Source organism: Robbsia andropogonis, from assembly GCF_034047095.1.
Classification (GTDB): domain Bacteria; phylum Pseudomonadota; class Gammaproteobacteria; order Burkholderiales; family Burkholderiaceae; genus Robbsia; species Robbsia andropogonis.
Window position 1 is genome coordinate 1,843,346 of sequence record NZ_CP139170.1, and the last position, 57,671, is coordinate 1,901,016.

42 protein-coding genes, 1 tRNA gene and 3 pseudogenes (1 of these 46 cut by a window edge) are annotated in these 57,671 nt (G+C 61.0%); 23 read left to right on the top strand and 23 right to left on the bottom strand.

The annotated features are described in order from the left end of the window. The first annotated feature begins 97 nt into the window (after positions 1 to 97). From SJQ66_RS21700 to SJQ66_RS21735, 8 genes are all read left to right on the top strand, one after another. Positions 98 to 979: a ferritin-like domain-containing protein gene (locus tag SJQ66_RS21700; protein WP_024902377.1), complete on the top strand. Its 882-nt coding sequence runs from the start codon at positions 98 to 100 to the stop codon at positions 977 to 979. Between the two features lie 4 nt (positions 980 to 983). Next, complete coding sequence (locus SJQ66_RS21705; RefSeq protein WP_024902378.1) at positions 984 to 1,829, top strand: 3',5'-nucleoside bisphosphate phosphatase; 846 nt, start codon at positions 984 to 986, stop codon at positions 1,827 to 1,829. Between the two features lie 12 nt (positions 1,830 to 1,841). Then, positions 1,842 to 2,501, top strand: a complete 660-nt coding sequence (locus SJQ66_RS21710; RefSeq protein ID WP_320534531.1) for an L-threonylcarbamoyladenylate synthase — start codon at positions 1,842 to 1,844, stop codon at positions 2,499 to 2,501. A gap of 166 nt (positions 2,502 to 2,667) precedes the next feature. Then, the gene (locus SJQ66_RS21715) at positions 2,668 to 3,330 is read left to right on the top strand and encodes a site-2 protease family protein (protein ID WP_024902380.1); all 663 of its coding nucleotides are present in this window, start codon (positions 2,668 to 2,670) and stop codon (positions 3,328 to 3,330) included. Positions 3,331 to 3,454: 124 nt separating this feature from the next. Then, positions 3,455 to 4,393 carry a 4-hydroxy-tetrahydrodipicolinate synthase gene (dapA, locus tag SJQ66_RS21720; protein WP_024902381.1) on the top strand — a complete coding sequence of 313 codons (939 nt, stop codon included), beginning with the start codon at positions 3,455 to 3,457 and terminating at the stop codon, positions 4,391 to 4,393. Between the two features lie 22 nt (positions 4,394 to 4,415). Continuing rightward, positions 4,416 to 5,555 carry an NlpB/DapX family lipoprotein gene (bamC, locus tag SJQ66_RS21725; protein ID WP_046153468.1) on the top strand — a complete coding sequence of 380 codons (1,140 nt, stop codon included), beginning with the start codon at positions 4,416 to 4,418 and terminating at the stop codon, positions 5,553 to 5,555. Between the two features lie 67 nt (positions 5,556 to 5,622). Continuing rightward, positions 5,623 to 6,399 carry an MBL fold metallo-hydrolase gene (locus SJQ66_RS21730; protein WP_024902383.1) on the top strand — a complete coding sequence of 259 codons (777 nt, stop codon included), beginning with the start codon at positions 5,623 to 5,625 and terminating at the stop codon, positions 6,397 to 6,399. Between the two features lie 160 nt (positions 6,400 to 6,559). Further along, positions 6,560 to 6,874, top strand: a complete 315-nt coding sequence (locus SJQ66_RS21735; protein WP_320534532.1) for a hypothetical protein — start codon at positions 6,560 to 6,562, stop codon at positions 6,872 to 6,874. Positions 6,875 to 7,416: 542 nt separating this feature from the next. Here SJQ66_RS21735 and SJQ66_RS21740 read toward each other — a convergent pair. Beyond that, positions 7,417 to 8,634: pseudogene (locus SJQ66_RS21740) on the bottom strand (cupin domain-containing protein); the annotation flags it as partial. Positions 8,635 to 8,819: 185 nt separating this feature from the next. On the opposite strand from SJQ66_RS21740, the gene SJQ66_RS21745 reads away from it, so the two are divergent. Next, the gene (locus SJQ66_RS21745) at positions 8,820 to 9,368 is read left to right on the top strand and encodes an FKBP-type peptidyl-prolyl cis-trans isomerase (protein ID WP_024902386.1); all 549 of its coding nucleotides are present in this window, start codon (positions 8,820 to 8,822) and stop codon (positions 9,366 to 9,368) included. 7 nt (positions 9,369 to 9,375) lie between these two features. On the opposite strand, the gene SJQ66_RS21750 is transcribed toward SJQ66_RS21745, so the two are convergent. The 4 genes and pseudogenes from SJQ66_RS21750 to SJQ66_RS21765 all read right to left on the bottom strand — a co-directional run bounded on the left by SJQ66_RS21750 (position 9,376) and on the right by SJQ66_RS21765 (position 16,496). Further along, positions 9,376 to 11,265, bottom strand: a complete 1,890-nt coding sequence (locus SJQ66_RS21750) for a hypothetical protein (protein WP_320534534.1) — start codon at positions 11,263 to 11,265, stop codon at positions 9,376 to 9,378. A 368-nt stretch (positions 11,266 to 11,633) separates the two neighbouring features. After that, positions 11,634 to 14,426, bottom strand: a pseudogene (gene mutS, locus SJQ66_RS21755) (DNA mismatch repair protein MutS); the annotation flags it as partial. A gap of 293 nt (positions 14,427 to 14,719) precedes the next feature. Further along, entirely contained in the window at positions 14,720 to 15,625 is a 906-nt protein-coding gene (locus tag SJQ66_RS21760) for a bestrophin family protein (protein WP_024902389.1), read from the bottom strand. 103 nt (positions 15,626 to 15,728) lie between these two features. Further along, entirely contained in the window at positions 15,729 to 16,496 is a 768-nt protein-coding gene (locus SJQ66_RS21765) for a carbonic anhydrase (RefSeq protein ID WP_320534535.1), read from the bottom strand. 921 nt (positions 16,497 to 17,417) lie between these two features. Here SJQ66_RS21765 and SJQ66_RS21770 point away from each other — a divergent pair. After that, positions 17,418 to 17,663, top strand: coding sequence for a hypothetical protein (locus SJQ66_RS21770; RefSeq protein WP_036008133.1), 246 nt, complete (start codon positions 17,418 to 17,420; stop codon positions 17,661 to 17,663). 72 nt (positions 17,664 to 17,735) lie between these two features. Here SJQ66_RS21770 and SJQ66_RS21775 read toward each other — a convergent pair whose 3' ends face one another. Further along, entirely contained in the window at positions 17,736 to 18,086 is a 351-nt protein-coding gene (locus SJQ66_RS21775) for a transcriptional regulator (RefSeq protein WP_024902392.1), read from the bottom strand. 341 nt (positions 18,087 to 18,427) lie between these two features. On the opposite strand from SJQ66_RS21775, the gene SJQ66_RS21780 reads away from it, so the two are divergent. Then, positions 18,428 to 18,709, top strand: coding sequence for a hypothetical protein (locus SJQ66_RS21780; RefSeq protein WP_024902393.1), 282 nt, complete (start codon positions 18,428 to 18,430; stop codon positions 18,707 to 18,709). 336 nt (positions 18,710 to 19,045) lie between these two features. On the opposite strand, the gene SJQ66_RS21785 is transcribed toward SJQ66_RS21780, so the two are convergent. From SJQ66_RS21785 to SJQ66_RS21820, 8 genes are all read right to left on the bottom strand, one after another. Further along, a complete protein-coding gene (locus tag SJQ66_RS21785; protein WP_320534536.1) occupies positions 19,046 to 20,155 on the bottom strand; it encodes a 2-aminoethylphosphonate aminotransferase in 1,110 nt (369 codons plus the stop codon). Next, positions 20,152 to 21,486, bottom strand: a complete 1,335-nt coding sequence (aepY, locus tag SJQ66_RS21790) for a phosphonopyruvate decarboxylase (protein ID WP_036008140.1) — start codon at positions 21,484 to 21,486, stop codon at positions 20,152 to 20,154. Before aepY ends, SJQ66_RS21785 begins: the two co-directional genes overlap by 4 nt. A gap of 55 nt (positions 21,487 to 21,541) precedes the next feature. Further along, positions 21,542 to 23,200: a phosphoenolpyruvate mutase gene (aepX, locus tag SJQ66_RS21795; protein WP_320535358.1), complete on the bottom strand. Its 1,659-nt coding sequence runs from the start codon at positions 23,198 to 23,200 to the stop codon at positions 21,542 to 21,544. 96 nt (positions 23,201 to 23,296) lie between these two features. Beyond that, on the bottom strand, positions 23,297 to 24,136 hold the full coding sequence (locus tag SJQ66_RS21800) for a phosphocholine cytidylyltransferase family protein (protein WP_036008143.1): 840 nt from the start codon (positions 24,134 to 24,136) through the stop codon (positions 23,297 to 23,299). A 178-nt stretch (positions 24,137 to 24,314) separates the two neighbouring features. After that, positions 24,315 to 25,421: a lysylphosphatidylglycerol synthase domain-containing protein gene (locus tag SJQ66_RS21805; RefSeq protein WP_024902397.1), complete on the bottom strand. Its 1,107-nt coding sequence runs from the start codon at positions 25,419 to 25,421 to the stop codon at positions 24,315 to 24,317. A 57-nt stretch (positions 25,422 to 25,478) separates the two neighbouring features. Further along, positions 25,479 to 26,243, bottom strand: a complete 765-nt coding sequence (locus SJQ66_RS21810; RefSeq protein WP_407691568.1) for a HalD/BesD family halogenase — start codon at positions 26,241 to 26,243, stop codon at positions 25,479 to 25,481. Positions 26,244 to 26,530: 287 nt separating this feature from the next. After that, positions 26,531 to 27,175, bottom strand: a complete 645-nt coding sequence (locus tag SJQ66_RS21815) for a CDP-alcohol phosphatidyltransferase family protein (protein ID WP_236693658.1) — start codon at positions 27,173 to 27,175, stop codon at positions 26,531 to 26,533. 186 nt (positions 27,176 to 27,361) lie between these two features. Further along, the gene (locus tag SJQ66_RS21820) at positions 27,362 to 28,153 is read right to left on the bottom strand and encodes an MlaC/ttg2D family ABC transporter substrate-binding protein (RefSeq protein ID WP_320534537.1); all 792 of its coding nucleotides are present in this window, start codon (positions 28,151 to 28,153) and stop codon (positions 27,362 to 27,364) included. A 268-nt stretch (positions 28,154 to 28,421) separates the two neighbouring features. Between SJQ66_RS21820 and SJQ66_RS21825 the strand changes: the two genes are divergently transcribed. Beyond that, positions 28,422 to 31,196 (top strand): MMPL family transporter, encoded by a 2,775-nt coding sequence (locus SJQ66_RS21825; RefSeq protein ID WP_320534538.1) that lies wholly within the window; start codon positions 28,422 to 28,424, stop codon positions 31,194 to 31,196. Positions 31,197 to 31,601: 405 nt separating this feature from the next. Here SJQ66_RS21825 and SJQ66_RS21830 read toward each other — a convergent pair whose 3' ends face one another. The 4 genes from SJQ66_RS21830 to SJQ66_RS21845 all read right to left on the bottom strand — a co-directional run bounded on the left by SJQ66_RS21830 (position 31,602) and on the right by SJQ66_RS21845 (position 36,877). Further along, positions 31,602 to 33,962, bottom strand: coding sequence for a TonB-dependent receptor domain-containing protein (locus tag SJQ66_RS21830; protein ID WP_320534539.1), 2,361 nt, complete (start codon positions 33,960 to 33,962; stop codon positions 31,602 to 31,604). A 190-nt stretch (positions 33,963 to 34,152) separates the two neighbouring features. Then, positions 34,153 to 34,539 (bottom strand): ElaB/YgaM/YqjD family protein, encoded by a 387-nt coding sequence (locus SJQ66_RS21835; protein WP_024902402.1) that lies wholly within the window; start codon positions 34,537 to 34,539, stop codon positions 34,153 to 34,155. Positions 34,540 to 34,685: 146 nt separating this feature from the next. Continuing rightward, complete coding sequence (lplT, locus tag SJQ66_RS21840) at positions 34,686 to 36,023, bottom strand: lysophospholipid transporter LplT (protein WP_046154126.1); 1,338 nt, start codon at positions 36,021 to 36,023, stop codon at positions 34,686 to 34,688. Beyond that, positions 36,020 to 36,877, bottom strand: coding sequence for an inositol monophosphatase family protein (locus SJQ66_RS21845; RefSeq protein ID WP_024902404.1), 858 nt, complete (start codon positions 36,875 to 36,877; stop codon positions 36,020 to 36,022). The genes lplT and SJQ66_RS21845 overlap by 4 nt, the downstream gene beginning before the upstream one ends. 342 nt (positions 36,878 to 37,219) lie before the next feature. Here SJQ66_RS21845 and SJQ66_RS21850 point away from each other — a divergent pair, with 342 nt between their 5' ends. Beyond that, a complete protein-coding gene (locus SJQ66_RS21850; RefSeq protein ID WP_236693656.1) occupies positions 37,220 to 38,047 on the top strand; it encodes an RNA methyltransferase in 828 nt (275 codons plus the stop codon). A gap of 20 nt (positions 38,048 to 38,067) precedes the next feature. Here SJQ66_RS21850 and SJQ66_RS21855 read toward each other — a convergent pair whose 3' ends face one another. The 4 genes from SJQ66_RS21855 to SJQ66_RS21870 form a co-directional block, all read right to left on the bottom strand. Beyond that, positions 38,068 to 38,883, bottom strand: coding sequence for a UDP-2,3-diacylglucosamine diphosphatase (locus SJQ66_RS21855; RefSeq protein ID WP_046154125.1), 816 nt, complete (start codon positions 38,881 to 38,883; stop codon positions 38,068 to 38,070). Positions 38,884 to 38,918: 35 nt separating this feature from the next. Then, complete coding sequence (locus tag SJQ66_RS21860) at positions 38,919 to 39,416, bottom strand: peptidylprolyl isomerase (RefSeq protein WP_036008149.1); 498 nt, start codon at positions 39,414 to 39,416, stop codon at positions 38,919 to 38,921. Positions 39,417 to 39,547: 131 nt separating this feature from the next. Continuing rightward, positions 39,548 to 40,111 carry a peptidylprolyl isomerase gene (locus tag SJQ66_RS21865; protein WP_024902408.1) on the bottom strand — a complete coding sequence of 188 codons (564 nt, stop codon included), beginning with the start codon at positions 40,109 to 40,111 and terminating at the stop codon, positions 39,548 to 39,550. A gap of 128 nt (positions 40,112 to 40,239) precedes the next feature. Continuing rightward, a complete protein-coding gene (locus SJQ66_RS21870; protein WP_024902409.1) occupies positions 40,240 to 41,148 on the bottom strand; it encodes a tetratricopeptide repeat protein in 909 nt (302 codons plus the stop codon). A 249-nt stretch (positions 41,149 to 41,397) separates the two neighbouring features. Here SJQ66_RS21870 and cysS point away from each other — a divergent pair, with 249 nt between their 5' ends. The 9 genes and pseudogenes from cysS (at position 41,398) to SJQ66_RS21915 (ending at position 50,642) form a co-directional block, all read left to right on the top strand. Then, a complete protein-coding gene (gene cysS / locus SJQ66_RS21875) occupies positions 41,398 to 42,873 on the top strand; it encodes a cysteine--tRNA ligase (RefSeq protein WP_024902410.1) in 1,476 nt (491 codons plus the stop codon). Positions 42,874 to 42,926: 53 nt separating this feature from the next. Continuing rightward, positions 42,927 to 43,538 (top strand): annotated as a pseudogene (locus SJQ66_RS21880) (DNA-3-methyladenine glycosylase family protein); the annotation flags it as partial. 76 nt (positions 43,539 to 43,614) lie between these two features. After that, positions 43,615 to 44,583, top strand: a complete 969-nt coding sequence (locus tag SJQ66_RS21885; protein ID WP_024902412.1) for an acetyl-CoA carboxylase carboxyltransferase subunit alpha — start codon at positions 43,615 to 43,617, stop codon at positions 44,581 to 44,583. Next, positions 44,552 to 46,171, top strand: coding sequence for a tRNA lysidine(34) synthetase TilS (gene tilS / locus SJQ66_RS21890; RefSeq protein WP_081764802.1), 1,620 nt, complete (start codon positions 44,552 to 44,554; stop codon positions 46,169 to 46,171). The genes SJQ66_RS21885 and tilS overlap by 32 nt, the downstream gene beginning before the upstream one ends. A 150-nt stretch (positions 46,172 to 46,321) precedes the next feature. Beyond that, complete coding sequence (locus SJQ66_RS21895) at positions 46,322 to 47,581, top strand: aspartate kinase (protein ID WP_320534540.1); 1,260 nt, start codon at positions 46,322 to 46,324, stop codon at positions 47,579 to 47,581. A gap of 143 nt (positions 47,582 to 47,724) precedes the next feature. Next, positions 47,725 to 47,817, top strand: a tRNA-Ser gene (locus tag SJQ66_RS21900). 442 nt (positions 47,818 to 48,259) lie between these two features. After that, entirely contained in the window at positions 48,260 to 48,994 is a 735-nt protein-coding gene (gene cuyB, locus SJQ66_RS21905) for a cysteate racemase (RefSeq protein ID WP_036008152.1), read from the top strand. A gap of 164 nt (positions 48,995 to 49,158) precedes the next feature. After that, a complete protein-coding gene (locus SJQ66_RS21910; protein WP_024902416.1) occupies positions 49,159 to 49,710 on the top strand; it encodes a glutathione peroxidase in 552 nt (183 codons plus the stop codon). Between the two features lie 32 nt (positions 49,711 to 49,742). Next, the gene (locus SJQ66_RS21915; RefSeq protein WP_320534541.1) at positions 49,743 to 50,642 is read left to right on the top strand and encodes a LysR family transcriptional regulator; all 900 of its coding nucleotides are present in this window, start codon (positions 49,743 to 49,745) and stop codon (positions 50,640 to 50,642) included. Positions 50,643 to 50,662: 20 nt separating this feature from the next. Here the strand turns inward: SJQ66_RS21915 and SJQ66_RS21920 are convergent, their stop codons facing one another. Next, on the bottom strand, positions 50,663 to 51,931 hold the full coding sequence (locus tag SJQ66_RS21920) for a porin (protein ID WP_320534542.1): 1,269 nt from the start codon (positions 51,929 to 51,931) through the stop codon (positions 50,663 to 50,665). 481 nt (positions 51,932 to 52,412) lie between these two features. Between SJQ66_RS21920 and uvrA the strand changes: the two genes are divergently transcribed. Further along, positions 52,413 to 57,671, top strand: the 5' portion of a protein-coding gene (uvrA, locus tag SJQ66_RS21925) for an excinuclease ABC subunit UvrA (RefSeq protein WP_320535360.1). 789 nt of this gene lie beyond the right edge of the window; 5,259 of the gene's 6,048 nt are visible here — the first part of the coding sequence; the start codon lies at positions 52,413 to 52,415; its stop codon lies beyond the right edge, outside the window.

Genomic DNA, 57,671 nt, shown 5'->3' on the forward strand with positions numbered 1-57,671 from the left:
GCGCGTATATCCGCTATTGTATCCGACTGTAACGGCAGTCCCGTTGACTACACGGCCCGGGTACTGGATGGGGGCGGTAAAAAAAGGAAGCAGTGAAATGAAGTCACGGCTGATGACGGCGCATGCGCTTTCGCGATTACGATGGGCGGCCCGGGACGCGCTGCTCGTGGAAGCGCCGAGAGAAAAAGCGGCAATGGCGCGAGCGTTGCAGGACGGCTTATCCACGGCCACCCCGGAAAGCGGCGCCAAGGCCGGCAACGACATGGCGACCGACAGTGGTGTGCATCCGCCGCCGGACGTGCCGGGCCGTCCCGTGCATCCGCGACTTGTCGATCCTCGCGATCTGGCGCGCAGGAATGTCGCCACGCTTGAGGGCCGTTGCGTGATGCTGCATGCAATTGCACATATCGAATTCAATGCGATCAACCTGGCGCTGGATGCGGTAGCGCGATTCGATGGCATGCCTCTTGATTTCTATCGGGACTGGATCAAGGTGGCCGCGGAGGAAGGCTATCACTTCACGTTGCTGGCGGACCATCTGGCGTACCTGGGCAGCGCCTATGGCGCATATCCCGCGCACGACGGCTTGTGGGAGATGGCCTTGCGGACGAAAGACGATGTGCTGGCGCGCATGGCGCTAGTGCCGCGCACGCTTGAAGCCCGCGGGCTGGATGCGGCGCCGCCGATACGCGCCAAACTGGCCGCGGCAGGCGATACGGTTGCTGCCGGCATCCTCGACATCATCTTGCGCGATGAGGTCGGCCACGTCGCCATCGGTAACCGCTGGTACCGTTGGCTGTGTACCCGTAGCGGAAGGGACCCCGTGGGTTACTACGCCGTGCTGGCCCGGGATTACCGGGCGCCGCGGCAACACGGTCCTTTCAATATCGCTGCGCGAAAGGCTGCGGGTTTCGACGACGCCGAAATCGCGGCACTGACACAGATGGCCGAGGCAGGCGGCGAGTCTGCGATAAAATGATGCAATGAATGCTTACTTCGTCAATGCCGATCTTCACTGCCACTCCACCGTTTCGGACGGCACGATGTCCCCGGAGGACGTCGCCGCGCTGGCTGCGAAAGGAGGCGTCACACTGTGGTCATTGACCGATCATGATGAAATTGGCGGCCAGGCCCGGGCCGCTGCCGCTGCCGAAGCGCATGGCATTCGCTATGTGAGCGGCGTGGAAATATCGGTGACATGGGCCAAGCGAACCCTCCACATCGTAGGCCTCAATGTGGACCCCGAGCATCCCACCTTGGCGCGCGGGCTGACGAGCATTCGCGGCGGACGCCAATCCCGTGCGCGTTTGATAGGCGACAAGCTTGCCGCAATGGGGATCGATGGCGCGTATGACGGCGCGTTACGGTATGTGTCGAATCCGGATTTGATTTCCCGTACACATTTCGCGCGCTTTTTGGTCGAGCGCGGGGTGGCGGCCAACACCGCGGATGTTTTCAGGCGCTTCTTGTCGGAGGGCCGCCCAGGCTACGTGGCGCATCGTTGGGCCTCCCTCGGCGACGCGATGGCATGGATTCAGGCGGCCGGCGGTACTGCAGTCATCGCCCACCCGGGACGGTATCAGTACACGGATCTGGAATTCGCCGCGCTGTTTGATGAATTTCGCCAACGTGGCGGCGATGCGATCGAGGTCATCACCGGCAGCCACACCCCCGATCAATATGTGGCGTATGCGCGGGTGGCTCGGCAATACGGCTTCCGGGCATCGCGCGGTTCGGACTTCCACGGCATGGATGATGGCCGCAACATGCCTGGGACCTTGCCACCGCTGCCGACGGATCTGGTGCCGGTGTGGAAAGATTGGATTTAAGGAGCGGTTTCGATGGCGCAGTATTTCCGTATGCATCCCGTGGACCCGCAGCCGCGACTGGTGCGCCAGGCGGTGGAAATCCTGAATAACGGCGGTGTTATCGCGCTACCCACCGATTCCAGTTATGCCCTGGCGTGCCATCTCGACGATCGGGCCGCCGTCGAGCGTATCCGACGTCTTCGCGGTCTGGACGAGCGGGCACTGCTATCCCTGTTGGTGCGGGACTTGTCCGAACTATCGAATTTCGCGATCGTCGATAATCAGCAATATCGCACCTTGAAGGCCGTGACGCCGGGACCCTATGCATTCATCCTCCAGGCAACGAAGGAAGTGCCGCGACGGCTCTCGCACCCATCGCGCAAGACTATCGGGTTGCGTGTCCCGGCGCACGCGTTGACGCTCGCGGTCCTGGAAACACTGGGGCAGCCGCTGATTGCCTCGACGTTGATTCTGCCACCGGACACGCAGCCGTTGAACGACCCGGAAGCCATTCGCGTCCGCCTCGAAAAGCAGATCGACCTCGTCATCGACGGTGGCGCGTGTGCGGCCCAACCGTCCACCGTGATCGATCTGACGGGGCCGGCCCCGATTCTGGTGCGCGTCGGACGCGGCGACCTCGCGCCGTTCGGGCTGTCCGAGGATGACGTGGTGGCCGATTCCGTGGTCCGCTAGATCCGGGCAAGGCGGACGCCATTAATACCATCCTATCGATCGCTAGCGGGCGTGCCTCGGTGGTTCCGAGGGCGTGTGCCGACGTCATGAGGCGGTCGATTCTTCCGCAAAAAATAGTCGGCGGTGGCGCGACGGGCCTCGCGTGTTGTTACAATAGCGGCCAAATATGGATACCCTCATTCAAACCATCGCGGTCTACGCGCTTCCCGTCCTGTTCGCGATCACGCTGCACGAGGCCGCCCATGGCTATGTCGCCTATCTTTTCGGGGATCGCACCGCCTATGTGCTAGGTCGCGTCAGCCTGAATCCGTCGCGACATATCGACCCCATCGGCACGATCGTGATGCCGCTGATCCTTTATTTCGTGACCAGCGGGGCGTTCCTGTTCGGTTTCGCTAAACCGGTGCCCGTGGCGTTCGGCCAGCTTCGCAATCCGCGCTGGCATGGCTTGCTGGTCACGCTGGCCGGACCGGGTTGCAATTTCGTGCAGGCGCTGATTTGGGCGATTACGTCGGTGCTGCTGCAGGTGTCGGGCGTCGTGGAACCCTTTTTCCTGCAGATGGCGCAGGCCGGGCTCATGGTGAATCTGGTGATGTGCGTTTTCAACCTGTTTCCGCTGCCGCCGCTCGATGGTGGTCGGATCCTGGTCGCACTGCTACCACCCAAGCAGGGTTACGCATTTTCCCGGATCGAGCCCTACGGGTTTTATATCGTGATGGCGCTGGTGCTCACCAGCCTGTTGCAACGTTACTGGTTATCACCGCTGATCGATGTTTTTTTTCAGGTGATCCGCTTCATGCTGCTTCCGTTGCTCGCCCTGGTTCGGTAAAAATCACCCGTAGGGCCGCTGTCAGGCCCGCTGCAACGTATTGAAACCTTTGCCGATAGGTGTGCGGGCCTGAATCCGTTACAATCGCGCATTACCGTTTCGAATCCTCGAATTTCAGAGTGCCATGACCCTTGCTTCCACCGTGCGCGGATCCGACAAAGACGGCGTCGCGCGACGTTCCATTCAGGGCAGCATCGTCGCGATTGTTACGCCGATGCGCGATGACGGCGCCCTCGACCTGCCGGCTTTTTGCGCGTTGCTCGATTGGCATGTAGCCGAAGGTACCGATGCCGTCGTCGTCGTCGGTACCAGTGGTGAATCGCCGACATTGCCGGTGGACGAACACCTGCTGATGATCGATGCCGCCGTCAAGCATCTGGACCGACGGATTCCGGTCATTGCCGGCGCCGGCGGAAATTCCACCAACGAAGCGATAGCCTTGACGCGCGAGGCGCAACGCCTTGGCGCGGACGCCACGTTGCAAGTGGTACCGTACTACAACAAGCCGACGCAGGAAGGGATATACCGGCATTTCAAGGCGATTGCGGAAGCCGTCGACCTGCCCTCCATCCTGTACAACGTTCCGGGTCGCACCGTTGCTGACATGAGCAACGAGACGACGATTCGTCTGGCAGCGGTGCCCGGCATCATTGGCATCAAGGACGCCACCGGCAATCTGGACCGCGCGGCGGGCCTTTTGCGCGATGCACCCGAAGGATTCTCCGTGTTTAGCGGCGACGACCTGACGGCGGTTGCGTTGATGTGGCTCGGCGGTCACGGCAATATCTCCGTTACCGCGAACGTCGCGCCGCGTGCCATGCATGACTTGTGCAAGGCAGCGATGGCCGGTGACATTGCAACATCCCGGGCGTTGCATTTGAAGTTGCTTGCGCTTCATCGCGCGCTGTTCGTCGAGGCAAATCCTATCCCGGTCAAGTGGGCGCTGCAGCAGTTGAACAAGATTGCCGGCGGCGTCCGCCTGCCGCTGACACCGTTCGACGCGCGCTTCCACGCCGATATGCGTACCGCCATGCGGGACGCTGGCCTGTTGTCGTCTATCTGAGAAGGACCGTATGGAATCGCGTATGAATTTGAAAGCGTATCGTCCTGCCATGGCGCTATTGGCGTTGTCGACGGTTGCGTCGTTGTCGGGGTGTGCCGGATTGAAGGACAAGCTGGCCGGGGATAAGGTCGATTATTCACATGCGACGTCGGTACCGGATCTGAAAGTACCGCCCGGTCTCGCGCAGCCGCAACTCGACTCGAAGTATGTCGCGCCGCCGGTGGCGGTGGCAAATCCCGGTCCGCAGATGAGCATTACGCAGGATGGCGCCAAGACGATAGGGCTTCCCACGCCACAAGACCCATTGGGCATGCATGTGGTCAAGGACAGCAATCAGCAATGGCTGATCGTAGATGGTCGCTCACCGGAAGAGTTGTGGCCAATCCTGAAGACGTTCTGGGCGGACAACGGTTTTGACATCGCACTCGATTCCCCGACAACCGGTGTGATGGAGACCGATTGGGCAGAGAATCGCGCCAAAATCCCGAACGACTGGTTCCGCCGCACGTTCGGCAAGCTGGTAGACGGCATTTATTCTTCCGGGACGCGTGACAAGTTCCGCACGCGGCTGGAGCGGACGGCGGACGGCGGGACCGCGGTATACATCACGCAGCGCGGCATGGTGGAAAAGGATGTGGGCACCGGCAACACCGCCACCACCACGCGTTGGGAAGACAGTCCGCGCAACCCGGAACTCGAGTTGGCTTTCATGGGCAGGCTGATGGAGCGTTTCGGCCTGACAAATGCGCAGACAAAACAGCTGATTGTCAGCGCACGTCCGGCGGATGCCCGCGTGGTAACGCTGGACACCACGAGCGGTGCGCCGATCCTGCGCGTCAATGAACCGGTTGATCGCGCGTGGTTGCGTGTTGGCCTGGCACTGGATCGAAGTGATTTCCTTGTCGACGAAAGCAATCAACAAACGGGGACGTTTATTGTTCGATATGCGAATCCGGTCAACGACAATGCTCGGACGTCCGGAATATTCGGCAAATTATTCAAGGGGCCTGCGACAAAGGGCAGTGGTGCACCGTTACACGTAACCGTCCGTGCAGATGCCGCGGGGAGTGCTCAAGTGATGGTGCTCGACGTCAACGGACGCCCGGATGGTTCGCGTGAAGCGCGTCGTCTGGTGACCTTGTTGAAAGCGCAATTGAGCTGATGCCGGTTGCGTTTGCGCGGCTACTTGTCGTCGGGGCGATCCATTCCGATCGCCGGCTGGTGGGCTGATGCGATTTTCCAGCCTGGGAAGTGGTAGCGAGGGCAACGCCCTCGTTGTGGAGCAGACGAGCGACACCACGACGACCCGCATCTTGCTTGATTGCGGCTTCTCTGCCAAGGAGATCTCCCGCCGTCTGGAGCGGGTAGGTCTGTGCGTCGAGGATCTCGATGCCATTCTTATCACCCATGAACATTCCGATCATATCGGCAGCGCGTTGACGTTGTGTCGCCGCTTCAGCATTCCGCTCTACACCAGTTGGGGTACGGCGCAAGCTATGGGTGCGGTCGGCGATGCGCGAATCGCATTGCATCTGCTGCAATGCAGTGTGCCGCTCGCATTGCGAGATTTTCAGATTCGCCCTTACACGGTGCCACACGATGCACGTGAACCGTTGCAATTCGTGTTTAGCGATGGCAGTAGGACCTTGGGTGTGCTGACGGATGCCGGATGCGGTACGTCGCACATTACGCAGTCGCTACAGGGTTGCGATGCGTTGGTACTGGAATGCAACCATGATCGTTCGATGCTGGCGAACAGCCGCTATCACGCTGCATTGAAAGCGCGAATCGGGGGCACGCTGGGGCACCTGGCGAACGATAGTGCGGCCGAAATTCTGGGTTCGCTCAATCACAGTCGCTTAAGACATCTGGTGGCCGCCCATCTAAGCAAGGAAAACAATCAGGCTGCGTTGGCGCGGACGGCAATAAACGCGGTCTGGGGCAGGGCGGACGAGGATGTCATCATCGCTACCCAGGATGAGGGTTTCGCGTGGCTGACGCTATAGGGCGTTGCGTCGACGTACGCCTTCGCCCCTTACATGTCATTGTCTGACATCGATCAATGATTGCGCATCCATTTGACATGTAAAAATGAAAAACCGGCTAAAAGCCGGTTTTTTGCATTTAACACATATTGCCCGTTCGTGCCATGAACGATCGGGCAATATGAATCACATGACTTACTGGCTCGCGCCCGAAGCTGCCATGGCTGCCGAAGCTGCCGTCGACGATGCTGCAGCTGCGCTCGAAGCGGCATCTGCTGCCGACGCTGCCGCGTCGCTCGCCGTTGCCGATGCGCTCGAAGCGGCGGCCGTTGCGCTCGATGCAGCGGCCGACGCCGACGCTGCCGCGTCGCTTGCCGCGCTCGCGTTGCTCGTGTCTTCCTTCTTGCCGCAAGCGCCCAGTGCCAATGCCAATGCCAGCGAACCAGCAACGATGAGAGTCTTGTTCATGATCACGTCCCTTTTATGGTTAAAGTAAGCTACTGCTAAACGTCCGTTCGTGTGTACTACTGCACGCGGCCCCGCATTCCGTGATGACAGAAAAGCGGTGGCGTCGTGCGTAATCCTTTACGACAGCACAACACAAAATTATATGCATTTTGCGCCGCACCGTCGACACAATGCAGGTAACTCAGCCGGTTTCTTCCGCTCAAAGCCTGCAACGTCGTATCGACGACGCTGCTGTGGCATACCACGCTGCCACGACTATCGATCGGATGCAACAGCCAACCGAATCCAGCCCGCAAGATACCACTCGTGCCACGCCGATACTATCGGAGAATCGTGAGAGAGTGTTACAAAATCGTCAGGCTGCAACCACCGCTGATCAGCCAGTTTCATCAGGCTGTCACGCAGCATTCGACGGGCTTTTTTGACGGTCAATCGTCGTATTACGATTGGCACGGATGCGGTCCGCCTTGTGATGTTCGACCGCAGTGCGACCCTCGCTTGTGACGACGTTTCGCGCGTTGAAGCCTCTCTTGATTCTCCGGCGCTTGCCAACATCTCCGACCAGTGATCCAAAGGCAATGTCTCACCATTCAGATATACGCCGTAATCGTCGTAAAGCATCCGTGAGCGCTTATCTAGATGCAAGCCCTGTGCCAGCAGCCGTTTGACAAACGTTTCACGGGACATGCGTCGGGTTGGCGCATCGAAGAACACGTTTGCCTTCGGCTCCGTCAAATACGTGCCGAGGAAGCGACCGACGGTTTTGCCGTCCCAGGTGACACGTGAAAGTACTTCCTGGGTATGGGCAATCAGTTGCGCCGGCAGGGCTGCGGGTTTTGAGACCGCTGGTTGATCCGGATCGCGATATAGGCGGTGGTCCGGTCGACCGGTGCTTGCCGGTTCAGTGCTCCGTGCATGCCCGCGCCGCGGGGTCTTGGCGACAGTTGTTGCCGGCTGTATCGGCGCGCGATCCGCTTGCGCTCGCGCATCGGCAATTTGTTCCGCGAGGGTGTGCAAAAATTGCACGGTGAGTTCCGTTTCGTCGGCGGCGCGGAAACCTATCGAGCAGGTGATGCTTTCGCCAATGGCGATGCCGTCGTGGGCAATATGCGGGGGCAAATACAGCATGTCGCCTGGATTCAACACCCATTCCTCATCGGGGACGAAATGGCGCAGGATCTTCATCGGTTGCGCGGGGTCGAGACGCAGGTCGGTCTGAGCGCTGATGCGCCAGCGACGCCGTCCTTCGGCCTGAAGCAAGAAGACGTCGTAGGAATCGAAGTGCGGGCCGACGCCGCCGCCATCCACCGCATAGCTGATCATGAGGTCATCGAGGCGCGCATCCGGAATAAATCGGAATCGCTGTAACAATGCCGCCGCGTCGTCATCGAAGAGATCGACGCCCTGGACCAGCAGGGACCAGTCCTTGTCGCCGAGTCGGCGCGGCACAGCAGAGCGGTCGGCAGGGCCGCGTCGATGCGAGGCCGTGGTATGTTTCGCGAAGTTGCCTTGCCAGTCACCGTTTTCCGTGACGGGGTTGGGGTCGCGCGGATCATGTTCGAATGGTCCCGGGGTCAAATGCCAGCGTCCGCGACGGCGTTCGACCAGCCGAGATTCGACATCGTGATCCTGCGCCAGATCGAACAGGTCATCTGGGTGAAACTGGCCGGCGATCTCGGGAACCGCCTGGCGGATCAGCAGTGGCTTGCGCTGCCAGTATTCGCGCATGAACGTGATGGGACTCAAACCGCCGAGCAAGGCAAGGGGATGTCGGAGAGACTTACGCATGATGTCTGGAAGGCTGGTCGCGGTAGAGGACTGGCCACGTTGTCGTGGGTGGCACGGGGTGGGGCAGCCGCGGTGCGAGACACTCGATTGTCGCGTGCGGCGCATGTTTTGTTGCGACGCGGGGAACGCGAACGCGAGAAAGCCGGTCGGGCATCGTATAATGGGGGCGAAAATCGGAGAACCGAATGAAAATCGCGAAGAACACCGTCGTCGCGCTGAAATACACGCTGTCTGACGCGCAAGGCAATCTGATCGAAGAAAGTGATGAGCCACTCGTGTATCTGCACGGCGGCTATGATGGCACGTTCCCCAAGATCGAGGAAGCGCTGGACGGGCAGGAGAATGGTTTCGAGACGCAGATCCAGCTCGAGCCCAGCGACGCGTTTGGCGATTACGATCCGGAGCTGGTGAAGGTGGAAGCCCGTACCCGTTTTCCGGAACCGTTGGAAGTCGGCATGCAGTTTGAGGGCGCACCCGATGAAGCGGATGAAGCTAGTGAAACCCTCATCTATACCGTCACTGATCTGGCGGAAGACAAGGTTGTGCTTGACGGGAATCACCCTCTGGCCGGCATGGCACTACGGTTTGCCCTGACGGTGACGGAAGTCCGCGAGGCGACCGAAGACGAAATCGAGCACGAGCATGCGCATGGCATCGATGGTCTTGAGGTCGTTGACGAGGATGAGGACGACGAGGACGACAGCACGCCGCCCCCCAAGCCGACGCTGCACTAGTCGGGGGTTATCGGGCAGGGGGAAGGGGTAGCATTTCTGGCCTTGTAATACCGTTCAACGCTGATGTCCCGCTGTGGTCGGCATCATCGCCCAAACCAGTTTCAACCGGGTCCGCCGGCTCTTCCGGTTCGCCCGGTAGTAGCGAATCGTCCAGCCCGCCGGTATTTACGGCGGGAGTGTCTTGCGTTGGCGCATGATGAGTGGCTATGCCTGACGCAGTCGAAAGCACGTCGTAATCCGACGTGCTTTTTGCATTGGATGCAGGACCGCTTTGATACGGGCCTGGCCTGGCGGTGGGAATGCCTTGCGCCTCGTGTTCGCGGGATGTGCCGGCCGGATTCAGGCGGAACGCGTTGCCGGGCCAGGGCGGTAATCCCATGCCATTGGCGGGCGCTCCGGCAGGCTGCATCGGGCTGGCGGGGCGCGTCGTCGATGGCGCGCTCGACGGTGTATCCGGCGACGCGTTCGATGGTGCTGGCGGAGGCGGCGCGGTGCGAGATGCCGTCTCGAAAGCGGCATCGTCGATCCGCTCTACTCGGATGTGAAATCCTGACCCTTCTTCGCTCTTGCGCCCGTGCGCCGAGCCGTGGACCGTGCGTGCCGGCCGCGTGGTCGTTCGGTTTTCCGTTGCGGTGGGCAACGTAACACGTAGCCATTGCCGGGACCCACGGGGATTGTCCACCATCACCTGTTGCACATCATGCAGGACGGGACCGTCAGGTACGCGAGTCAGTGTCTCCAAGGCAACCACCGGCGGCAGCGTGTTATCGAGTACGCGTACACCGCGCTTCTCATTGCGTGCTTCGTCGCGTTTTTCTTGTTTCGCCGTTTGCGCACTTCTGCCATGGGTTGAATCGCTTGCGCGAGGGCTTTTACGCGATGCCTTCGCGCGTTGCGTGTCACGTCCATGGATGATCAGGACGGGACCATTAAAGCGCGCCACGGCCTGCAGCAGGTCGCGACGCAAGGACGCATAGCCATCCCGTTCGTGCGGACGGCGAAACCACCAATCGAACGGGGCGGCCCAGTGGGTGCCCGCGGCATCGCGTTCATTCGCGCGCGCGCCCGTGGCGTTGGAGGCAAACCCGGGATCGCCGGCGAACAGGAACACGAGGCCGCGGGCATGGCGCCGCTCCGCATCGGTGACGGCGTGATCGATCCAGTTTCGATTGGCCACTTCGCGATCTTCATATTCGCCGTTGCGTCCGCCTCCGTCGAGAAAATGATTATTGCCGCCTGGCACGTTAAGCGTGGCGAAGACCACACCGTCATCGATCCATCGCATGTTCTCGCGATAGGGAATGAAAGCCGGCAGTTCCGACTGCCGGATGACGCGCATCGCCGGGGTGCCAAGCGATTGGTTGCCGGATAGGAAGGCATCACGGACCGCGTCGAGTCGTTCGACGGGATCGAATCCGCCGGCGCCAGGGCGGGCGCAGTCGACCCAGTCGCGCATGCCTGGCACGAATACCACCGGCGCGGGAACGGCATCGAGCAACGCCCGTCGTCGCGCAAACAGGGCGTCGCTACATGATTCGTCGGCGCCTCGAATGTTGCCGAGATCGACGATGAAATGGACACCTGCGGCATGGGCGATCGATTGCAGCGTGATTTGCGTGTCTCGTTCATCATCCGTCGACGATGGCATGTTGGCGAGGACCGCAAACGACGTGCTGTCGTCTGGTGCCACGGCCGATGCGTGCGATGCACCTGATGTGGCTGTCCGACTGGCTATGGCCATTGACGCGGTGCGTGGCGCAGAGGCCGCGAACACGGTCGTCACCACGGCGTTTGTCTGCGCCGTCGCGCCACTCAGGGCGAGAAGGACGATAAGCCGTGCGGTCCATGGCCCGTGGGCCATTGATGGGGCGGGTGGGCGCACGGTTGGCCAGATCACGGTGTGATCGGGTTTCCCTGTGCTCGCGGCAGCGAGGCGCCTTTCGGTCCAGGAGCTGGATTGGCGGCTGTATCGGCTTCACTGTCGTAGAGCGCGCGCAACTCATACAAGAGATCGAGTGCTTCCTTGGGGCGGAGATCATCCGGTTGCATCGCGGCCAGTCGCGCCAGTAATGCGGCGTGTCGTGCCGGTTGCCTTGCATGCTGATCCGGGTCGTCGCCATGATCGTCAGACGCCTTCGACGCAGCACGCCCTTGCGGCATGCCGGGAACGCGTGTTTGAGGCGCATGGCGATTGCCGTTTCCGGATTGTGCGGGATAAGCCGCGCCAGGCTCCGCCGCTTCCCACTCGACGCGATCCCATTCCGCTTCTTCCGCTTCCTCTATTGGACGCGCCGCGAAGAGGTCGAGTTGCGGCACGACCTGGCGCGTATTGCCCGCGGATTGCCGTTCGAGTTCACTCAGGCGCTTGCGTGCGGCACGAATCACCGCAGGCGGGACGCCCGCCAGTTGCGCGACCTGCAAGCCATAGCTCTGACTTGCGGGACCTTCCGAGACGGTATGAAGAAAGACAATGCCCTTGTCGTGCTCGACTGCGCTCAAATGCACGTTGGCTGCTTGCGCGAACTGTTCCGGCAACTGCGTCAGTTCGAAATAATGCGTGGCAAACAGGGTGAAACAGCGATTGTGCGAGAGCAGGTGCCGGGCGATCGACCATGCCAGCGCGAGTCCGTCGAATGTCGACGTTCCACGGCCAATTTCGTCCATCAGGACCAGGCTATGTTCGCTTGCGTTGTTCAGTATGGCGGCTGCCTCGGTCATCTCGACCATGAAGGTCGAACGTCCACCAGCAAGGTCATCGGATGCGCCGATCCGGGTGAAGACGCGATCTACCGGGCCGAGCGTCGCGCGATCCGCGGGTACGAAGCTACCAACATAGGCGAGCAGCACGATGAGCGCTGTTTGCCGCATGAACGTGGATTTACCGCCCATGTTCGGGCCGGTCACCAGCAGCATGCGCCGTTGATCTGAGAGCAGGCAATCGTTGGCGATGAATTGCTCGATCTGCGCCTCGACAACGGGGTGCCGCCCAGCAACGATGTGGATGCCCGGCGCGTCGACCAGCGACGGCGCCTGCCAACCCAATGTGCGCGCGCGTTCCGCAAACGTCGCAATCACGTCCAGGTGCGCCAGCGCATCAGCCACGCGCTGGCATGCCGGGATATGCGCGAGCAGGGCCGAGAGCAGCCTGTCATACAGCAACTTTTCGCGCGACAACGCGCGTTCCTGTGCCGACAACGCTTTGTCTTCGAATGTCTTGAGTTCAGGCGTGATATAACGCTCGGCATTTTTCATCGTCTGACGTCGACGATAATCGTCCGGTACCTTGTCCGTCTGTCCGCGCGTGACTTCGATATAAAAGCCGTGGACGCGGTTGTACTCGACGCGAAGGTTCGCGATCCCGGTACGGGCGCGCTCTCGCGTTTCGAGATCGATCAGGAATTGCGAGCAGTTTTCCGAGATGTCTCGCAGTTCATCGAGCTGTGCATCATAACCGCGCGCGATGACGCCACCGTCGCGAACCATGGCTGCCGGCTCGTCGGCCACGGCATCGCGCAGCAGGGCGATGGTTTCCAGCGGCGGTGCAAGCGCGCGCAGCAACGCGGCAAGCAAGGGGCGATCGAGCTTGTCTTCAGCACCGTTGCCTTCCTCATCGGCGCGACGCGATTGTGTATCGCAGTCGATATGACCGGCGACATCCGTCGTTCCCTGGTTGTCGGCATCGAATGCGTCATCGCCATCGGTGCCTGCAAGGGACGTCGTCGTGCCCGTGTGATCTTGCTGCTCGCCGCGTGCCGCCGACCAGTGTTCCGGTGCGACAAAGCCTCGCAGCACGTCTTGCAATACCGGCAGTGCGGCGAGCGTCTCACGCAAACTGGATAAGTCGCGCGGCCGAGCGCTTTGCAGTGCGATGCGTGCGGTAATACGCTCGACATCGGCGATGCGCGCCAGCGTCTGCCGGATCGTGCCGAAAGCGGCGTGCTCGCCGATGTGCGGATCCGGGGTGGCGCCGATGCGTTGCGGATCGAGAAACGCCTGTACCGCGTCGTGGCGGAATCGCGCGATTCGCTGGTCGCGCGGCGCATGATGCAGCCAATGGCGCAACAGGCGGCTGCCCATCGATGAACCGCAGGTGTCGAGTAGTGACATCAGGGTCGGCGAATCGGTGCCGCGTAGTGTCTCGGTCAATTCGAGATTGCGCCGGGTGGCCGGGTCCAGACCGATGAATTCGGCGTCATGCTCGACCTTCAGGGTTTGGATGTGCGTCAGGTCTCGGCCTTGCGTCGCATTGGCATAGATCAGCAATGCGCCGGCGGCGCCGGCGGCCGCTTGCATGCGCTGTGCATTGAAGGCGTCCAGCGAAACGACTCCCAATTGCTGGCAGAGCCGTTCCTGCCCGTTTCGGGCCTCGAAATGCCAGGCCGGTACGCGGGTAACCTTGCCGGCACTGCTCGTCCCCCCGGTTGTACCGCTGTTGTTCGCGACGATGGCGGCCCATTCGGGCGGCAAATCGGCGTCCGCGACCAATGTTTCGGCGGGCCGTACCCGTTCCAGCAGCGCGCCTAATGCCGAGGGCGCCACTTCGCTCAAGCGCAAGGCACCGCTCGCCAGATTGAGCCAGGCAATGCCCACGACCGCGCTCTGGCCGCGTTTGGGGCTGATGAACGACAACGCCATCAAATAGGCATCGCGCTTGTCCGCGAGGAGTGCGGCATCGGTCAACGTACCGGGGGTGACCACACGGACTACTTTCCGCTCGACCGGCCCCTTGGATGTCGCCGGGTCGCCGATCTGCTCGCAAATCGCGACCGATTCACCAAGTTTGACCAGCTTGGCCAGATATTGCTCTACGGCGTGGTGCGGCACGCCGGCCATCTTGATCGGTTCGCCGTTCGAATTGCCGCGTTGCGTCAGGGTAAGATCGAGCAGACGCGCCGCCTTGACCGCGTCTTCGTAAAACAACTCGTAGAAGTCGCCCATCCGATAGAAGAGCAAGGTCTCCGGGTAGCCCTGTTTCAGCGTCCAATATTGACGCATCATCGGCGTGTGGCCAGCGAGGGTGTCCGCGCAACCGCCTTGATCTGTCACGTTTTTTGCCATGAAGCCTTTATACGTCTGTCGTCTGCGGGCGGGGAATCAATTATCACCCGCCACGAATCTCGACATGGTACATCAGCAGCAGACTATGCCGAACGATCGAAGGCAATGCTGGCCAGAAGGCTGGTCATCGGTCCAAGGATGCGCGGCCCGCGTCCCTCTGCAGGCTTTCTCATTCGCATGCGTGCACTATCAAGCGCCAGCAGCAATGCCGCCTGGTGCCCGTGCATGACAGGAAGCACAATAAGGTGCTGCACGCTATTGAAAAAAGCATGCACCGCGCCACGGCAGCCATGTCACCACAGCACGCCCTTGACTGATTTCGCCGGCGACGGTGCACGATCGCCGATGGATTCAAGCAGGTCGATCTGAATAGTGCGGCAGATCGATGCCATGGGCACGTCGTGCACGTTATTGCTGAACGGGTCCTGTAAATCGTGTCCCATTTTCTCCATCGTCATCAGCATGAAGCCAACGAGTGTGGAAGCCAGCGGCGTATAGATCCCCAGGCTGTCCACCAGCCCCAATGGCATGATCACGCAGAATGCCGAGACGAAAAGCTTTGGGTACTGAGCATATTGCTTCGGAAGGGGCGTGTTGCAGATCCGTTCGAGACCCCCTTGCGCGTTCGACAGATCCACCATTGTCGATTCCAGGCGCACGCGGTCGAATCGATTCATCCAACCGGCACGCCATGCCTCGGAGACATCCTGGCCGTGACGCGTCAGGATCGCGTTGGGCACATTGGTATGGGCGGTCAGGTGACGTTGCTCTTCGATATCCAGGCCGTCGATATTCGCTAGCATGTCCGGGGACCGCTTCTTCAGCAAGTGCAGTCGCAATGCGCTGGCATAGGCGATTTGCCGTATGACGAGTGTGCGCCTTAGTTCTCGGCTTTCCGGTGTATCGGCGATCAAGGTGAGCGCTTCTCGCGCAAAGCTGCGCGAGGAATTGACAACGGCGCCCCATAAGGTGCGGGCTTCCCACCACCTTGCATAGGCGGCGTTGTTGCGCAGGCTCAGGAACAGCACCAGCGCCGAGCCGAACAAGGTCACCGGTAACGCGGGCAGGCGCACGCCGATATCGTCGGCATAGAGCGTGTACATTATCACGACGAACACGTCCCATATGAACAGCGATGCCAATTGCCACCCGACATATTGAAGCAGCGAGGGCAACCGGGAATTTTGCAAGATCACCATGATCGATTCCTGCTTGGTAAGCATTGTGCGGCCCCTGGCATGGCGCCCGCGCAAGGTCGGGCGGCGGCGTGCATGCCAAGTCGCCTCGGATCAGCGCGGGCGTTCAGCTCGCCGTCTCGATTGCCGCCACATCGGATGTGCTGCCGCGTATATCGCTATGCCAGACGCCGTTGTGGTCACGGACCGCGACGCGGGGGCCTCCGATATTGAAGACCCACCCATGTATCTGCAACGAGCCATCCGCAAGCCGCGCCGCAACCGACGGATGGGTGCGCAAATGCGTTAACTGTGTCGACACGTTCTCAAAGGCAAGGGCATCATGGTCGGTGATGGCTTCCTCGCCGTGCGTTGCCATCAAAACGGAGCGCGCCGACTCCGCATTGCGCAGCCAGGCACGAACGGTCGGCATTGACTCATTCAATAAATGCGGACCGGCGCTCAATGCCTTCATTGCGCCACAGTTCGTGTGACCGCATACGACGATGTGCTTTACTTTCAGCGCCAGTACCGCATATTCGATCACGGCTGATACACCCCCTAACATCTCACCGTACGCCGGCACGATGTTGCCGATGTTGCGACAGACGAATATTTCGCCGGGGCGGGCACCGGTGATCAGCTCCGGGGCCACGCGACTATCGGCACAAGTGATAAATAAGGTATGTGGCGCCTGACCTTCCGACAATGCTTCGAATTCCGCGCGTTGCGAAAGAAAGGTGTCGTTCTGAAAACGCGCGACCCCGTCAAGCAAGGACTCGATGGTATGGTCCGCGCCGCAGTGACAGGCACCGTTCGTGGTGTGCACCGGCGCGGCTGCCGTCCTTGAAGACGCCTGGCCGCCGCTTGATGTATCTGTTTCAGCAGAAGACATCAGGGCTGAAAATCTCGGTTTACCAATATGTAATGTTTTCACGTTCGCTCCTTCGACAAATGATTGAGTGGGGGGCGAGTTGATGCCATCCATTGCCATGCCGTTTGCATGAAGGCATCACGGCGCTGTCGCAAATTCTCGCAAGAGAGGCGTCGATTGCGTGCCGCATGCGAACTGCGCTGTGGCGACGTCTCAACGATGTCTCAGTGAGTCTCAATATTAACCGCGCTTCAAAAAAACTGTCAGCCATTCGTAAGAAATCTACCAAGGGTTCCTTGACAGAGATATGAGATTGGGTCGCGATCGCCTCTTGTTTCCGTAAGGTGTGCTTTTTATAAGACCAATCCGGCGCACATGCGAATTGACATACAGAATTCACAGTGGTTACGTCGTTGCTGCCACCCTCGTACCAAGCATGCAGCGATCTCGTCGTTCGGCCTCTGCCTTGGGAGCACGCGGCATCCTGGAATCGGACGCGTTCCACGTGGGGCCGCGCATTACGCGATACGAAGCATGCTGACCTGCTAGTGCGGCCGGGCACGGAAATCGCTGTAACACCGTTGATGCCGCGGAGTTTGTTTCTTACCGGTGATCCTGTGCACGTGGCGGTTGCCCGTTGCCAGGGATGCCCTTTGTTGCACGCATGCCTTCGCCTCGGTTTCGATGCTCTTCCAACGCATCTCATTCTAGCGTTAGTTGATCTGGCGTGCTTCTAAAAAGAGGCGATAACGGTGCGATCATGCTCGAAATATTACGTAAATCTCAGTGATATGACGGCATCGTATTTTTTTGTTGAACGGGGTTCGAGGTGGGATGACGTAGCGCGCGACGTGCACTGCGTTCGTGGTGATGACGAACAAAGCATTCGGTGTCACGCCGAATAATCAGAGGTGCAACGAGACATGGAGAAGGAAACGCATCATGCGAGAAATACCTGTTCCCGCCGATCAGCAGCAACACTTTGCCGAACACTGTCATAAGGATGGTTTGCACCCCGATGGTTTCGACGTACGTGCCTACAGTGAAGACGAACGCGCGGAAAGTCTCGAAATGGCAGTGTGGATCAATTCGCGAGAATATAAGTACGCGACGCCATTGCGCCAGTACGAATGGATTCCCCGCTTTTTCGCCGACCTGAATCGCGATACACGAAAATGGGATGGCTGATATGCCCGAACGGCACGGGCCTATCGACGCCCGACGGATTGCGCCCACGGATGCCCGACAGGCGCATGGGTGTCAGGCTTGCTTTCCGACAGCCTGGACCAGGCATTGGGACAAGGAGTCGAGGTGTTGCATCGCCGCCGGTGTCAGCGAGAGTTGCTTGCGGCGAGTGTCTTCCGTATCAAGCAACATGATCCAGCCTTTCGCGCGCATCGACTTCAACCGACGATGCAGCATCGTCGGTGAGCCGAACTCGCTCAATGCGATCATGTCGCGTACGGACAGGCGCTCTCGGGCATCCTGGCGACGCGCAATCAATTGCAGGATGCGCTCCTCCAGCGGATCGAGGGCTGGCAAGGACGGCAGTCCCTTGATGGCTTCCGCGAGGCGAAGGAAGCGTAAGTAGATGTCGGCGGGGCGGCTCAACGTCGTAATCTATAAAAACGTGAAAAGAAGTGTTACGGTATGTAACTTTTGAGATTGGCGTTGAACGTGCGCCGTGAGGTTTGCGTTCGTTACCAAACATGCTGGCACTACATTGACCGCAAGGGTCTCGCCGAGCCCTGAGATTCTACAACGACGAACAGCAATCGTCGCGTGTTCATGACGTCGATTTTTGCCTGGGCCGTGCTCGATCTCGCGCGGTACGGTCTAAATGTTCTGACATTTGCGCCCCTTTTTCTTGCTTCTCGACAGCGAGCGATTAGCACTCTCTGCTGTACACGGCTTCTCGTGGCTTTGACGTTCGGGACGGTTGGCCTGGTCGGATGATGGCCAGAAACCGGAGAGTCTTCGCGACGCGTCACACCCGTGCACATCCGTGCTGGGTGTTCTTCCTTGGCGTCGTTCCCGATAAGACATTGCCCAGCGCACGCCGTCTGGCGGCCATCGGCGTACGGCGGGACCACTTCCTGATGGGCCTTGCGCGATATGGCTTCATCCGCCTTATCGCCGTCAATGCGGCACTCGGCTCCTTGCCTCGCCCTCGTTTTGTATCTGCTCCGGCGATCTGGCCTATCTACCGACGCGGCTTGGTGACATGTCCGTAGGAGATCTCATCGCTCGCCTTGTGGTCGTCCATGCCATGAAAGCAATGTTGCATGGATGGCCCTTTCGAGGCGTACTGAATCCCTCGTTGCACGGGTGCGCAAGTGACGGGAGTGCACGTTAAAACAACAAAAAATAATTTTTCGTGACCTGTTTTTTTTATTTAGAGAAATGACAGGGTGCGTCGAAATGACGCAGCATGACGGCGCTGATCAATAACGCTGCCATGTCCAATGTGAACGCGCTGCCGAGAGGAGGATTGAAAGACGTGCCTCGCGCTTCGCTCCATGCCTCGTCGGGCCGCGCGGCGCACGGGCATGCGCGAGGAGCGGCACCACTCATGCGGTGCGATTTTTGGCTTGCATCAGGATGCGCGCCACGGCTTCGATCAAGCGCTGCATGTCTTCGATTGTCAGCGCGCCCATTGTCGAGATACGGAACATCGTCCGGGAGAATGCGCCTTGGCCCGCGTAAATCACGAAACCGGCCGCTTTCAAGCCATCATGCAGCATGGCGTAGTCGACCCCTTTGGGCAGTCGAAAACTGCGCAACACGACCGACGACTGTTCGGCGGGCAGCAACGCCTCGATGCCCAATGCGGCGAAACCGTGGCGTACGTGCTCGGCGAGCGTCGCGTAGCGTGCATGACGCGCCGGCACGCCACCGTTCTCATCGAATTCGCGCAGCGCCTCGACCAGTGCGTAATAGGCGTGGACCGACGGCGTGAAGGGCGTGCCACGCTGCGCTTGCGCGCGTGCCCAAGCCGCGAGATCGAGATACATCGTACGCGGTGCGCTGGCGGCCAGCGCGTCGTGACGCGCCAGCACGAAACAGGCGCCGGGTACGCCGTGGAGACATTTGTTGGCACCCGCCGCCGCGGCGACGATGCCACCTTGCGCGAAGTCGATTTCCTCGGCGCCGAAACTGCTCACCGCATCGAGCAAGATGCCGATGCCGCGTTCCCGACACAGCGCATCGATCTGGTCTAGCCGGTTCAACCGGCCAGTGGTGGTTTCATGATGCACGACGGCGACGTGCGTCACGGCGGGCGCAGCGTCGAGCCGTGCCGCGAGGGCCGTGATATCAATGTCCTCGCCCCATTGCGCATGCAATGCCTCGGTGGTAATGCCATGTCGTTTGGCGATGGCACTGATCCGTTCGCCATAGACGCCATTCTCGAGGACGAGCAGGCGTCCCTGTTCCGGCAATAGCGACGAGATCATCGCCTCGACCGCGGCCGTGCCCGAGCCAGTCAGCAATACCGGCGCCCACTGCGCGCCATCGAGGTTATAAACGCTTAGCAGCCGGGTACGTGCTTCCTCCTGCAGGTCGAAGAACTCGTCTTCGCGGTGACACAGGTCCGGTTGCAGCAACGCACGCCGCACGCGGTCCGACAATGTCACCGGACCGGGATTCAAGAGCAGGGGGGCGGCAGTTGTAGCGCTCATTTAACGGTTCCAGACGCTTCAGAAGGAATGGACGACGGCACGCCCAGATAGTCTTGCAGGCGAGCGCGTACCTGGCGTGGCGTCACCGATGGACGCGGCAAGGTGTCGGGGCTGCCCGGTCGGGTAAAGACACGCAGGAAATGCGCGCCCGGGACATCGTCGTCAGCCGTATCCGTATCCGCCGACGCTTCGGATATACGGTGCTGCGTGGCGGCATTCGCGGCCAACCAGTCGTCGATCACATCCAGGTCGTCGGTGTCGGTGGCGCTCGCATAGCCGCAGGCGGCGGCGATCTGCGCGAATCCCACGCTGGCGGATACGGTCGCCTGACCTCCGGTGGAGTCGTGTGCCGCGTTATCGAGCAGCAAGTGCCAGAGGTTGTCGCCTCCGTAGGTACCTACTGTTGCGAACAGGCCCATCCGCATCAAGGCGGCACCGTCGCCGTCGACGGCGATGACCCGCACGTCCGGCCGGGTACGTGCAAGGCCGAGGCCGAGCGTGGCGACACAGCCCATCGATCCGACCATGTACAAGTGATTGGCACGGTCATCCAGTGCATACAGCTCACGACCCGTGAAGCCGGTGGTGGCGAGTACGACGGTCTTCACGGTCGCCGACGGTGCTTGCGAGGTCTGCCCGGCCTGCAACGGCGAGGCGGTGACGACACGCCGCAATGCGTCGGTGCGACTACCACGCGATGCTATCGGCAATAAGGTGTCCACGTCTGCGTCACCGTTGCCGCGATACGCCGTGTGCGCAACCGTGGACGGCCGCGGCACCGGGGCGCCGCTGCCTTGCAACGCAAATGGGGCAACGCTGCCTTTCTTCATCAGCAGTGCATAGGGCTTCCCCGTTTGATCCATATGCGCGCAAGCCCGGTCGAGAACGGCGTCGACCTGTGCCGGGTCGGAGGGAAACAGTTCCCATGTCACGTCCATCGTGTCGAGCATGGTCGGTGTAATAGGGCCCATCAGCGCGTGCTGGGGTTCATCGGGCGCGCCGCCCGGCTCGCCGCGCCAGGTAATGATCAGCAATTGCGGCAAACCGAAGGTCCAGGTCAGCGAGGTCAGAGGACTGACCGCGTTGCCGAGCCCGGAGTTCTGCATCATCGTGATCGCGCGTTCGCCACCGAGCGCCACCCCGGCGCTGATGGCCACCGCATCGCCTTCGTTCGCCGCGCTGACATAGTCCAGTGATGCGTCTTGAATCACGTAATTGATGAACGGGGTCAGGTAGGAGCAGGGGACACCCGCATAGCGGCGAAAACCGCGCGCACGCGCTGCCTCGACAAACTGGGCCGCCTCAATTGCCTGGGATCCTCCGCTCGGCATGGGTGCCGCGATATTCCTGGCTGTCCCCGCAGTTCTAGCCTGGCCGGGGTGGGAATCAGACATTGTCCGCTCCCCGAACATCCGATGCCGACGCCGAGCCGATCGGCTGTTGGCCGTGGGCAAACTCGCCGGCGCGGCGGAAATCTTCCAAGTCATTGACGCCGCGCCAGTGGCCGTGGACATAGAGCACGTTCACCGCATGACCGGCTTCCGTCAAGGCGTTCAGCAGTGCCGGCATGCCCAAGGCGCCAAAGTCGTCGCGTTCGCGCAGCGTGCTCAAGACTGCTTGTACGTTTCTGCGACCCGCTCCGCGCACGCTGAGCATGCCGATCCAGCGACCCGACGGCGTATCGATCGTGTCCGCCGATGTCACGCCGACCGGCGCATTGCCGATATGGCGCAACGTCACGTGCTGCCCGAACAGCCCCCGGTCGTCGGGTGCGGAACACCACGCCAGGTCAACGCCCAATTCAGTCTGCGACGAATCGACGACCACGCAGATCTCGGCGTCCTGTTGCAGCAGATCCTTCAGAATGTATTGACGGAACAGCAGGTCGCCATAGGTGACGAACAGGTCGTTGTCGAACAAGGCGCCGGCATCCGTCGCCGCGGCCAGTGACACCAGTTCGCCGCTGCTGGCGTATTGTTCGTTCAGTACTTTCTTGATTCCCGGCGTGTCGATAGCATCCGCTTTGTAGCCGGCGACGACCGTGATCTCGTTGATCGCTTCCTTCTTGAACGCATCGACGAGCCAACGCATCAGCGGCTTGCCGCCCACCGGCAGCATGACCTTCGGTTTGTCGAGCGTCAGCGCTTCCAATCCATCACCGCGGCTTGCGGCTAACACCACCGCGCGTGGCGCGGGGCGGCTCGGGGCAAAATAGCGTTTCTCCGCCGCGCTATATTCGTCCGCGCCCTGCAAGCGGAAGATTTCGTCGACGGTTGCCACACGGTCCTCGATCTCGATCAGCGTCTCGCTGTCATGGATCTCCTTGGCAACGGCCTGCATCGCCGGGATCGCGGCGCGCATCAGGTGATTCGCCCAGATGATCAGGTTGATGTTGGCGCGACGGAAAACGTCGGTCGGCGTGCTGTAGTACTTCGTGGGCACGATGACCAGCGGGCAACGTCCGGCCCATTCCTTGGCGAACGTCACGATCTCGTCCGCCTTCGCACGTTTGCTGTGAATGAGAATGGCGTCGGCGCCAGCACGGTGATAGGCCTCGGCGCGACGCAGTGCTTCATCCATGCCCCAGCCGGAAATCAACGCTTCGACGCGGGCGACGATGCTGAAGTCCGGATCGTTTTGCGAGTCCTTGCCCGCCTTGATCTTGCCGCAGAATTCATCGACGTCGGCGAGCGGCTGACGGTCCCCGTCGATGAAGCTGTTCGTTTTCGGGAACAGCTTGTCTTCGATGCAGACACCCGCGATGCTGCGCTGTTCCAGCTTGTGGATCAGGCGACGGAAGTTGTTGAAGTTGCCGTAACCGGTGTCGCCGTCTAGCAGTATCGGCAACGTGCTGGCATCGGACATGAATTCGAGCATGTCGACTACCTGTGTCCAGCTCGCCTCGTTGTTGTCCCGCACGCCGAATTGCGCCGACATCGTCAGGCCCGATGCCCAGATGCCTTTGAAACCCGCTTCTTCGACAATCTTGGCGCTGACACCGTTATGCGCCTCCATGATGAATTCGAGCTGCGCACTGGTCAGCATCTGGCGCAGTTGCGCGGCGCGGGACAGCGGCGCCGATGTGGTGCCCGCTGCGGCGACGGTGGAGGACGGAGTGGTCGGTGCGTTCATGATCGGCTTTCAGAGTACGGGTTGAAGAAGCGGCAGGATCGCGTCGCGCGCGCGCGCCACATCCACCGGAAAATCGATTTCGAGCCAGGGCAGTCCCGTGGCGTCGGCCGCGGTAAAGTGTTCGCCTTGTTCGAGCAGCAGGTCGCGCACGGCCTCTTCATGCGGCGCGGTGCCACGACCCTCATCGACATAGGCGCGACAAAGGGCCGCCAGCCTGGCGGCGCGAATCGGCGAGAGGCGGAAAAACCCCACTGATTCGCCAACCGTGTCATAGACCAGGCCCTCGGCCACCTTTTTGCGCAATTCGACCGGACGGCCATCACGCAAGCACAGCTTGACCGGTTCATCGCCTGGTTCGAAGCCACGATCAATCAACAAGCGGTCCGCGTGTCGTGGTGGTGTGGCGACGGCGTCTGTACCGACGAGGGCGTCGAGCATGCGATGGTCATAAAGCACATCGGCGTCCATGACCAACACGTCGACCGATGAATCAGTCATGACGTCCGCCACCGTCGCCAGACTGACGACGCTGCCCAAGGTGTATTGCGGGTTCAGGACCAAGGCGGGAGCTGGCTGCCAGTTCAGACGTTCCAATTCCGCCGCGATTTGCTGATGTTGATAGCCAACGACGATCGTGACGTCGTTTATGCCCGCCTTGCGTAATAAATGGAGATGCCGTTCAAGCAACGTCATCGACCGTGCGCCGTCTGTATCGGTCGGCGAGGGTGCGCTAAAGCGCAGCAGGCATTTCGGTGGCGCAGCCGTCGGGGTGCTTGCGGTGGAGTGGGATTCCGTACCCGCCAAACCAAGGCGTTGTCCGATTCCGGCGGCGAGAATAATGGCACGCATGCGTATGAAAACTACCAGGAACAGTAAGAAATCACCGAGGACGTTCTGTGTATTACGAGATGTATACGAACGCTTCGGACGTTAACTGGGAAAACCGCCCGGTCGGGCAATTCGGGATGATACTGCCAGGCTTCGGATCGTGCTGGAAAGTGCGGCAGACCAACCATTTGCCGTCCCCTTAGTGCGCGGTAAGCAGGAAGCGTCGGCGCAGTGTTCGTTCACGCCAGTGCCAGTAGAGCAAACCGGGAAGCCCCAGCAGCAACTCCCTGGCACGTTTGCACAGCGATAACGCGATTGCAGCCTCGGGGGAAATACCCAGCAATGGCGCCAATACAAGCAGTCCACCCTCCTGTACACCGAGCGCGCCAGGAATCGCGAACGCCGCCCCCCGGATCGCTTGCCCAAGACTTTCCAAGATAAAGGCTTCGGTCCAAGTGACAGGATGGCCAATGAAGTGCATGGCGAGCCATACCTCGCCCGTGCCCACGATCCAGCCGACCAGATGCAACAGGAAGCTGGCGCGCACAGTTCGCGTATTGGTATAGACAGAGCCGATCCGTTGATCGAGTTTCGCGGCGGCCGCGACCAGGGTGGGGCGATTGCGACCAATACGGGTACGCGCGAGCCAACCCGCGAACCAGGAGAACAAGCCGCGTCGTTGCGCTTTATAGAACAGCATGCCGGCGGCAGTGAATAGCGCGATGGCGATGACCAACGGCCAGATCAGCGCATGGGTACCCACATGCAACGTCAACGCGAGGATGCCAAGCATTGCAAACACACCCTGCGAAAACATCTGCTGCGTCGTTGCCACGGTGACGATCGCACCCGCGTCCACCGCGTCATAGCGATGTGATGCTCCAGGCAGGGGCGCCGTATCGTCGATGGTGCGCGATGGGATGGGGTCGGGAATCGGGGAGCGATCCGGAGCATGCCGTTGCGCCGCGGTGGTCGACCGAGTGGCCAGCAGACGCGCCATGACGACGGGGCCCCCCATCTGGCCTGCGGGCATCAGGCTATTGACGGACTCACAAGCCCATCGGGCACCGGTAACGCGCCAGAACGAACTTGCCGATGGTCGTCGTGTACTGCGATCACGTGGCAGCAATACCGCTGCCGCGGCACTGTCGAGGAACAATGGCAGTATATGGAAGAGTGCCACGACCACGATGCCCCATCCCGCCGTCAGGAAGGTTTGGGCAATCAAACCGACGCCGCGCCAGGCGAGCAGCGCGACGAACAGAAGCAGCCCGACCGTCAACGCGATAAAGGCGGAGCGTTTCATAATCTGATGGTTGTCAGGCGTGGCAGGGTAGCGCGCGTTCGAACCGCCGCGCGGCTTTTACCGGCTGCGCTTCTTCGAACGAAACACCTGCTTGAAGCCGAAGTAGGCAATCGCATCTTTCATATTCGAGATAAAGCGCTTCCACTGGCCCATGCGCTGGTCGGTGACATATTCAAACGTCAGGGAGACGCGTTCCTCGCCGATACCCAACGGGGTGATTCGATGAGACAACATGTCACCATCGAAAAATACCAATGCACCCGGGTCCAAGCCGATCGCGCCGTCGAGGTCCGGCGTCCTCGCACGGGTAGGATCTTTTGTATGGAGCTTGTATTCGAGCTTGCTCGATGACTGGTCCAGCACACCCAACAATAGGGTATAGCGACGTCCTTTGTAATAGGATGTGTCGTAATGCCAGCCGATATGGTCACCGGGCTCAGTATAAAAATACAGTGCATACGCGTGCGGATCGCTGTCCGGGGATGGCATCAACGGCTCCCCGGCGAGCTTCTCGAGCCAGTGGATGAGAGCGGGGGAGCGATACAGTTCCGCGATGACCGGAGCCCGTTTGTCGATGGTATGGCGACTGACACTACCGCCTTTCTTATGCCCCGGCAGGTAGTTCCGGTTTATCTCCACGCGCGCTGCCTGCATCCCGTCGACGACGGCTTGCGTTAACGTCGGCGGCAAGAAATCTCGCAAGAACAGGAATTTACCCTGATCGACGAAATCGCCGCGAAGTGCGTCATCATCCAGCAGGCGCAACCGATCGGGCAGCAATGCGACCGGAGACGCATGCGGCATCGTGCCGCCAATCCGCATACCGGGCGCGCTGTAGGCCGCATCGCGTGGGGGCGCTGTTTTGGAGGAGCGGGGTGAGGGAGAGACAGAGGACATGAGAGTCGCCCTTGATCGGAAGACGGGAAATGCGATTAGGATGAAACATCACCACGGCTTGCCCGCGACATTTTCAAGATAGCTCCTGTTCATGTCGGCCATCCCTGACCGCGGAAGGGCGCGGGTTTGCTCGAGCGCTATTATCGATGCTACGCGCAATCATCCCAAAAAAATACAGAACATGGCTGGCGGCATGCCATGCGGGGATTACCTCAGGCAGCAGGTTCGGAGCTAGCTGTTTGGCGCGTGCGTCGGCTAACCCGTACATAGTCCATCGCAACCCAGATCGCAAACGCGGGCGCGCCGACGCTGGCCAGCATCAGGAATGTCGGCAAGCCGTCAAACAAGGTTACAAGCGGCATCAGGTACAAAATATCTTCGAGTTCGAATCCGCCCCAGGCAGGTTGCGCCGTGCCGGCCTTGCCGGCCATTTCCTCGATACGCATCCGCAGGAAGAAGATCACGGCCACCCCGATGCCGGCCGCCGTGCCACCGATCGCGCCATAGTTGGCCCATGCGCTGCTGTTGCTTGCTTGGACGCCCAGCCCGATGCCGGAGAACAACAACACCGTCACCAATGCATCCGCCGCCAGGTCGTAGAAATGGCCGATGCGACTGGTCTTGCCACTGAGGCGTGCCAATTCGCCATCGGCGTGATCGATGACGTTCGAGCAAACCAATAACAATGCGCCGATATTGGTCCACGCGTAACCGCCATGAGCGAATGCCGCCGCGCAGAACAAGCCGACAATCAGCCGGACGGTGGTCAAATGATTGGGTGTGACGGGCGTGGTCACCAGGGGAAGGATCATCCGGCGTGCCAGACGAGCATCCCAGGTGCGAGGTTTCGGCGGCATAGCAACCTGCACATGCATTGGGAAAGCCGCAAATATAAACGAGATTTCATCTTGCTGCAGTAATCGCCCGGTATGGCGGGTGCAGACGGTGTGGGTTGTGTACAACCGTAATGGCAAGTAATAAGACACGTCTCAGTCGCGGTCGGCCTGAGACCTGCGGGCATCGCCTTGTGCCGAAGGCCGGTGTTACGCGCCGCTACCTTGTGCGTTATGGGCCTTCAGGTATTTGATCAGTGCGTCCACGCCGCCAGCCTGTAACTGGGCGGCAAATTGCTGCTTGTAGACCTGCACCATCCAGATTCCCATCAGGTCGATATCGTAGATCCGATAGCCTTCTTTCGTTTTTTCCAGGCGATATCGCGTGCTGAGGTCATCGGACGGGGTATGCACCTTACTGCCGATCACCACGTCGGTCGACTTCGGTACTGGCGTCGGTGCATCGAATTGGAAGCTGACTTTCTGTCCCTGGATCTGCGTCAATTGCGCCGCGTAGACCCGGGTCAGCAACGTCTGAAAAGCCTGGAAGATCTGCTCCTGTTGTGCGGGACTGGCCGTATTCCATGCGTCCCCCGTCGCCAGACGTGCCGTACGGCGGAAATCGGTGTAGGGCAGGAAGTGGGACTGCACCACCGTCGCCGTTGCCGCCGGATCGCCTCCGCGCGCCGTGGGGTTGCTCTGAATCGCGTTGATCGTACCCTCGACCGCGGTCTGCAGCGTTGCGGCGGCGCTCGCACCAGCGGCCGGATGCACCGCGGCCGCTGTCTCCTGCGCCGCGGATGCGCCGACGGCAAATGTTGCTCCCATCAGGCCGGTCAGCACCAGCGCGACGGCGTGTGCCATGACCGCGGTGGACCGCACGCTCATGGCCGACCGACCATCCGCGCCTGCGACGCTGGCAAAAGACAACGAAAAGCGACGGCGGGTGGCAGGCGCGCGCAGCATGGTGGTGACAGGTGCGGAGGAGAAAGGCGTGCTCATGGGGACAAAAGACCTTTGATCAGAACATAAGAATGACACTTTTAGTATATACCCGGCCAAGCCCGCGTCCGCCGGGCGTTCGTGAAATGAATGCCTGGCTGCGCATCACAAGCGAGCAGGTATACTAGGCGGTTGGTTCAGCATGCGGGGACGGACGCGCTTCGTCCATCAGACCGTGCCCTGATTGCCACCAGTCCTCCTGCCGTTGGCGCGCCGCCGGTGATACGGGGCCGTTGTTGAATTTCACCTTGTAGGAGCCAGCCAGCAGATGCTGACGTCGTGGATTGCACGTGTTGTCAATGGGTCGGTTCGCCGGCCATGGACCGTAGTAGGCGTGGCGTTGGTGCTGGTGCTCGTCAGTGCCTGGTATGCCGCCACGCATTTCGCCATCAACACGGATATCAATGGGCTGATCGATAGCAAGAAGCCGTGGGCGCAACGTGATCGGCAACTGGACGCCGCATTTCCCGGGCGTTCGCAGACTACCCTGGTGGTCATCGACGCGCCTGCTCCAGAGCTCGCGGACCAGGCGGCCAACGAACTCGCCGCGCATCTCGCCGGCATGCCGGCCAGATTCCACGACGTCACACGGCCGGATGGCGGTGCATTCTTCGAAAAGAATGGATTGCTTTATCTATCGCCAACCGCGCTGCGGACTTTGTCGACACAGCTAGGTGAGGGTAAGTCGTTATTAAATTCGTTGGCCCGTGATCCGAGTCTACGCGGTTTGGCGAATTTGCTGTCGGTGACACTGCTGGTACCGGTGCAGACCGGAAAAATCACATTGCCGCAGATGGCTACGCTGCTGTCCCGCAGCGCCGATGCCGTGGATGGCGCGCTTGCCAATACCCCGGCGGCGCTGTCTTGGCGCGATCTGGCGCAAGGCACGGGTGAGCGGGGCGCTACCGCGGGGGGAGGGGTGCAAGCCGCTGCACCCGGTGCGGCATCCGGCGGCGCCGTCGCGTCGACACAAGATACGGATGCCCGCACATCGTCAGCAGTGCGCGACGATGGCGCGACGTTCGCGGTCCCGTCCGGCGTAAAGGGCCAGCAGCCCGGGCGAGCATTTATCTCGGCCCACCCGGTGCTCGACTATAGTGCGCTTGAACCTAGCGCCGCGGCATCCGATGCCATTCGTCAGGCCGCCGTCGACCTGCACCTGGCACAGCGGTATCACGCGCGCGTCCGACTGACCGGCGCGCGGCCACTGTCCGACGAGGAATTCTCTTCCGTAGCGGAAGGGGCGGTGCCGAACGCGATTGTGACGTTACTGCTGGTCGTAGCGATTCTTTGGTACGCGCTGCGATCGGTACGCCTGGTGCTCGCCGTGTTCGTCGTGTTGATCGGCGGCCTGGCCGTCACCGCCGCGCTCGGTTTGTTGATGGTGGGTGCGCTGAACCCCATATCGGTGGCGTTTGCCGTATTGTTCATCGGCATTGGTGTGGATTTCAGTATCCAGTTCGGCGTGCGCTATCGCGAGGAGCGATTTCTCGCCCAGGATTTGACCGCCGCGATGCGTGCCTGCGCGGCCGCCATCGCCTTGCCGTTGTCATTGGCCGCGGTGGCCACTGCCGTCGCCTTCTTTTCCTTCCTGCCCACGGCTTACCGTGGCATCTCGGAATTGGGACTGATAGCCGGCGTCGGCATCCTCTTTGTCGCGTTCCCGTCCAGCATTACCGTGTTGCCGGCGCTGATCGCATTACTGAAGCCGACCGGTGAACGTGCGCCCCCCGGGTTCCGTTTCCTCGAACCCGTGGACCGATTGTTTGAGCGCAAGCGAAAGCCGATTTTGATCGTTACCCTGGCCTTGGTCATTGCGGGTCTTCCACTATTGGCGTTTCTGCGCTTCGATTTCAATCCGCTCAGTTTGAAAGATCCTCATTCGGAATCGATGACGACGCTGAGCGCACTGGGTGCGCAGACAGCCGGCATCAACGATATCTCGGTCCTGACGGACTCTCCCACGGCCGCCCGTGCGCTTGCGCAGCGGCTTGCCGCCTTGCCGGAGGTAGCGCGGGCGCTGTCGCTTGATAGTTTCCTGCCGGATGACCAAGCCGAAAAATTGGCGATCATTGCACAACTGCGAACCACACTTGAGCCGATTCTGTCGCAGACGCCGTTGGCGCCCGCGACCGATGCGGCACGGGTTTCGGCGTTGCGCAACGCGGCGATGCAGCTCGATAGCGCGGTTCTCGATCATCCGGGCCCCGGTGCCGCGCAAGCCAAGCGCCTGGCGGAAAGTTTACGTAAACTGGCTTCTGCCGATGCCGCCGCCCGGGACCGTGCCGAAGATGCGCTCGCCTTGCCGTTGCGTATCTCGCTGGCGCGCCTGTCCCAGATGTTGCAGCCGACGACGGTCGACGTGCAGACGCTGCCAGCGGCGTTGCGGGAGAATTGGCTGAACGCAAAAGGACAGGCCCTGGTACAAGTGTCTCCACGTGTGCCGGCGCATACGGCCTCGAGCGATGACGCAATGCTGAAGCGATTCACCGATGCGGTGCAGCGGGTGGCGCCCCAGGCGGTGGGTGGTCCGATCTCGATCATCGCGTCGGCAGATGCGATCATTACCGCTTTCATTCAAGCAACGGCCATTGCATTGGTGGCCGTTACCTTGCTGTTGTGGTTGGCGTTGCGTCGTTTCAGCGACGTATTGCGTACCTTGGTACCACTGATCGTGTCCGGAGCCGTGACGCTGGAGTTATGCGTGATCATCGGTTTGCCGTTGAATTTCGCAAACATTATCGCGCTACCGTTGCTGCTGGGTATTGGCGTTGCGTTCAAGATCTACTACGTGCTTGCCTGGCGTAGGGGACAGACACGCTTGCTCAGCGCCGGCCTGACCCAGGCGGTCATTCTGAGCGCGGCTACCACCGCGACGGCATTTGGCAGTTTATGGTTATCGCACCATCCGGGGACGTCCAGCATGGGGCGGCTGCTGACCTTGTCACTGGTGTGCACGCTGATTGGTGCGGTGTTTTTCCAGCCCATCCTGATGGGAAAACCGCGCGCATCAACCGCCGACCGCACGCCAGATCCGCGATGATCGCGCTATATTCTGACGCCTTATCGACATCAGGCATGGCACTGCTTCGCTATGACGTGCGGATGTAGGGTGATTGCACGGGCGCACTTTTGTCCGTCGTGGCGTCGAATGCGAAGCCGCCGGGTATCACGCGTACGCTGATGCCACCGCGATAGCCCTTTCACTATCATGTCGATTGCAAATAATAATGAGTCGCATTACGATGATTGCGACGGATCCACCTTGTGGTGGGCGAAACCCATCGAGAGGCGCTCATGGCGGTAATGATAGGGATGATGGCGGCAACACTTGGCTTGGCGTGGTGGTTGTTCGGCCAGGATGCGCGCGCACGGAGAATCGCAGAGCGCGCATCGGAGGCAATGTTCAGTGCTGACCACGTTGCGCGAGGGGCGAGTGGGGTAACGGCTACAGATCGACGATCAGCTTTGCCCAAGCGAGCCGGCCGGGATTGTTGAACGGCATATCACCCAGGAAGCCGAAGCCCGCTGCTCCTTGGCGATTCAGGTGTTCGGCATAGGTCTTGTTGAACACATTGTCGATGCCAACATGAAGCGATGCGATGCGGCTGACCGCATATGACGCATTGAGCGAGAGCAACCCATATCCACCGGACGCACGGAAATCCTGCCCCGCAACGGTTCCTTGGTATTTCGCCCACCTGTGTTGCGAGGTGACGACTCGCCACAGCAAGCCTGTGGACCAAGGCCCGTCGCGATACTGGAGGCCGATTCGGGTATCGAGCGGTAGCATTTGCGCGAGCGGTCGCCGGTCGCTGCGATTGTCGCCCATTGCCAAGGCCGTCGAGACATCGACGCGCCAGCGTAAAGACAGCGGCCAACTGAATCCTGCCTCACCACCATAGAGTCGGGCATCGACATTCCGGATTCGCTGGGTGTCCGGCGCGTAATCGAAAAGAATGAAATCCCTCACCGAAGCGACGTACGCGGTAAGCCATGCATGACGACCGTATCCGCCATGCGGTGCGATGGGGCCCTGATCCGTGCCGCCGATCTCCCCGGGGTGGCCGTGCGCAGTGTGTGCTTTCACACCGCGGTCCACCACGTTGCTGTCGTCGTAGCGCAGTCCTACATCGATTTGTGTCGCTTTTTCGGGCTGGATGCCGTTGAAGGCATTGATGCCACCGCTCGGCCCGTTCAGCGAAGAGAATAGTTCCCAATAATCCGGAAAGCGACGGGTGTGGCCAAGACTGGCGAACACGGTGATCGGCGTCGCGGCGAGATCATGCTCCCATCGGACAAAGCCACCTGGCAACCAGGCGTGCCGACGGTTCGGCAGGCCTTGTTTGAGCGTCGTCTGGCGCAGATCCAGCGCGTGCGCGCGATCGATCCGGGCACCTGCGGCCACGGTGTCCAGAGAGGTCGCTCGCCATTCGGTTTGCGCGAATACGCCGACACGGGATTGCACTGCGTTCCGATAGCGCGGCAACGTGCTCGGGTCGGGTGCGTATGCACGAGCGTCGTCCGCACTCGGCGCCAATGGCATACTGCCTGCGGCGCGGACGGTATGACGGTCAAGCAGCCCGTCGATACCGGTATGAAGTTGCCATTGTGGTGCCAGCGACCACGTTAACTCGCCGCGCCCACCGATCAATGTTCTTCCTGGATTCGAGGCATTCAATTGATATCGTTGCCAGCCGGGGGCGTGCGCCGGGCCACCGGTTTGCGTACGAGGGTCCCGCAACGAGAAGTTGTCCATGACATGGTCGATTTGGGTCAGCGAGACCTGAGCGCTTGCGGAGCGCAGTCGCTCGCCGATTTGATCGATGGTGACGCTCAGCGCGACGTTGTCGCGCTGGAATTTCCTGCCGTCCATCCCCCTGGAGGCGTACCGAACCGCACCGTCTCCCGTGCCGGCCTCTAGCGTCCAGCGCGTCGTGTGCGTCGGATACCAATTGAACATGCTGTCAACCTGCCATTTCGTCCATCGCGAGGGTATCGTGCGATGGTCGCCATCACGGTAATTATCCGCATGGGTCTGGAACGCGATCAGGCGTGCATCACCGCGTTGATCGCCCATTGCTAGATCAATCAAGCCATCATGACGGCCGTACATACCACCAAGAATGGCGCCGTGGAAGCGTAATCCTGGCGTGGCGAAGCGGACGGTCTTACGCTCGAAGCGCACCGTGCCCGCCAACGCAGCCGGCCCCCACCGCACGGTGCCTGGACCTTTGATGACATGTACGTAGTCGAACGTTTCCGGCGAGAGATAGGCGGTAGGGGCATCCATGCGGCCACCGCAGGCCCCGTGAATCGCCGTGCCGTTTGACAGCACGGACAAACGCCCACCGCCCAGGCCTCGTAATACCGGGTCACCATTGGTGCCGCCGTTGCCGACGGCAGCGAAACCCGGCACGGTGGAGAGATAGTCGGCGCCGTCGCTGGCCGGCACGGGTTGCCGAGCGAGCCGAGGGTCCAGCGTGGTCTGTCCATCGCGTCTCGGTGGCGATGTCGTCACGAGGACTGGCGTGCGCGCCGGTGCATGATGCATCAGTGCCGGATGATCAGTGGATGCAGTGGTGCCGTCGTGCAATGCGCGATCGTCTTCCGCGAAAACAAGGTCGGCGCTGCAGCCTGTCGCCACGGCGAATCCCAGATGCACCGTGTGATGGCGCATCGATTGGATGGCGCGTTGAAGATGCTGTCGGGGGAGGATGTGTGCCGTGGCGCTTATTGAAGCGTCACGCAGCAATGAAACGCGTCGTTTGGAAGAGGGAAAGTAGGCAAGCGGAACTGCGAGCGGCATGATGGACATCTTGAGCGGGTCGTAACGGCCCCCATCATAAGAGTCCAGCAGTGCTAATCAATACGCCCACTCCGAAAATACGACGTGCCATGCGATGCACGGGTTAAAACCAGCATGTGGCACGACGTTTCCCCCTGCGGAACAGGGTTGCCCGTATCAGGCAATGCGCGTCGCCTGGACGCGCAATCTGTCAGGATCGACCCGCCAGAAAGCCGATCAGCAGCGCCACGCCGGCAGCGGCGCCGACAATGTGCCAGGGATTCTTCTTTGCGTATGCGTCGGCATTGCCTACCGCTTGCTGCAGATCCTTGGACAGGTCCTGTCCGCGCGCATTCAAGCGGGCGATCACCTTATCGGTGCGCTGGCGCACGACGGGCAGTGCCGCTTCCACTTTCGGCGTCACCAATGATTCGAGTTCCGACAATAATTGCTTCAGGCGGTTGCCTCCGCTGTCGATCGCCGCTTGACCCCGGGCCGCTGCCTGGGTGGCCTGAGCCGCTGCTTGCGCGCTCAATTCACGTGCTTGTTCCAATGCCGCGTCCGCGGCTTGGGCACTCTTGCTTTTGAACAGTCCCATATCGTTCCTCCCATGACATTGTGCGTATCGGGCGGGTCTGCCCCGATACGTTTCTTTTCAGTCTACCGGAGGTTGGGGCGTTTTGCCGGAGCGGCTTGCGAGCCCGACACGTAAGCCAGTTGCTACTGGACGCCCCGATGGTGCCATCAGTGCGTCCGGACGTCGGCTTCCGTGTCGTGCATCGCCTCCTGCAGCACGGCATTGACATTGTGGAGGCGCACGTTACGCGCATGACGCAACATCATCCAGGCCATCAACAGGCAGATGACAACGCCAAAAAAACTGATGATCCATGGGATCGGTATGTCCTGCTGGAGCATGACTGCGTACAGGCCAAGCATCAGGAGCACCGCAATATTCTGATTGAAATTCTGCACCGCGATCGAATGGCCGGCGCTTAGCAGCATATGACCACGATGCTGGAGGACGGCGTTCATGGGGACGACAAAGAAGCCCGACAGCGCACCGATGATCGCCATCATTGGATAAGCGGCGAGCATATAGAAAGGAATCGCATAGTCGCCGATATACCAACTGCCATTGGTCGGTAAGGTATGACGGTTGAAAAAGGCCAGACCGATAATGGCGAACCCGGTGACGATGCCTACCGGTAGCGCCGCCATCGACCGGCGCAGCGGAAGGCGGGTGGCGGCCAGCGCCGCGCCCGCGGCCAGGCCGATGCCAATCACGCTTTGCAGCACCGCACCGCCGGACAACGTCGTGCCCAGCGACACCTGCGCCCATTTCAACACCAGTAATTGCAGCGTCACGGCAGCACCCCACAGCATCGTCGTGACGGCGAGTACGATTTGCGCTAGCCGGTCATGCCATAGCACGCGGAAGGCATGCGCGAAATCGTGTGCCAGGACCATGGGCTGCGACAATGCGCGTGCGGGATACCGCGCCCCGGTATCTGGAATGCCGATATTGATCAGCGCGGCGGCGGCGTAACACACCATCACCACGAACATGGCGCCTCGTGCCGCCGTGTCGAGCAGGGGCACATGCCATGCGCCAAGCAGGTGACCGACGGCGGGTGCCACGAGCGCGCCGCCGAGAACAGTCCCGATGATGGTGGAACCCACCGTGGCGGCTTCGATCCACCCATTCGCCTTCACAAGGTCTCGTGCCGGCAACAATTCCGTGAGGATGCCGTATTTGGCGGGGGAATAGGCGGCTGCGCCAACGCCGACGATGCCGTAAGCCAGGATCGGATGGAGTCCAAACAGCATCAGGAGGCAGCCGACCGCTTTCAGGGTGTTGGCCAGCAGCATCACGCGGCCTTTCGGCATCGAATCCGAAAAGGCCCCGACAAAGGGGGCCAGCAACACATAGGAGATCGAGAAGAACAATTGGAGCAGCGGGGTCAGCCAGGGGACCGCGTGGCGGTCCGATAGCAGTGCGATCGCTGCGATCAGCAGCGCATTGTCCGCGAGTGAGGACGTGAATTGCGCCGCGATGATCGTGTAAAAACCCTTTTTCAATCGCCCGCGCCTGTCTTGACGGCATCAGTGCCGCCTATCGCAGCGCCAGTGGCCGGGCGCAGTGTGGAGTAAGACCCGAGCACGCGGACCATATTGGCGAAAATCTTCGGGTTGGCGGCCATCACTTCACCACTGTCGATGAAATCGCCGTTGCCCAGGTAGTTGCCGACGAGGCCGCCGGCCTCCGTGATCAGCAGGCTACCCGCGGCCACGTCCCATGGCGACAGGCCTTGTTCGAAGAATCCGTCGAGGCGACCGGCGGCGACATTTGCCAGATCGAGCGCCGCGGCGCCCGGGCGACGGAGGCCGGCACACGACTTCGTCATTTCGACGAACAATTGCATATAGTGCTTCAGTCCGGCCAGATCCTTGAACGGAAAGCCCGTTGCGATCAATCCGTCTGCGAGCCGGTCACGACGACCGACGCGGATGCGCTTCTCGTTCAGGAATGCGCCCGAGCCCCGGGTGGCGGTGTAGAGGTCGTTGCGATTCGGATCGTAGACCACCGCTTCCGTGACCACGCCCCGATGCAACAGCGCGATCGACACGCAATAATAGGGAAAGCCGTGAATGAAATTCGACGTGCCGTCTAGCGGATCAATGACCCATTGATACTCGGACCGATTATCCGTCGTACCCGACTCTTCCGCCAGAACCGAGTGCGACGGGTAAGCGCCAAGCAGAATGTCGATAATGGCCCTCTCGGCGGACTTGTCGACTTCGGTCACGAAATCGTTCGTCTGTTTCTGCTCGACCTTGATCTGGTCGAGATTCAGCGACGCCCTGTTGATGATACTGCCGGCTGCGCGAGCCGCCTTGACGGCCATGTTGAGCATGGGGGAACGCTGATGCATAGGATATCCTGTTCGTGCCGACCGGTTTTTGCGCCGCCGGGAGATGCGCCGTGCTCGCGGTCGCCGCCCACGACCGATTTTGTCGATAGGGTGGTCGCGCACGCGTCCCGGACGGAAAACCGTCGCTAAACCGATATTTTATCCGACTCGGGCGTTGCGTTCGCGACAAAATGTACGCTGTGGCGTGTATCCTGCCACGCGGGCAGGTGACGGCCCGCCGCCAGCAGTGTCGAACCACCGCATTACGCGCCGTTTCGTTCTCTTTTTACGCGTTTCATATCCACGCTCATGTCTGCGACTGCTTCCGGGATTCCTGTCGACCCCCACACCGGGCTTTCCGCCGTGTCAACTGATCAATCCCCTCCAAACCGGCCGCGAGAGGTGGCGGAGGGCTCCGATGGCGGCAATGACCCATTCTCGAGGGTCCGGTTCGTGCTCGTGTCGCCCAGTCATCCGGGCAACGTCGGTGCGGCCGCGCGGGCCATCAAGACGATGGGCTTTTCCGAGTTGGTATTGGTTTCGCCCCGTTTGCCCGATGTCCAGTCTGATCCTGAGGCTCAGGCGATGGCCAGTGGGGCCGATGACGTGCTGGCGGGGGCCCGGGTCGTGTCCACGCTCGACGATGCGCTGTGGGGCGTGCACTGGTCGGTCGCCTTGTCCGCGCGCCCGCGTGAATATGGCCCGCCACTGACCGCACCGCGCGCTGCCGCCGAACAAGCAATGAATGCCCTCGTGACGGGGTACCGTGTCGCGTTTGTCTTCGGCAATGAGCGCACGGGGTTGTCGAACGAGGATGTCGCGCGATGCAGCGCGATAGCCCATATTCCGGCGAATCCGGCCTACAGTTCCTTGAATTTGGCGCAGGCGATCCAGGTCTTGGCGTACGAGATGCGCCTGGCGGTTGCCACTCCAGCCATGGCAAGCGATGCATCGTTTGCCGAGCGCGCGCGCGCCGACGATATCGAGGGCATGTACGGTCATCTCGAGCAAGCATTGATCGCGCTGCGGTTTCTTGATCCTGCTCATCCAAAGAAGCTGATGGCGAGAATACGACAGATGTTCGGCCGTAGTGGCCTGGAGCGGGAGGAGGTCAATATCCTGCGCGGGATTGCGAAGCACATCCTGCTGGAGGTAAAGCCGGATGCCGCGCGCGGGACGAAGCGCGACTGATCGCCGCGGCGGGCATGTTGCTAACGGAGCGTGACAATCGCTTCCCCGGTCGCGTCCACACGCAGGAAGGCGGCGCGGGGACTTGCCCCGTCAAGCTCCCAATCCGTCAATACCCAGCGGATGAGGCGATTCCCAGCAATATCGGTCACCGTATCGGTGCTCATCGGTGCGGGGGCATCGTGATGCGGCGCTGCCGCGGGACCATCGTCATGACGGGCCGGGCGATGCGTATGGCCCTGGATCATGCGGTCGGCTGCGAAACGCCGGTAGAGGTGTTGGACCGCCTCGCGATTGACATCGGTATAGACCATTCGCGTACCCCCCTGTCGCGCACTGTTGGCGCGAATACGGGCGGCGAGGGCCATGCGCCAGCGTAAGGGCCAGCGTAAAAAGAGCCATTGCAGCGATCGCCAGCGCACCACGCGACGAAACCGTTGATAAGGAATGTCATCGGTGCAAAGCAGGTCGCCGTGCGTCAGCACGTAGCGGCGCGCGAAGCGATCGATCGCCATTGGATCGTTGATCAATGTCGCCCCTGCAGCGTGCGCAAAGCGGCGTCCCATCAGGAAATCACGGTTGCCGTGCATGACGTACAGCGCGATGCCGCGTTGACGCAGCGTGGCTAACCGCGCGGCGACATCCGACTCGAAAGCGGCTTCCAGCATATCGTCCCCTATCCAGAACTCGAATAGGTCACCGAGAATATAGACCTCGGCGACGTCCGCCGGGTCCACCGCGTCGATAAACCGCGTGAACGCGTTAGTCGTACGCGGGAGCGTCGGACTCAGATGCAGGTCGGAGAGAAATAGCGATGCGCGCTGGGCGGCAAGGGGCATCAAAGAATCCGCGTGCGACGTGTGGCCAAATCGTCTCAGTCGACGATGACGGCTTTCTCGATGATCACGTCTTCCACCGGTACGTCCTGATGAAAGCCCTTGCTGCCGGTCTTGACCTGGCGGATCACGTCCACGACATCCGTGCCTTCGATGACCTTGCCGAACACGGCGTAGCCCCAACCCTGCGGAGTGGGCGACGAGAAGTTCAGGAAGTCATTGTCCGTGACGTTGATGAAGAACTGCGCGGTGGCGGAATGCGGGTCGTTCGTCCGCGCCATTGCGACTGTGTACTTGTCGTTCTTCAAGCCGTTGTTCGCTTCGTTTTCGATCGGTGCCTGTGTCGGCTTTTGCGTCATGCCAGGCTCGAAACCACCGCCTTGCACCATGAAGCCGCTGATGACGCGATGGAACACGGTATTGTCGTAGTGTCCGGCTTTTACGTATGCGATAAAGTTCGCTGCCGACTTCGGTGCTTTTTCCGTTTCGAGTGCAATCTTGATGATGCCCTTGTTCGTATGCAGTTCCACAGCCATGTTGGCCTCCTTCGTTAATAATACGCAATGCGTTGGTGGAAACGTTTGCGCGCGGCAGGCAGGCCGCCGCGCCTGATGCGTGCTCGATCGGGCCGCCCCGGGGCTCGTGCCCGGTGTCGTGCGATCCGGACTTATTCGATCCTGGCCGATTCGATGATGACCGGCGTCTGCGGTACGTCCTGCATCGCGCCGGTCGAGGTGGTGGGCGTCGCCTCGATTCTCTTCACGACGTCCATGCCGGCCGTCACGCGGCCGAACACGGCATATCCGTTGCCGTCCGGGCGCGGATAGTCCAGGTTCGAATTGTCCGCCGTGTTGATGAAGAACTGCGACGTCGCCGAATTCGGATCGCTGGTCCGTGCCATGGCAACCGTGCCCACCTGGTTATGCAAGCCGCCGCGTGCCTCAAGCGGGATCGGCGCATGCGTCGCGCGTTCCTTCATTTTCACATCATACCCACCGCCCTGAATCATGAAACCGGGAATGACGCGGTGGAAGATCAAGCCGTTGTAATGGCCTTCCTTCACATAGCCGAGGAAATTCGCTACCGTCTTCGGCGCGTTTTCCGGAAACAGTTCCAACTGGATATCACCGTCACTTGTATGCAGTAGCACGTGCGGATGCACGGTCCCGGAAGGGGATTGCGCGTGGCTGGCAGAAGTCATCGTGACGCCGGATATCACCAACGCCATCATGGCGCAGAGGGACATCGAGAAAATGCGTCGCAAGGCCCAGAGAGGGCTGGCGCGATGGCGGCTGCGGTGCGTGGAAAACATCGAGGCTCCTTCGAGCATGGCGTAGGCGGGTGTCCCACGCCACGGCGTTAATAACCGGTGTTGCCGTTATTGGTGGTCGAACCGTTTGACTGGTTTTCGGGCAGGATGGTGGGTGGCTGGCCACCCATGCTGGGTACGAATTCACGCGCATTCGGCGGTTGCGCCGTCGTATGGCGTTGTGGCGGGGCCCGATCCGGGCGTGGCTGTGCGAGCGCCTCCGAATTCGCCGGGGTACGGGTAATGATCGCGCGTACCTCGTTCAACCGGGCATCGGCCAGCCGGTCCGAGGGGTTTTGCTGCACCGCACGCGCATACGCGTCCGCGGCAAGGCGCAAATAGATATCGCCAAGATTGCGGCGTGCCAACGAGAAGTTCGGGTTGGCCGCCAGGGCGGTTTCCAGTGTTGCGCGGGCTTCCTGGAAGCGGCCGTGTTTCGCGTACAACGCGGCGAGATTGTTGTAAGGTTCCGGCAATTCCGGATAGGTCTGCGTGATTTGCGTCAATGCCTTGATTGCGTCGTCGTCACGTCCCAGTTCGGCAAGCAGCGTGGCCCGCTTGAAGCGGGCCTGCACATCGCGCGGATGCGAGGCGATGCGCTTGTCCAAGTCAGTGATCGCTTTTTGCAGCTTGCCGGATGCAATGGCGGCGTCGGCGTCGGGCGTTTCGTCCCGGTAAACATTGTCGGGCGGGCGAACCACCTGTGCTTGCACTACGTAGGGCGCGAGCATGCAGCCCGCGGCCAGCAGCAGCGAGGCCCCCGCCCGTCTGGCGACGCCGCGCGGTCCGCGTGCGGGTATCGCGAGGGGGCGTCCGCTGCGGACTGCGGTCGTGCCTTTACATGCCATGTCAGACCCGGGACCGTTGCCGATGGGGTCTGCAGGGACTGCAGGTACGATATTGCCGAAGTGCGCGGCAATGCGCGAAAGGTCGCCCTGGCTGACCCTGAATTGTTTCATGAGCACGGTGTCGAATACGGTGTGGAGTATTGGCTGCCGTGCATTCTAGCAAAATGCCCGGACATTTCCCGGAGAACGCGCATCGCGGCGTCGCGATCGGCCACTCCGCATGGTAGCGCCAGCGGGTCCGCTGTGGGCAAGGTGGGGAGCCAATGCTATACTTCCCAGCTCTGGCAAAACGTCGGGCCGTTCCGGGGAACCGCCCGACGTTTTGCGCTTCAGGCTTTGACCCCGGCTCCCGCATCGTCTATGGATTCGCTTCGCATCTACAATACGCTCGCGCGCGACAAACAAACTTTCGTGCCAATGAAGCCGGGCGAAGTAAAGATGTACGTGTGCGGCATGACCGTCTACGACTATTGTCACGTGGGGCACGCCCGTGTCATGGTGGTATTTGACCTGGTGCAACGCTGGTTGCGCGCACTCGGCTACCAGGTTACTTACGTTCGCAACATCACCGATATCGACGACAAGATCATTCGCCGTGCGGTTGAGAACGGCGAGACCATTGCCGCACTGACCGACCGTTTCATCCGTTACATGCACGAGGATGCCGCCGCGCTGGGGGTGGCACGCCCGGATATCGAGCCGCGTGCGACGGCGTTCGTGCCGCAGATGCTAGGCATGATCGAGGCGCTCGAACGGCACGGCTATGCGTATCAGGCCGTTGACGGCGACGTCAATTATGCGGTGCGCAAGTTTGGCGGTTATGGCCGTCTGTCGGGAAAGTCGCTGGAAGATTTGCGTGCCGGTGAGCGCGTGGCATCGAACGACGCCAAACAGGACCCGCTCGACTTCGTGCTGTGGAAGCGCTCGAAGGACGACGAACCGGCTGATACGCGATGGCCGTCGCGCTGGGGCGAAGGGCGGCCAGGCTGGCATATCGAATGCTCGGCCATGAGTTGCGCGCTGTTGGGGGAGCAGTTCGATATCCACGGCGGCGGCCAGGATCTGCAGTTCCCGCATCATGAAAATGAGATCGCGCAAAGTGAAGGGGCAAATGGCAAGCCGTTCGTGAATGTCTGGATGCATAACGGCCATGTGCAGATAGACAACGAGAAAATGTCGAAGTCGTTGAATAATTTTTTCACGATCCGCGATGTACTCTCTCGCTTTGATGCCGAAGTCGTACGCTTCTTCATCGCGCGCGCGCATTATCGCAGTCCGCTGAATTACAGTGACGCGCATCTGAACGATGCCCGGCAAGGCCTGACGCGGCTATATACCGCGCTGCGCGATACCGATGACGTGCGGGACGGCGTCAGCGCGCAACCGGTTGGCGACGCGACAACGGGTGCTGCCGCACTGGACTGGTCGACGCCGTACGCGGCGCGTTTTCGCGCGGCAATGAACGACGACTTCAATACGCCGATGGCGATCTCGGTCTTATTTGAGATGGCCGCCGAATTGAACCGAACCAAATCCGCAGCGTTGGCGGATGCCTTACGTGCGCTGGCGGGCATTCTCGGTTTGCTGGTCCGCACGCCGCGTGCCTTTTTGCAGGCGGCACAGCCCGCGGGTGCGGGCGATGGCGGCGGTGCCGAGGAAAAAGCCATCGATGGCGCGCTGGACGTGCCTGCCATCGAGGCGCGGATCGCCGCGCGCAAGGCAGCCAAGCAAGCGAAGGATTTTGCCCAGGCGGATGCGATTCGTCAGGCCTTGCTCGAAGCGGGAGTGGCATTGGAAGATCGTCCCGGTGGGATCACCGACTGGCGGCGCATGTGACGCAGCGTAGGCAGACCCTGCTGCCGGGCGAATTGTCGGAAGCGTTCGCCAGCCCCGACTATTGGGAGCGCGCGTGCGTGGACCTCGTCAAACGCGACCGGATCATGAAGAAGCTGATTCCGCGCAGTGCACCCGTGCATCTGCGCGTACGAGGTGATGCGTTTACCACGCTGGCACGCTCGATTGTTGGTCAGCAGATTTCAGTGAAAGCCGCGCAGGCGATCTGGCAACGTTTGCTGGACGCCTGTCCGGCGATGTCGGCGGCGGAAGTTGGCGCGCTAGACGCCGCGCGTCTGGCGCAATGTGGTTTGTCGCGACGCAAGGTGGAATACATGACGGACCTGGCGCTGCGGTTTTCCGATGGTTCGCTGCATCCGGACCGATGGAACGATATGGAAGACGAGGCGGTCATCGCCGAGTTGACGCAAATCCGGGGCATCGGACGGTGGACGGCTGAAATGTTTCTTATTTTTAATTTGTTGCGTCCCGATGTACTCCCGTTAGACGATTTGGGCCTGATCAAGGCGATCAGCGTCAATTACTTCAGCGGTGAACCGGTGACGCGCAGCGAGGCGCGTGAAGTTGCGGCCAATTGGGCGCCGTGGCGGACTGTCGCGACATGGTATATGTGGCGAAGTATCGAGCCGGTGCCGGTGACGTACTGACGCAACCATTTGAGGCGGGTTGCCGTGCGAGCGCGTGTAGAATACGCGTCTGTCGGAATACGAGGATTCCTATTACATGAAAACGACATTTCTGGATTTCGAGTCGCCGATCGCCGAGCTCGAAGCGAAGATCGAGGAACTTCGCTTCGTCCAGGACGATTCGGCCGTCGATATTTCGGAAGAGATCGAACGGCTGTCGCGCAAGAGCCAGCAGTTGACCAAGGACATCTATGCGAATTTGTCGCCTTGGCAAGTATCGCAAATCGCGCGGCATCCGCAACGTCCATACACGCTGGATTACGTCAACGACCTATTCACCGATTTTCATGAGTTGCATGGTGACCGGGCCTTCGCGGACGATCTGTCGATCGTTGGTGGTCTTGCACGGTTCAATGGTCAGCCTTGCATGGTGATCGGTCAGCAGAAGGGGCGTGACACGAAGGAGCGTGCGCTGCGCAATTTCGGTATGTCACGTCCCGAAGGCTATCGTAAGGCGGAGCGTCTGATGCGTCTTGCGGAGAAGTTTGGTCTGCCGCTGTTCACGTTCATCGATACGCCTGGCGCCTATCCAGGGATTGGCGCCGAGGAGCGCGGTCAGTCGGAAGCGATTGGACGCAATCTGTACGTGATGGCCGAACTGAAGGTGCCGATTATCGCGACGATCATTGGCGAAGGAGGCTCTGGTGGCGCATTGGCGATTGCGGTGGGCGACGTCGTCCAGATGTTGCAATTCTCGACCTATTCGGTGATTTCGCCGGAAGGTTGCGCCTCGATTCTGTGGAAGAGCGCGGCAAAGGCGCCTGAGGCCGCCGAGGCGCTGGGTCTGACGGCGAATCGCCTCAAGGCGCTTGGCTTGATCGACAAGATCGTCAATGAACCATTGGGTGGCGCGCAGCGTGATCCGAAGGGCATGGCCGTGCTGTTGCGCCGCGCGTTGAACGACGCATTGCGTCAATTCCAGGGCATGAGTACGAAGGAATTGCGTGAACGCCGGATGGGACGGTTGATGGCCTATGGCAAGTTCAAGGAAAACCGTTCCAACTGACGTCGATTGCACGCTGTCCGTGTGGGCAGCGGTGCGCGATGCGCTTTCTGCCACGTTGCCTGACCTTGCGGATGAATCCGAAGCGTGTGCGGACGCTGTCGCACCAACGCTTTCTGGTGCCGTGCATCCGCGTGTCGGTATCGCCTTCAGTGGTGGCCTCGACTCCAGTGTCTTGCTCGATGCCAGTGTGCAGGTCTTGGGCGCATCGCGTTGCGTCGCGTTCCACGTTCATCACGGTTTGCAGGCGGTCGCCGATGATTGGGTCGCGCATTGCGCCGCAGCTTGTGCCACTTTAGGCGTGGCTTTTATCGCGTTGCGCGTGGCGGTGCCGTCCGACGGCGGCGAGGGCATCGAGGCTGCAGCCCGTCAAGCGCGTTATCGCGCGTTGCGCGCGGCGGCGGCGGCCAACGATATCGACACGATGTTGCTCGGTCACCATGCCGACGACCAGGCAGAAACGGTGTTGTTGCAACTGCTGCGAGGGGCCGGGTTGCCTGGTTTGGCCGCGATGCCAATGATGCGTGACGATGTCCCGACAAGCATCGACAAGCCCCTGGCTGCGCTGCGGTGGTATCGCCCCTTGCTTTGCGTGACTCGTGAAACGCTGGCGGCTTATGCATCGCGGCGTGGCGTGCGGTGGGTCGATGACGCGTCGAACGACGATAACCGATTTACACGTAATGCGTTGCGGCATGATGTCATGCCTGTCATCGCCGCGCATTTCCCCGCGTACCGAACAACATTGGCGCGCGTGGCGCGACATGCCGCCGCGTCGCAGCAATTAATGACCGTGTTGGCCGAGGACGACTGGGCGCAATGCCGCCTCCCAGATGACGACGGGCTCTCGCTCAGCGCGTTGCGCACGATGTCGCTGCCGCGGATCGAAAATCTGCTCCGGCATTGGACGCGGTGCCAAGGTTTGCCGGCACCCTCCGCCGCACGGCTCGCCGAAATGGTGGCGCAGACCGTGGGAAAGGGCGTCGTGCCGGGGCAAAGGGCGTGCATCGCGCACGCTGGCCATTGCTTGCAGATCTATCGCGGCAGGGTTCATTGGGTGGCAATGCGGCCCAATGCGCCCCGGGTGTTGCGTGCGGATTCGCCGGGTAAGATCGTCATGGACGGCTTGCGCTACGCGGGGGAGTCGCGATGGTCGCCACCGGGCTGGCCCGGTTGCTTTTATTTTTCCCGCGAAGGGACGGGCGACGTATCTCATCCCAACGGTCTCGCCCGTGTGGGCAGTGCCGCGAGCACTGATGCGTCGGCCGACGAGGACATGACCAAGGCGATCGCTTCGGATCCCGTCGCCCGCGTGGCGTGGGTGGTGCCGTTGGCTGCCTTGATGGGGCGGCACCTGGCGGCACGACCGCGCATGGGCGGCGAGCGAATGCGGCTTGGCGCCCGTCGGCCACAAAGGACGTTGAAACAGCTTTATCAGGGGGCCGGCGTGCCGGTGTGGCAGCGCGACGCGCCACTGCTTTACGTGGATGGGCAACTCTGTTTTGTCCCTTATGTGGGTGGCTATCTGCCGGAAGTCGTGGAACTTGATGGTCCGACGGTCACAGTCTGGTGGGCCGACACGGCCGACTGAGTGATCGATCGGGGTGTTCCCGCCGATTCCGCTTGTTTTTCATTGATTCATCCTGTACTTTTTTATTTTTTCGGAATTGCCGTTCCGTCATTCTTACCGGCGACCATGTCGTCGTCCGGTTCAGCCAAGCGCGAAAGACTTCACAACACAATGTCTCTGATTGTTCATAAGTACGGCGGCACGTCGATGGGCTCTATCGAGCGCATCAAAAACGTCGCGAAGCGGGTGGCGAAGTGGCATCGTGCCGGTCACAAAATGGTGGTCGTGCCGTCGGCGATGTCCGGCGAAACGAACCGCCTGTTGAAACTCGCCCATGAAATATCGGCGCAACCGGACCCGCGCGAACTGGACGCCATTGCTGCCACGGGCGAGCAGGTGAGCGTCGGTCTGCTGGCGCTCGCATTGCAGGCCGAGGGGTTGCAGGCGGTCAGCTATGCCGGATGGCAAGTACCGGTGCGCACGGATAGCGCCTTCAGCAAAGCGCGTATCGAAAGTATTGACGGCACAAAGGTGCGGGCCGATCTCGATGCCGGCATGGTGGTGGTCATCACCGGGTTCCAAGGGGTTGATCCAAACGGCAATGTCGCGACCCTGGGGCGAGGTGGCTCGGATACGTCCGCGGTGGCGATTGCGGCGGCGTTGGAAGCTGCGGAATGCCTTATCTATACGGACGTCGACGGTGTATACACGACGGACCCTCGGGTAGTGGATGAGGCACGCCGGCTCGATCGGGTGACCTTCGAGGAAATGCTGGAAATGGCGAGCCTCGGCTCGAAGGTGCTGCAGATCCGATCGGTCGAGTTCGCGGGTAAATACCGCGTCAAGACCCGTGTGTTGTCGAGTCTGACCGATCCGATGATTGCGCTCGAAACGGAAATGCATTCGGGCACCCTGATTACCTTTGAAGAAGACGAGACCATGGAAAAAGCGGTTATTTCGGGCATTGCCTTCCAGCGTGACGAAGCGCGGATCGCGGTGATCGGTGTGCCTGACCGGCCGGGCATTGCCTATCAGATCCTGGGCCCGGTGGCCGACGCGAACATCGAAGTCGACATGATCATCCAGAATCAGAGCGTGGAAGGAAAGACCGATTTCACATTCACGGTTCCGCGTGGCGACTATGTGCGCGCACTGGAAATCTTGAATGCGCAGGTCAAGGACCATGTCGCGGCGGGCAGGATCCTGGGTGAGCCGAAGGTGTCGAAGGTCTCGGTGGTCGGTGTGGGCATGCGCTCGCATGTGGGCGTGGCCAGCATGATGTTCCGCACATTGTCCGAAGAGGGCATCAATATCCAGATGATCTCGACGTCGGAAATCAAGATCTCGGTTCTGATTGATGAAAAATACATGGAATTGGCGGTGCGTGCATTGCACAAGGCGTTTGAGCTGGATTTGCCGGTCAACGGTTGAGGGGCCGTGACGAGATAGGGCGTGTGAATACAAAACAGTCATATTTTTCTCAAACTATTTGACCTTTTTGCATTCAAAGGCTATTATCTCGCTTCGCTTGAAGATTGCCCGGTAGCACGCAGCAACAAGTGAATGGATGTACCGGAGACGTGGCCGAGAGGTCGAAGGCACTCCCCTGCTAAGGGAGCATGCGGCCAAAAACTGCATCAAGGGTTCGAATCCCTTCGTCTCCGCCAGAATACGCTGCCAGGGCTTGCCGTGGCGGTTCGGAATAGATCCTGAAACAGGAAATCGTTTCGAGAATAAGGGGCTTCGGCCCCTTTTTTGTTTTTGCCATCATGGTTTGGTATGCTGATTATTTAATCACGTGTTAAACCTTGTTGTCGTCAGTCCCATCATCGTGAAAAGCATCTATGTTTTAAGATAATGTTGATTAAATAATACAGTTATCCTTAATAAATATAGGTGGTGTCGTCGAGGCAAATCTGCGCGGCATGGATAGCGGCAACTCAAAACCTTGTCATACTCGATCCGGCACATGAAATAGCGCCGATATGCGATGTCGCTTCGTTTCTGTCGTGGTGGAGGTTGCGCGACAACCGATTGAAGCGTGTTGTCTACTGAAATAGGTGACGTCGGCGTAAAATCAGCGTTTTCAAGATAAGCGCCCGGGGAACCATGGCACACAAAGCGAAGCCGTTGATCGGCGTATTAGGCGGCATGGGGCCATTGGCGACGGTCGATTTCATGCAGCGGGTCATCGACTTGACGCCGGCGACGTGCGATCAAGATCATCTGGCGCTGCTGGTGGCTAATCTGCCTGGCACGCCGGATCGCTCCGCGGCGATCATCGATGGTGGGCCGAGTCCGCTGCCGGCGCTGCTTGAAGGGATTGACCTGCTGAATCGGAATGCCGCCGCCCTGATCGTCGTACCGTGTAATTCGGCACATCACTGGATTAGCGAGATGCGTGCGCACAGCGCCGCGCCGATGTTGCACATCGCCGAGGCGTGCGTCGCGGAAGTACCCGCCGACGCACGGCAGGTCGCTGTCCTTGCAACCGGTGGCACGATGATGTCGGGTTTTTATCAGCATTCGCTGCGCGAGCGCGGCATCACGCCGATCGAGCCTAACCAGGCGGTCCAGCAGCATGTCAGCGACTGCATCCGGGAGGTGAAGGCGGGGAATATCCCGGCTTCGGCCGAAGCCCTTTCGCCTGCAATCCGTATGCTCGCGGAGCAGGGCGCCCAGGCGGTCATCATGGGGTGTACCGAGATACCTTTGGCAGCGCGCCCGTTGTCGAGCTTCGCGGCAAGGCTTGGCGTGCCACTTATCGATAGCACGCTTGCCCTGGCCCGAGCGACGGTTGCCTTCGCGCACGACCGGGGCTGGCTGCTTGCGCCGGCTGCCTAGTCCCGGCGGCGGCAGCGACGTTTTCGAATCCGCAGTAGTATGTCCTTCTTCGCGGCCGCTGCCGTGGGACGTCGCATTTTGCGGGCAGGCACGCCCGGCGGCGCTCCCGCATGCTGTGAAAGCGCACGCCCGCGACCTATGTCCCCCTTGGAGAACGACCCGAAATGAGCGCATCCGTCTATGGCATCCCGGTCAAATCGATTGACGGCAACACCCAGACGCTGGACCAGTACAAGGGCAAAGTCCTGTTGATCGTCAACGTGGCCTCCAAGTGCGGTTTGACGCCGCAGTATGAGGCGCTGGAAAAGCTCTACGAAACGCGCCGCGCGGAGGGCCTTGAGATTCTGGGCTTCCCGGCGAACAACTTCAAGGGGCAGGAGCCCGGCACCGACGAAGAAATCAAGTCGTTTTGCAGCTTGACGTACGACGTGCAATTCCCGCTGTTTTCGAAGATTTCGGTGGTGGGCGATGACCAGCATCCGTTATACGAAACGCTGACACATGCCGTGCCGCATGCGACCGGCGACGGTCCGTTCCGCGAGCGCCTGGCGAGCCGGGGCAATACGCCGAATGCCGTACCGGATGTGTTGTGGAACTTCGAAAAGTTTTTGGTTGCCGCCGATGGATCGGTGGTCGGCCGTTTCGCGCCCGACGTGACCGCGGATGATCCGACGTTGCTGGCGGCACTCGATGCCGAGTTGAAGAAGGTCGCCTGAGGCAACGGCGGAGAACGCTATCGGACGCCGACGTGGACCGCACGTTGCAAATGTCGGTATTCATTGCCGTGGTGGATGCCGGCAGTTTCATTGGCGCCGTCGACGGCTTGCGGATATCGAAGGCCGCCGTATCACGGCATGTTGACGCGTTGGAACAGCGGCTCGGCGTGCGGCTGTTGCAGCGGACCACGCGCCGGCTGTCCCTGACCGACGACGGCCGAACGTTTTATCAACGCGCGAAGGAAGTCCTGGCGGCGCTCGATGATGCGGAGGCGGCGCTGACGTCACGCTCGGCCGAGCCGGGCGGGGTTATCCGGGTCAACGTTCCGCTGACGTTCGGCATCGACCATCTCGCGCCGCTGTGGCCGCGTTTTCTCGAAGCGCATCCGAAAGTCGATCTCGACATCACATTGAATGATCGCGTAGTCGATCTTGTCGATGAAGGCTATGATCTCGCGGTGCGCATTGGTGCAATGCCGGACTCGACGCTGGTCAGTCGCCATCTCGCCGATACCAGGATGATTCTCTGCGCGACGCCTGCTTATCTATCTCGATATGGTTGCCCGCAACAGCCACTTGAGCTGGCCGAGCATCGTGTGCTGGCTTATACAAACGGCGGCAGTCGGGATGAATGGACCTTTACCGATGCACACGCGCATGCTCGCGGGGTGCGCATCCGCCCGCGCGTATATTCCAATAACGGCGACACTTGCCGAGCGATAGCGCTCGGCGGCGTTGGCATCATGCTGCAGCCTCGCTTCATGTTGGACGCGGATTTGCGCGCCGGTCGCCTTGTAGAGATCCTGCCCGGCTTCCGCGCGGGTACGCTCGGCATCTATGCGGTCTACCCGACGCGCAAGCAATTACCGCTGAAGGTACGACGTCTGGTGGACTTCCTGGCGATGTCTTTCCAGCATGTGACCTGGGATTAAGCGCGTCGCACGCCATGGCCTCAGAATTTGTGACGCAGACCGATGTGCGTGGTCCATTGGCCGCTGCCGCCCGATAGGCCGCCAGCACAGTTCAGGTTTGCTCGATCGAAGCTGGCATGGCCCGTGCGCTCCCCTGCGGCACGCTGGTAGGCGGCAGCCAGATAGATGTCGGTGCGTTTTGATAATGCATAGTCAGCTACTCCGCCGATCTGATGCCAGTGCGGGCGCTTTATCGTGCCGCCATGGTCCTGCGCACGGGCCCGCGTATGGATATACACCACGCCGGTAGTCAGCGCGACGGTCGTCCTGTATTTCAGATGCAGTTCAATATTGTCCAGGCGCAGTTGATGCGCTGAGACGGGAGGCAGTAGGCCACCGCCCGGAAAGTGGGTGGGTGCTTGCACGCGGGTATGGCTGTAACTGGTGCCGAATCCAATATCGCCCAATAGATAGGTGAAGCCCACGCCCCATGTCTGCTGTTTCTCAGCGGTAAAACTGCCTTTGTCGACTGCTGCACCCCTGCTGTTCCCGCTGTTCGGGTTGTTCAGCTGGACATAGGCACCGGCGAGCGACAACGGGCCGTTTGCGTAGTGTGCGCCGGCGCTGAACGCGCTGTTGTCACGGCTTTCGTTGGTGTTGCTGAACGAATAGGTGCCAACCGTCTTCAAGCCGCCCCGCGTGGCGGTGAACTTGAGGGTGTTGTCGATCCGGTATGACAGTCCGGCGTTGTCATTGCCGTAGAGGCGGCCATTGACCCCGGTTGCCCAACTGCCGCCTGCGGTCAATGGAGACAGAGTGTCGATGGAGGCATCGTACTGGCGGCCAAAGGTCATCGCGCCGTGCTCATCGCTGCCCAGGCCGACGAAAGCCTGTCTTCCGAACAAAGCGCCCCCTTGCATCGAGCGACCCGTATTCCCATCGAAGCCCGCCTCCATCACGCCGAATGCGGAAAGCCCGTTGCCCAAAGGCTCATTGATCTTCAAGCCCCAGCGGCTGCCAGAGAACGTGCCGGTGCCTGAACGTGTCACGTGCTTGCCGGCCTGGTCATTGGTAAAGGACAAGCTCTGGTCCAGGATGCCATACAGGGTCGCACTGGCGGCGCTGCCTTGCGCGAGCACGATATCGGAGGCAAGGCAGAGCCAGGGCAGGACCAGAAGATGGCGAGCCCATGATCCTACCCCATTACTGCAGGGGTAATTGGTAGGTGAAGCGGGATAGCGCGGCGTGCACAGTTTCGTCTTCTGTCCAGCGCCTGTCGAGGCGCCTGTGGAAAGGAAAGATACATTCACTCAGTATTCCTATATTCGTTGAACAGCATCATGGAACACCAGCGTGGCGCAGTGTTTGCCGCGCCAGAAAGCACATGGGCGAGGAAACAGGCATCGCGACGCTGACCTGCAGGGGTGTGGCCGGCGACGATTGGCGGTCAAAATGAAAAATATCAGTCACGTCTTCGTGCTGGACACGAGGGCGTCGCCGGGCGCGCCAATTGCTCGCGCATGAGACCTGATACTCGACATAGGATACTGTATGGGTGTACAGTATTCACTGCGCCCGGTACGGGTGTCACGGGCGCGGACAAGGCAGCCCGTGTATGCTGTCAGCGGATCCGCGGCGCATGGCGCCCGGGTTTTTCGCCATTTGCTTCCACACTGCTCTGGATCGTCTTCCGTGTCTTCGAACGAAGTTTCCCGCCGTGCCCGCCGCCCATCGTCCCAACGCGCCGACGCCTCCGGTCAATCCGTTTCGCCTTCTACCGGGCGTCAACCCATTCAGATTCGAGGGGCCCGCCAGCACAATCTGAAGAACCTCGATGTGGACCTGCACCCGGGGCAGATGACGGTTGTGACGGGCCCTTCGGGATCAGGCAAGTCGAGCCTGGTGTTCGATACGCTGTATGCGGAAGGTCAGCGACGCTACGTCGAGACGTTCAGTGCCTATGCGCGGCAATTCCTCGACCGCATGGATCGCCCGCAGGTGGACCGTGTCGACGGCGTCCCACCGGCGATCGCCATCGATCAGACCAATCCGGTAAGGAGTTCGCGCTCCACGGTTGGCACGATGACCGAGTTGAACGATCACCTGAAATTGTTTTTTGCCCGTGCGGCCACGCTGTTCGATCGCAAGACGGCGGAGGAAGTGGCGCACGATACGCCGGAGACGATTTATTCGGAATTGCTGACGCGCACACGTGACGGCGATCCGCGGATTGCATTGACGTTCCCCGTGCAACTACCGGACAGTGTCACCGATGATGAGGTGGCGCAGTGGTTGTCCGCCAGCGGCTACACGCGAATCCAGGCGCGGCGCCGTGTACAGACCGATACAGGGCCCCGGCAGTTGCTCGATGTGGTGGCGGATCGCTTCCGGGTTCAGGGGGCCGAGCGCGCTCGTGTCATGGAAGCGATTGAAGCCGGCTTGATGCGCGGCGGCGGCAGGCTGGACGTCTATCTGCTGGACGCACCCGCAGAAGGTGGAACCACCAGTGATGTCGGGACGGCGTCGTCAGCGGCGGGGATCGTGCCGGCGAAGGACGAATTCGAGTCGGCCCCGCATTGGCGCTTCTCTACCGGGCTGCATTGTCCGCAAAGTGATATCCGCTACGCGGAGCCGCAGCCCGCGCTATTTTCTTTCAACTCGGCCTACGGCGCGTGCGAGGCTTGCCGTGGCTTTGGACGGGTGATCGGTATCGATCTCGGCCTGGTGATTCCCGACGGACGTAAGTCACTGCGCGAGGGTGCCGTAAAAACGCTGCAAACCCCGGCGTGGAAAGAGGGACAGGACGACCTGATCAAGTATGCGAAGGCCGAGGGCATTCGCGTCGACGTGCCGTGGGCGGACCTCAAGCAATCGGAGCGGGACTGGGTCGTGGAGGGCTCGCCGTTGTGGAAGGGGAAATGGAACGCGCAGTGGTACGGTGTGCGGCGCTTCTTCGACTACCTGGAGTCGAAGGCATACAAGATGCATATCCGGGTGTTGCTGTCGAAGTATCGCAGCTACACCACCTGTCCGACATGTGCCGGGGCGCGCTTGAAAACCGAGTCCCTGTTGTGGCGTCTGGGCACGAAGGCCCAGGCTGACGCCGTACTGGCACCGGAAAATCGGTTCATGCCGAACGGGGTCGAGTGGACGCCTGCGCAACTCACGGCGCTACCCGGGTTGACGCTGCATGATCTGATGCTGATGCCGATCGATCGGATCCGGCGGTTTTTCGACACGCTGACACTGCCGTCGGTTTTGCTCGATGATGCGTTGAAGTTGTTGCATGACGAGGTGCGCACGCGCCTGCGTTACCTCAGCGATGTCGGCATCGGTTATCTGACGTTGGACCGGCAAAGCCGTACCCTGTCCGGCGGTGAAGTGCAACGGATCAATCTGACGACGGCGCTGGGTACATCGTTGGTTAATACGTTGTTCGTTCTCGACGAGCCGAGTATCGGATTGCATCCCCGCGACCTCGGCCGTATTGTCGAGGCGATGCACCGGTTGCGGGATGCCGGCAACACGCTGGTCGTCGTCGAGCACGATCCGCTGGTGATGCTGGCGGCCGATCGGCTTATCGATATGGGGCCCGGGCCAGGCGAGCGCGGCGGCGAGATTGTCTTCGACGGGCCGCCGGGCACGATCGACGCGGTGTCGACGCAAGACGAGACCCTGACATCCGCCTATCTGTCCGGACGGCGTCAAGTGGCGGAATCGGCGCAATGGGTGCGTCGTCCGGTCGAAGCGGATACGCCACGGCTGGTGCTCGAAGGAGCGTCTGAACACAATCTGCGCGATGTCACTGTATCTATCCCGTTGCGTCGTCTCGTCTGTGTGACCGGTGTGTCCGGCTCTGGTAAATCGACGTTGATCCAGGACGTGCTGGCACCGGCCCTGGCCCGCCATTTCGGCAAGGCAACCGAGACGCCAGGCGCGTTCCGCGCGTTGCTCGGGGCGGATCAGCTCAGTGATGTCACATTCGTCGATCAGTCACCGATAGGTCGTACCGCCCGCTCGAATCCGGCGAGTTACGTCGGGGCTTTCGACGAAATCCGCAAGCTGTTCGCCAAGGCGCCGCTCGCGCTCCAACGGGCCTATGGCGCTGGGATGTTCAGCTTCAATTCGGGTGATGGGCGCTGCCCGACATGTGGCGGCTCAGGCTTCGAACACGTCGAGATGCAGTTCCTTAGCGATGTGTACCTGCGTTGCCCTGATTGCGACGGTCGGCGGTATCGCGACGAGATTCTCGAAGTGAAGATCGAGCGAACCGATGTCGCAGGCACCGTGCGCGCGCTCAGCATCGCGGACGTACTGGACCTGACGGTCAATGAGGCAGTGGGGTGTTTCGCCCATGACACCGCGGTGCTGCGGGTATTGCAGCCGATCGTCGACGTTGGCCTTGATTACGTGAAGCTGGGCCAACCCGTGCCGACGCTATCGGGTGGTGAGGCACAGCGTTTGAAGCTGGCCGGTTTCCTCGCGGAAGCCGAGACCACGGACCAGCCGCACCGGTTGTTTATGTTCGACGAGCCTACGACCGGGCTGCATTTCGACGATATCGCGAAGTTGATGCGGGCGATGCGTCGCTTGCTCGAACGTGGCCACTCGCTGCTGGTCATCGAGCACAATCTCGACGTGATCCAGTCGGCCGACTGGATCATCGATCTGGGGCCTGAAGGCGGGGATGCAGGTGGCCTGGTGGTATGTGAGGGCACGCCGGATGGGGTCAGTGCAGTGGCCGCGTCCCATACCGGCCGTGCGCTACGCGAATACGCGGAGGCGTTGACGACGTCTACCGTGGCGCAGGCGGCGCGCGCGGCGACGATGGTCGCCGCGGGGACGCTCGATGCGAGCGGAAATCCGGTAGCCGGCGGCGAGGATGGGACAGCGGCCGCCGAGGGGGGGCGTCCGTTGCAACACGCCGCGGCGGTGGTGGCGGCCCGCAAGGCCCTGCAGGGCGAGAACGTCGTGCGTATCGTCAACGCGCGTGAGCACAACCTGAAGGGTCTCGATGTCGATATTCCGCATGGCAAGTTCAACGTCATTACCGGTGTGTCCGGTTCCGGTAAATCGACGCTGGCGTTCGACATCCTATTCCACGAAGGGCAGCGCCGTTACCTCGAATCGTTGAATGCCTACGCCCGCTCGATCGTGCAGCCCGCGGGGCGTCCGGAAGTCGATGCCGTTTATGGCATTCCGCCGACGGTCGCGATCGAGCAGCGCCTGTCGCGCGGGGGCCGCAAGAGCACGGTGGCAACGACGTCGGAAGTCTGGCATTTTCTGCGGTTGCTGTATGTTAAGCTTGGCATCCAGCATTGCATCCACGACGGTACCCCGGTTACGGCGCAAAGCCCCGAGTCGATCCTGGCGCAGATCGTTCGTGACTTCAAGGGCATGCATGTCGGATTGTTGGCTCCGCTTGTCGTCAATCGCAAGGGCGTCTATACCGACTTGGCGAAGTGGGCAAAGGCGCGTGGCTACACCCATCTGCGCGTGGATAAGGAGTTCGTGCCTGTGGAGCCCTGGCCCAAGCTGGATCGGTTCAAGGAGCACACCATCGAGCTGCCAGTCGGCGATCTCGTCGTGACCCCGGACGATGAGTCGACGTTGCGCGCGATGCTGACACAGGCACTGGAACTGGGGAAGGGCATCATGCATCTGCTGGCCCCGCTCGACGGCCTCGCCGAGGCGTTGTCAAAGGGAAAGCGTACGCGTCAGGTGGGTGAGTCACGGGTGTTTTCGACAAAGCGAGCCTGCGCGGTGTGTGGCACCAGCTATCCGGAACTGGATCCACGGATGTTTTCGTATAACAGCAAACACGGCTGGTGTACCGCCTGCGTGGGGACCGGCGTCACGCTGACGCGCGAGCAGCGAGCGGCGTATGACGACACGCTGTTCGCCGATGACCAACGCGGCCGGGAGCAGGGTATTGCGCAGGCGCAAGCGGAGCCGGAGGATGTTGTGGACGAACCGTGTGAGCACTGTGAGGGAACACGGCTCAATCCGGTGGCGCGAGCGGTTGTATTCGGTGGCCAACCCATTACGCAAGTGGGTCGCTGGACCGTTGCCGATACGCGTGCCTGGATCGGGTCGTTGCGGCTGCGTGGCCGCGATGCGGATATCGGCCGTGACGTGATCAGTGAAATCGACAGTCGCCTTCGTTTCCTGGAGGAGGTAGGTCTTGGCTATCTAAGCCTTGATCGTGCCGCGCCCACGCTGTCCGGCGGCGAGGCGCAGCGCATTCGTCTGGCGGCGCAGTTAGGCAGCAATTTGCAGGGCGTGTGCTATGTGCTCGATGAACCGACGATCGGTCTACATCCGCGCGACAACCAGATCCTGCTCAATGCGTTGAAGCAGTTGAACGAAAAGGGCAATACGCTGGTGGTGGTCGAGCATGACGAGGACACGATTCGACGTGCCGACCACATTATCGATATCGGCCCCGGCGCGGGGAAGCGTGGCGGCACCGTGGTTGCGCAAGGCACGGTTGACGATCTGGCCCGGACGCCGAGTTCACTGACGGGTCAGTTTCTGGCCAATCCGATTCCACATCCGCTCCGAGACAGGCGCCAGGTCAGTCCGGTGGTTACGGGCTCACGGTCCGCCGTGAACGGCCAAGCCGTGCCGCCGGATTGGTTGACGATCGAGGGCGCGTCGTTGCATAACCTCCGTGATGTCAGCGTGTCCTTGCCATTGTCACGATTGGTGGCCATCACCGGGGTCAGCGGCTCCGGAAAATCGACATTGGCACGGGATGTCCTGATGACCAATATGCTCGACGTGATTGGACGGTCGGTCCTGTCGTCTCCCGCCGAACGTCGTGCGCGCAAGCAGGCCGAGGCGTCGGGCGCCGGCGGTGCGAAGGGTGTTGCACGCAAGGCCCGGGCAACCCCCGGTGGCGCCGGCACCGGAAGGGATGCGTCGCAGGCGGCTGCCGTCGAGGCGCGCGCGGCCGCGGCGAGTCATCTCGCGCACACATGGCACGGCTGTCGGAACATCACCGGATGGGGCAGTATCGATCGGGTGCTGGAAGTGGATCAGACGCCC

Excerpts from the sequence above, each read along its gene's own strand:
- SJQ66_RS21765 (WP_320534535.1), bottom strand. The coding sequence starts at position 16,496 with ATGTCTTCTGCTGAAACAGATACATCAAGCGGCGGCCAGGCGTCTTCA.
- SJQ66_RS21895 (WP_320534540.1), top strand. The coding sequence starts at position 46,322 with ATGTCTCTGATTGTTCATAAGTACGGCGGCACGTCGATGGGCTCTATC.
- SJQ66_RS21770 (WP_036008133.1), top strand. The coding sequence starts at position 17,418 with ATGCGAGAAATACCTGTTCCCGCCGATCAGCAGCAACACTTTGCCGAA.
- cysS (WP_024902410.1), top strand. The coding sequence starts at position 41,398 with ATGGATTCGCTTCGCATCTACAATACGCTCGCGCGCGACAAACAAACT.
- aepY (WP_036008140.1), bottom strand. The coding sequence starts at position 21,486 with ATGCCGAGCGGAGGATCCCAGGCAATTGAGGCGGCCCAGTTTGTCGAG.
- SJQ66_RS21825 (WP_320534538.1), top strand. The coding sequence starts at position 28,422 with ATGCTGACGTCGTGGATTGCACGTGTTGTCAATGGGTCGGTTCGCCGG.
- SJQ66_RS21910 (WP_024902416.1), top strand. The coding sequence starts at position 49,159 with ATGAGCGCATCCGTCTATGGCATCCCGGTCAAATCGATTGACGGCAAC.
- SJQ66_RS21820 (WP_320534537.1), bottom strand. The coding sequence starts at position 28,153 with ATGAGCACGCCTTTCTCCTCCGCACCTGTCACCACCATGCTGCGCGCG.
- SJQ66_RS21745 (WP_024902386.1), top strand. The coding sequence starts at position 8,820 with ATGAAAATCGCGAAGAACACCGTCGTCGCGCTGAAATACACGCTGTCT.
- aepX (WP_320535358.1), bottom strand. The coding sequence starts at position 23,200 with ATGCTGACCAGTGCGCAGCTCGAATTCATCATGGAGGCGCATAACGGT.
- bamC (WP_046153468.1), top strand. The coding sequence starts at position 4,416 with ATGAATTTGAAAGCGTATCGTCCTGCCATGGCGCTATTGGCGTTGTCG.
- SJQ66_RS21760 (WP_024902389.1), bottom strand. The coding sequence starts at position 15,625 with ATGGTGATCTTGCAAAATTCCCGGTTGCCCTCGCTGCTTCAATATGTC.
- SJQ66_RS21810 (WP_407691568.1), bottom strand. The coding sequence starts at position 26,243 with ATGCGGATTGGCGGCACGATGCCGCATGCGTCTCCGGTCGCATTGCTG.
- SJQ66_RS21735 (WP_320534532.1), top strand. The coding sequence starts at position 6,560 with ATGAATCACATGACTTACTGGCTCGCGCCCGAAGCTGCCATGGCTGCC.
- SJQ66_RS21845 (WP_024902404.1), bottom strand. The coding sequence starts at position 36,877 with ATGCATCAGCGTTCCCCCATGCTCAACATGGCCGTCAAGGCGGCTCGC.
- SJQ66_RS21700 (WP_024902377.1), top strand. The coding sequence starts at position 98 with ATGAAGTCACGGCTGATGACGGCGCATGCGCTTTCGCGATTACGATGG.
- cuyB (WP_036008152.1), top strand. The coding sequence starts at position 48,260 with ATGGCACACAAAGCGAAGCCGTTGATCGGCGTATTAGGCGGCATGGGG.
- SJQ66_RS21800 (WP_036008143.1), bottom strand. The coding sequence starts at position 24,136 with ATGCGTGCCATTATTCTCGCCGCCGGAATCGGACAACGCCTTGGTTTG.
- SJQ66_RS21785 (WP_320534536.1), bottom strand. The coding sequence starts at position 20,155 with ATGAGCGCTACAACTGCCGCCCCCCTGCTCTTGAATCCCGGTCCGGTG.
- SJQ66_RS21705 (WP_024902378.1), top strand. The coding sequence starts at position 984 with ATGAATGCTTACTTCGTCAATGCCGATCTTCACTGCCACTCCACCGTT.
- SJQ66_RS21780 (WP_024902393.1), top strand. The coding sequence starts at position 18,428 with ATGATGGCCAGAAACCGGAGAGTCTTCGCGACGCGTCACACCCGTGCA.
- SJQ66_RS21715 (WP_024902380.1), top strand. The coding sequence starts at position 2,668 with ATGGATACCCTCATTCAAACCATCGCGGTCTACGCGCTTCCCGTCCTG.
- SJQ66_RS21835 (WP_024902402.1), bottom strand. The coding sequence starts at position 34,539 with ATGGGACTGTTCAAAAGCAAGAGTGCCCAAGCCGCGGACGCGGCATTG.
- SJQ66_RS21815 (WP_236693658.1), bottom strand. The coding sequence starts at position 27,175 with ATGCCGCCGAAACCTCGCACCTGGGATGCTCGTCTGGCACGCCGGATG.
- SJQ66_RS21865 (WP_024902408.1), bottom strand. The coding sequence starts at position 40,111 with ATGATGGCGTTGGTGATATCCGGCGTCACGATGACTTCTGCCAGCCAC.
- dapA (WP_024902381.1), top strand. The coding sequence starts at position 3,455 with ATGACCCTTGCTTCCACCGTGCGCGGATCCGACAAAGACGGCGTCGCG.
- SJQ66_RS21730 (WP_024902383.1), top strand. The coding sequence starts at position 5,623 with ATGCGATTTTCCAGCCTGGGAAGTGGTAGCGAGGGCAACGCCCTCGTT.
- SJQ66_RS21885 (WP_024902412.1), top strand. The coding sequence starts at position 43,615 with ATGAAAACGACATTTCTGGATTTCGAGTCGCCGATCGCCGAGCTCGAA.
- SJQ66_RS21805 (WP_024902397.1), bottom strand. The coding sequence starts at position 25,421 with ATGAAACGCTCCGCCTTTATCGCGTTGACGGTCGGGCTGCTTCTGTTC.
- tilS (WP_081764802.1), top strand. The coding sequence starts at position 44,552 with ATGGCAAGTTCAAGGAAAACCGTTCCAACTGACGTCGATTGCACGCTG.
- SJQ66_RS21710 (WP_320534531.1), top strand. The coding sequence starts at position 1,842 with ATGGCGCAGTATTTCCGTATGCATCCCGTGGACCCGCAGCCGCGACTG.
- SJQ66_RS21860 (WP_036008149.1), bottom strand. The coding sequence starts at position 39,416 with ATGGCTGTGGAACTGCATACGAACAAGGGCATCATCAAGATTGCACTC.
- SJQ66_RS21830 (WP_320534539.1), bottom strand. The coding sequence starts at position 33,962 with ATGCCGCTCGCAGTTCCGCTTGCCTACTTTCCCTCTTCCAAACGACGC.
- SJQ66_RS21870 (WP_024902409.1), bottom strand. The coding sequence starts at position 41,148 with ATGAAACAATTCAGGGTCAGCCAGGGCGACCTTTCGCGCATTGCCGCG.
- SJQ66_RS21855 (WP_046154125.1), bottom strand. The coding sequence starts at position 38,883 with ATGCCCCTTGCCGCCCAGCGCGCATCGCTATTTCTCTCCGACCTGCAT.